We start from the raw sequence: 57671 nt of genomic DNA on the forward strand, positions 1-57671 counted from the left end.
TGACAACACGACAGGTGCGATCAGTGCGCCAAGCTATGTGACTACAAAAACAGATGGTACGACCACCACAGCGAACAATGTGGGTGATGCATTAACTAACCTCAATACTGAAGTGATCAAACCGGTAACGTTTACGGGTAACAGCGGTACAGTTGATCGTAAACTGGGTGAAACGCTGAACATTACTGGTGGCTTAACAGGCGCAGGTTCGAACAGCAACATCAAGACAGTGATCACTGGCAATACGCTGGATATCCAATTGGCAGATGCACCAGTATTTGCAGGCAAAGTGACTGCGAATGGTCTAGATGCCAATGGCAACAAAGTTGAAAACGTAGCAGATGCAACGACAGCAACAGATGCAGTGAACAAAGGTCAGTTGGATAGCTTAAGTACAGGTCTTACCAATACTGGCTTTGGCTTAAAAGCAGCAGATGGCAATACGGTTAACAAAAAGTTAGGCGAAGCAGTTGAAGTAGTGGGCGCAGATAGCAACATCACTACGAAGGTTGCAAATGGTCAAGTTGCGATTGAGTTAAATAAAAACCTCAACAACTTAACTGGTATTACAGTGAACGATGGCACCAATGGTACAAATGGTTCTACAGTGATCGGTAAAGATGGCGTCTCGGTTAAAGATGGCTCAGGCAATACCATTGCAGGTGTAGATAACACAGCGTTGACAGTGAAAGATGGTAGTGGCAACACAGAAACCAGCATTAACAAAGCGATCAATAGTCTCAATGCATCGCAAGGTGAAACTGATAAGTTTGCAGTGAAGTACGACAAGAATGCTGATGGCAGTGCAAACTATAACAACATCACATTAGCAGGTAGTGCTTCAAGTAGTACTAAAGATGCAATGACAGGCAAGATCACCACAACAGGTGGTACAAGCTTAAACAATGTTGCGAGTGCGGGTGACTACACTAAAGAGGCCAATGCGAGCAAAGGTGTTAACGCTGGTGATTTGAACAATGCAGTTGTTGACGCGACTAATGCAGCGACGAGCAAAGGCTTTGCATTACAAGCAGCAGATGGCGCTAAAGTTCAGAAGAACCTAGGCGAAGCGGTTGAAGTTGTTGGTGCAGATAGCAACATCACTACGAAGGTTGCAAATGGTCAAGTTGCGATTGAGTTAAATAAAAACCTCAATAACTTAACTGGCATTACAGTGAACGATGGAACCAATGGTACAAATGGTTCTACAGTGATCGGTAAAGATGGCATCTCGGTTAAAGATGGCTCAGGCAATACCATTGCAGGTGTAGATAACACAGCGTTGACAGTGAAAGATGGTAGTGGCAACACAGAAACCAGCATTAACAAAGCGATCAATAGTCTCAATGCATCGCAAGGTGAAACTGATAAGTTTGCAGTGAAGTACGACAAGAATGCTGATGGTAGTGCAAACTACGATAGCGTAACCCTTGCAGGTACAGGTGGAACAACAATCACCAATGTTAAAGCAGGCGCTATTAACGCAACATCAACTGATGCGATCAACGGTAGTCAATTGTATGATGTTGGTAATAGTCTGAAAAATGCAATTGGCGGTTTGACCACTAGAGATGCAACGACTGGTATCATTACGACAAGTAACATTGGTGGCACGGGTTCAAACACAATTGATGGGGCAATCAACAGCATTAAAGATTCAGCAACCAAAGCGAAGACCACAGTTACCGCTGGAGACAACGTTGTTGTGACTGCTGGTACCAATGCAGATGGTTCAAGTAACTATCAAGTTGAAACAGCGAAAGACGTAAACTTCGATAAAGTGACTGTAGGTAATGTTGTTGTTAATAAGGCAAGTGACACAATTGAAGGATTAAGTAATAAAGATCTTACAGCGAGTGATTTTGCGACTAAAGGTAGAGTAGCGACTGAAGAGCAATTGAAGCAAGCTGTCACGAAAAACATCACTGAAGTTGTAGATGGTAATGGCAACAAAGTGAATATTATTGACCAAGTTGTAAATACAAAACCTGACAATAAGAACCAAGATTCACTGTTCTTAACTTATGATAAGCAAGGTCAAGAAACCACAGATCGCTTGACGATTGGTCAAACAGTACAGAAGATGAATACCGATGGTATTAAGTTCTTCCATACCAATGCCGATATGTCGAAAGGTGATTTAGGAACAACTAATGACTCAAGTGCGGGTGGTTTAAACTCTACAGCGATTGGTGTAAATGCAATTGTGGCAACAGGTGCAGATAGTGCTGTTGCATTAGGTCACAATACAAAAGCTGAGGGCAGACAATCCATTGCAATTGGTCAGGGTGCTGAGGCATTAGGTACACAATCAATCAGTATTGGTACGGGCAATAAAGTGAAAGGCAACCATTCTGGTGCGATTGGTGACCCGACCATTGTTGATGGTGCAAACAGTTATTCTGTAGGTAATAATAACCAAGTGCTTACAGATGATACGTTTGTACTTGGAAACAATGTGACCAAAACAGTTGCTGGTTCAGTTGTGTTAGGCAATGGCTCAGCGGCGACGACTGGTGCTGGTGTTGCGGGTTATGCGCTGTCAGCTGCAACAAGTGCAGACAAAACAGCAATTAGCAATACAACATCAACAACTGGTGCAGTAGCAGTTGGTGATGCGGTAAGCGGTATTTATCGTCAAATTACTGGTGTTGCAGCGGGTAGCGCAGATGCTGATGCTGTAAATGTAGCGCAGTTAAAAGCTGTTGGTAACCAAGTTGTTACCACTCAAAATGCACTTGTAAATGGTTTGGGCGGTAATGCGAAAGTCAATGCTGACGGCACCATTACAGGACCAACCTATAATGTTGCACAAGGTAATCAGTCGAATGTTGGAGATGCTTTAACAGCATTGGATAAAGCCATTGGCTCTGTAGCAACAACTTCTAAAACGACTGTTTCTAATGGTCAGAATATTGTTGTGAATAAGAGCAAAAATGCTGATGGTTCAGACAATTATGAAGTATCAACAGCTAAAGATTTAACAGTTGATTCTGTGAAAGCAGGTGATACGGTTCTCAATAATGCTGGAATCTCAATTGGTAGTAATGCGGTTGTGATAAACAACACAGGATTAACCATTGCAGGTGGGCCAAGTGTAACGGTGGCAGGTATTAACGCAGGTAATAAAACAATTACCAATGTGGCAAATGCTGTTAACGCTACAGATGCAGTCAATAAAGGGCAGTTAGATAGCGCAATTGGCACTGTGAATAACAATGTCAATGAGCTTGCCAATAATGCTGTTAAATATGACGATGCATCAAAAGATAAGATCACACTCGGTGGTGGTGCAAATGGCACAACCATTAGCAATGTAAAAGATGGTGCAGTGACTCAAGGTTCTAAAGATGCTGTAAATGGTGGTCAATTATGGAATGTTCAGCAACAAGTTGATCAAAACTCAACGGATATCAGCAACATCAAAAATGATATTAATAATGGTACTGTCGGTTTAGTTCAACAAGCAGGTAAGGATGCAACTGTTACAGTCGCGAAAGATACTGGTGGTACAAGTGTGAGCGTGGCGGGTACAGATGGCAACCGTGTTGTGACAGGTGTTAAAGATGGCGCAGTCAATGCAACATCAAAAGATGCAGTCAACGGCAGCCAATTGAATACGACTAACCAAGCAGTTGTGAATTATCTTGGCGGTGGTGCTGGTTATGACAATATTACAGGTAGCTTCACTGCTCCAACTTACAACGTAGGTGACTCTAAGTATAACAATGTCGGTGGTGCAATCGATGCATTGAACCAAGCGGATCAAGCATTGAATAGCAAAATTGACAATGTCAGCAACAAGTTGGATAACGCTTTCCGTATTACCAATAACCGGATTGATGATGTTGAGAAAAAAGCCAATGCAGGTATTGCAGCAGCAATGGCACTTGAATCAGCACCTTATATAGCGGGTAAATATACTTATGCAGCTGGAGCAGCTTATCACGGTGGTGAGAATGCGGTAGGTGTGACCTTACGTAAAACTGCAGACAATGGACGTTGGTCGATTACAGGTGGTGTTGCGGCAGCATCTCAAGGTGACCCAAGTGTTCGTATCGGTATCAGTGGTGTAATTGATTAAATCACGAGACAAGGAAGATCGAACGGTCTTCCTTTTTCTTGACAACTTTTTAAGAGAGAAAAAATGAAAGCATTTAACAAAAAAATTATGTTCAGTGTATTCAGTGGTCTTGTGATGTCATTGAGTCATGCTGCTGAAATTGAAACATCAAATACCCAAGAAATTCATTTTCCTGAAGTGAAAGATAGTTATCTAAAGCAAGTGAATCGTTATGAATATGATGACGTGGCACGTTTAGATAAAGGTTTAAGCAAAGATCAGATTCGCCATGTTTTGGGAAATCCGCAATTTTCTGAAGGTCTTTTCGCTGTTAAAACTTGGAACTATGTATTGGATGTCCGAGAGCCGAGTTCAAATCAATATAAACGTTGCCAGTTACGCATAGACTTTGATAAGCACTACCGTTCAGAAAATCTATATTGGAAAGGTGAACAATGCCAAGGTCTGATGGCTTGGGGCATCAATAACCAATCCGCGACAGAACAAACGGCTCTATCCTCTACAGGTCAATCAGCCAGTGTTTTATTCTATTTTGATCATTCAGATAAAAGCGGAGTAAAAAATCCTGAAGTGATTAGCAAAATTGCCGATCAAATTAAGCAAACTGATGGGAACAGTAAGATTTTTGTTGCAGGTTATACTGACCGTTTAGGTTCATTTCCGTATAACCAACGTTTATCAGCTGCGAGAGCCAATACCGTTGTAGATTTGTTGAAACAACAGGGAATTCCTGCTGATCAAATTCAATTTTCAGCAGAAAATAAAACTGACGTGTATCAGAAATGCAATGGGATGAACAAAAAAATTCAATTGGTCGAATGTTTAGCCCCTAATCGCCGAGTAAACATCACTTGGTAAAACTGAAGGCATAATTAAATGAATTCAGTTTGAAAGAAGTTGTTTATTCTTCAAATCGGTTGAGTTTTTATTTTATGCAAACGCCCGATGAATTTCATTGGGCGTTTTAAATTATTCACAGTTATGGTTTATACAATGGTGATTTGTTTTGAAATAAATCATAAACAACCCGATGTGGTCAATTACCAAGTTGACTAATCAAGGAACATCAACAACACACTTTTTAAATAAAGTGTTTAATCAATTTTTTTTGATGAGATGCTTTAAAAAACAATTAACCTATTCACTTAACTTAGCTCTAAAACCTAATTTGAATGTATTGAGTATAAAAATGATGAAGAAGATAGTATTGGCGTTGCTTGGGTTTGGATTTGCTATACAAACACAAGCTTTTGATAAAACTCAGGTGAATTTGGCCAAGGATTTTTGGGGAACTTGGACAGTGTATAATGCGAAGGCCCAATGTACCGAAAGCTATCAATTTACTCAGCCTGACCAATTTACCTACACCACAAAGCAAAAGCGAATGACAGGTGATTTTGCAATATTAAGAAATGAAAATGCTCAGGCTTTGGATGTTTTAGCCTTGAAAGTTAAGTTAGACAACAAAAAAGCCGGTTGTGGTGGCGAGCCTGTAGATTATAGCAATGCTGATATTAGATTAAGTTTAAAATGGGTATCTGCTAAAACAGCTGAGCTGTGTACAGACCGTGAAGGCAAACAATGTACAGGTTTATATTTGATTAAACAGAAATAATCTGTTGAAAAGTGAATTAAGAGGCTTCTTTTGAGGCCTTTTATAAAATAAAATTTAGTGATTTTTATTAAATGATAAATATTTTTTATTAAAAAATAAAAAATTATTCATAGAAGTTTTGTGTCTTATCCAACACGATAGCGTTATATTAAATTCTAATGTTTTATTTATCTATAAAGCTTGTTGGAATATCAATAGACACGTCTTGTTTAAAAAAAGATCATGCTCAAGATCATTGGTTATATGCTAAGTTATAGTATGATGTGTTCATATTTCGACTGATTTATTGTTATATCAGTTTTATTTAGCCAGAGTGAATTGATATTCATTTCAAGCTCAAACAATGTTGGAAATACAAATGCCTGACTATCGTTCAAAAACATCGACACATGGAAGAAATATGGCTGGTGCACGTGGCTTATGGCGTGCAACAGGAATGAAAGATGAAGATTTTGGTAAACCGATTATTGCGGTAGTCAACTCATTTACTCAATTTGTACCTGGTCATGTACATCTAAAAGACTTAGGTCAACTGGTTGCTGAGCAGATTCAAGCAGCGGGTGGTGTGGCAAAAGAATTCAATACGATTGCGGTCGATGATGGTATTGCAATGGGGCATGATGGCATGCTGTATTCATTGCCTTCACGTGATTTGATTGCGGATTCTGTTGAATACATGGTCAATGCGCATTGTGCAGATGCTATGGTGTGTATTTCTAACTGTGACAAAATTACACCAGGAATGCTGATGGCAGCAATGCGTCTGAACATTCCAGTGGTATTTGTGTCTGGTGGGCCAATGGAAGCGGGTAAAGTTAAAATCCGTGGTACAGAACATGCAATTGATTTAGTCGACGCAATGGTGGTTGCCGCTGATGATAGCTTTACCGATGAAGAAGTAAAGGAATATGAGCGTTCAGCTTGTCCAACTTGTGGTTCATGTTCAGGCATGTTTACAGCCAACTCAATGAACTGTTTGACAGAAGCCCTTGGTTTATCATTACCGGGCAATGGTTCAACTTTAGCAACCCATGCAAATCGAAAAAAATTATTCGAAAGAGCGGGTCAATTGATTGTTAAGTTGGCAAAACGTCATTATGAACAAGATGATTACACCATTTTACCACGTTCAATTGCGACCAAAGCATCTTATGAAAATGCAATGATTTTAGATATTGCAATGGGTGGTTCAACTAATACAGTCTTGCATTTATTAGCTGCTGCACATGAAGCAGGTGTTGATTTTACCATGGACGATATTGATCGTTTATCTCGTAAAGTTCCTGTGTTGTGTAAAGTTGCACCGGCAAAACAAGATGTACATATGGAAGACGTACATCGTGCTGGCGGTATCATGTCGATTCTAGGTGAATTAGATCGAGCAGGTTTATTGGATACAACGGTGCATACCGTACATGAAAATACCTTGAAAGATGCCTTAGATAAATGGGACATTATTCGTACAGAGGATCCTGAGGTTTACGAGTTCTTCCGCTCAGCGCCAGGTGGTGTTCCAACTCAAACAGCATTTTCACAAAACCGTTATTATCAAACTTTAGATGGTAACCGTGAAAAAGGCGTGATCCGTAATGCTGAACATGCATTCTCTAAAGACGGTGGCTTAGCTGTACTGTACGGAAACATTGCTGTGGATGGTTGTATTGTAAAAACTGCGGGTGTAGATGATTCGATCCTGAAATTTAATGGTACGGCTCGTGTCTTTGAAAGCCAAGATGCTGCTGTAGATTCAATCCTTGGTCATGAAATCAAAGCTGGTGATGTCGTGGTGATTCGTTATGAAGGTCCACGTGGTGGTCCGGGCATGCAAGAAATGCTTTACCCGACCAGCTATCTAAAATCGAAAGGTTTAGGTAAAGAATGTGCTTTACTTACGGATGGTCGTTTCTCTGGCGGTTCTTCAGGTCTTTCAATTGGCCACGTATCCCCAGAAGCTGCTGAAGGTGGTGTCATTGGATTGGTTGAAGATGGTGATTTGATCGAAATTGATATTCCAAATCGAACGATTAACCTTGCTGTTGATGAAGTAACCTTGGCAGCACGACGTAAAGCTCAAGACGAAAAAGGTTGGCATCCAGCTGAAGAACGTCCACGTAAGGTCTCAAAAGCGTTAAAAGCGTATGCTATGCACACCACTAGTGCATCGAAAGGTGCGGTGCGTGAAATCTAAGCTTTAAAATTAGATTCCAAACAAAATAAAAGCACTCATTGATTGGGTGCTTTTTATTGAATTGATCTAACAATTTAAATTTTATCGAGTTTTGGGATATTGATCATTCAGATTCAAATTGTTATAAGTTTTGTTATGACTGGTTAGAATTAATTTTATCAGCATCACCTGTGAATGAATGGTATGCTTGAGTGAGTTTCAATCAGATTTTCTTTTATTTTTCAGTGCTTATTTCGAGGCTCTACGCATGTCACTGTTACGCCGTTGGTTTGATCCAATCCGATCGAGTTGGTTTTACCAAAAGCCGATTCGTCAAGAGGTGTTATCTACGGAACAGGGACTGAGTATTTATCTGCGTTTAGATGATGTTTATAGCTATCTTGCTGTACAGCAACTCCCCCAATTGGAAGATCTTTTAAGTGATGATTTGAAGCCACTTAAAGTCATTATTTCCAATACCGCAGCAGAACCCCCCAATGGCATGACCATAGAAGAATGGCGCAATTATAGTTTAGAAGATGCCAAAATCTTAGCCAATCAACATCGCTTTAGTTATGATGATGAAAAACCAGAACAACCGACTCAAGAAGCATTACAACAAGCGGAAACAATTCTTAGAAATACACCGTTGACTGGTCAAAATTTCCTTTATTTACTCGAAGATGTATTTCATATGCTGTGGCAGCAGCAGTATGGCAAATTACGCACTTTATTTGTGATGGCGAGTCAGCATCAAAAACCTCAGAATTTTCCAGAACGTATTTTTGGTCAAAGCCCAATTTTAGAAAGCTATTTTGAGTTTGGTGGGCGTAAATATCATGCAGTAGATGATTTATTACGGTTAACTCGTCGTTTAAAACAACAAAAATTATTGATTGATAATCCTATTTTTCTCATCAATCACATTGAATGGCGTGAGCATTTGATGAGTGATGCGGAAGAGCTTGCTGAAATTCAGGCCATGCATCCTGAACTTGATTTATATATTGCCTTAGAAGATCCGATCAGTTGGTTATTATTGGCATATATCAAAGAAGAACTCGCAAATTATTATAATATTCAACTGAATTTATTTCCGCTGAGTTATCACGGTCGGGACTTTTTTGATTGGAGTTTGGCGACCCGTCTTTCCAAGCGTTCAGAAGTAAAATTTACCCCGTTCTGTCGTCCGACCGCAGACAGCACCTTAAATATGGCAAAGATTTATTACAGCGTACCAGAAGAACAACGTGTAGATGTGATGTATGACATTTTACAAGCGGTTTGGACCAAAGGTCGTGATTTATCATTCAAGCCGCATTTACAGCAAATGCAACATGATTTAGGAATTGAAAACCTAACAGATACTGACGTGGAAGCTTTATTAACAGCCAATGATCGGCAATGTGCAGAGAAACATCAGCCTGATTTTCCTGTTTTAGAATTGCGTATTGAAGGAAAGCGTTACGTTTTTAATAGCCTATATCGGGTTTGGATGATTGAAAGTATTTTTAGTAATGTGTTAGAACAGAAGTATAAAGCCGAGAATGAGTTTGAACGCGCTCAACATAATATAGAAGCACAGGATGCAGAAAAAACAGATGATTAAAAAAGAGAAATGTGAATCATTAGAACAAGTACGTGATCGAATCGATCAGTTGGATCAGGAGCTGATTGAACTGATTGCAACCCGTCAATTTTATGTTGATCAAGCTGTCCGATTTAAACGTAATGTAGATGACGTACAGTCTCCAGAGCGTGTACAACAAGTGATTAATAAAGTACGTCAGAAAGCCATAGATGTTGGAACTAACCCTGATTTGGTGGAAATGCTCTATCGGGAAATGATCCAGCATTTTATCCAAAGAGAATTAAAAGAAATTCGTCCATAACGGTGATGTGATTTCAATTTTGCCCATAAAAATATTTATTTTAGAGAACAGTATGAAAAAAATTATTCTAATCTGCATCACAACAATTTTGAGTCAGTATGCACTTGCAGAAAATTGGAAATTTATTGTCAAAGATGCCGATGGTAGCTTTTATTTAGATACCGATCGCATTGTAAAAAAAGACAATACGGTAAATTATTGGGCTAAGTTTGTTGCTGATGCAGACAGTGAAGAACTTGATATGAAAAAAGGTGACTATACACTTTCTCATAATTTAGACCAATGTGCTGATCGTACGACAAATATTACACTGGTTGAAGATTATAAAAAAAATGGTCAATTGATAAATAGCGATCCGCAAGTCTCAGATCCAAGTGATATCGATGATGATGAAATTAATCTGGCATTTTTTAAAGCCGTGTGTAAATAACTTCTAAATTCTTATGTATTTCAATATCTAAAGTACAATTAGCTTTAACGCACTTCAGTCTAAGCTACTTAAAATCCCTTTTATATAAAAGGGATTTTTTATTGATCATTGTTAATTTATGGTCATCATACTATAGCCAAACCAGCTAATTATTCATATAAATCATTTGCATCAAGTCATTGATCATAAATGAGCTTATGTTCTTGTATCAACTCTTAGAAACTATTGGTTAGCAATTTGTTTTTTGTACTTTTGAATCATAAATGATTACCCGATCGTGGGGCGACATGGATGTCGCCATTGGATGGAGGTACAGGACGTACCTCTCATCCAACATGAGTAAAAATAAAGCACGGCTTTGTTTGTAGTACAAGGTTTGGTATCCACTACAAAAAGTTAGGCATCACCTACACAAACTTTCCAAGCAAAATGTGGCAATGAACAATCTTTTATAATCAAACAATTTATTTCTCCATTTGGTTGATTTAATTAAAGATATTTATTGAGAGAAATTATATTCTTGTGTATGCGTTTTTTGACAAGTTGACTATATTTTGATTTGGGCATTATCATTTTTGAATTAGTCTTTTATATGCCCCATTCCAATTCTGTATTTGTGATTTTATTGATGACAGATTGATATTCAAATTTTTTACATGCACACCATAATTGCATAAAATCTGAACCAAAATATTGCTTAAAAACCTTATTTTTTTCAAATAATTGTAGTGCTTCAAGCTGATGAGAAGGTAAGAAATGCTGTGAGTTGATCACTTTTACTGGTTGGATTGATTGAGGTAAATCCATTGCTGCATGTAACCCATGCAGTACACCCGTCAGAATAGTTGCAACACACAAATAAGGGTTGACGTCTGCACCCGCAACACGATATTCCAAGCGTTGATTGTCCTGATCTGAACAGGGGATGCGAATGGCAACGTTACGATTATTGAAGCCCCAATTGGCTTCGAGTGGAACATGATTGCCAAGCTGGAATCTGCGGAATGCGTTAATATTGGGTGCTAAAATAGCCATGGATGCGGGCATTAAGTCGAGTAAACCCGTGATCACTTTGTGCATGATCGGGTTTGGGTTTTTCAACTGGTCTATTTTAAAAAGATTGTCTTGCCATTGGTTACGCATGCTCATATGAAAGTGCATGCCACTGCCTGCTTTTGCCATATTTGGTTTCGCCATAAAACTGGCTTTTAAACCATGTTGCATCGCAATTTGACGAATCATTCTTTTAATACTCATGATGTCATCACACAGTTTTAAAATGTTGTCACTGTGCTGAATATTCAATTCAAATTGTCCAGAAGCACTTTCAGCTACAACACCTGTTAAATCAATATCTTGTCGTTTTGCTTCTAATTCAATTTGTTGAATGACAGTTTGAAAATTATGCGGGGTATCGACATCGAAACATTGGGTAGAAAGCGGATCCGATTGGGGAGAAAATGGGGCATCTTGGACATTTTCAGACAAATAAAATTCGATTTCACCTGCCATCATTGGAAAATAGTGCATTTGATGCAGTGTCGATAAAATTCTTTTTAATATATTGCGAGGCTCGATCACACAATCTGAACCATCATCGGATTTCATGGTTAATAGCAGCTGGGCGTGCTGATTGGGTTGATCTGCGCAAGGCTTTAGACTGCCCAAGACGGGCATACATAAGCGATCGGGTTCACCAATATATTTCCCAAGCCCACTTTCTTCAACCACTTGACCATCCAAACTCATCGCATAAATAGACAATGGAAAGTAACAGCCTTTCTGCAATTGATGGAGGGCATTTACTTCAATACGCTTACCACGTAGATGACCATTGAGGTCATGCAAGCAGATATCAATAAACTGGGTCTCTGGATAATGTTCTAAATATTGTTGGATTTCTTTGTCAAAATCATACCTGCCCTGATTTTCTAAGATCAGTGCTGTGGGGAATATTTTTGTAGAATTGGCAAGTGACATATTCATTGTGAATAGATCCAAATAGGGTAAAAAAATTATAGAAAGCTTGCTTACTCGAGTAACGTAAAATGATCGTAAATTCTTTTCTTAGACGCTTAGCCAAAATACTCAACATCAAGCCTCAATCATTGCTTGAGGCTATATCCTAAAAACAGTGATATTTCAAAGCAAAGCTTTGGCGTAGCATTGCCTCAGAATATTGAGGTAAAACGACATGATGGGATTTGTAATTGGTGTATTTGCAATTGCAGGCATGATTAAAGGCACAATTGGTCTCGGCTTACCTGCCGTTTCAATGGGGCTTTTAAGCCTTGTGATTAGTCCATTTCAAGCCGCAACTTTATTGATCATTCCATCTATGGTGACCAATTTTTGGCAATTGTTTGCTGAAGGCCATGTATGGCGGTTGGTTCGCCGTTTTTATCCCTTATTATTGGGGATTATTATCGGTTCAATTTGGAGTATTTTCCCAACTTTAGGCCACTCTAGTAGCGGTTTTCATAGTGAAGCATTACTGGGGGGAATGCTAGCATTGTATGGACTCTATGGTTTATTTTCCAAACGTATGCCAAATCTTGCACCACATGAAAAATGGCTTTCCCCAATCATTGGATATTTAGGCGGTGCTTTAACTGTTGCCACGGGAGTGGTGGTGATTCCTGTGGTCCCTTATTTACAATCTTTGCAGTTAAAGCGTGATGATTTGGTTCAGTCTTTAGGTTTAGCTTTTACCGTTTCAACCCTGTGCCTTGCTGTTTTCTTACATCAAAACCCTGTTGAAGATACGCCAATTGATTATCAGTTATCTCTTATTGCCTTGGTACCCGCATTAATGGGAATGTGGGTGGGAACAAAAATCCGTTACCGTATTCCAGAGCAAAAATTTCGTAAAGTTTTCTTCTGTGGCTTGGTGATTTTTGGCTTATATTCAGTATTGCATCAATTTGGCGTGATCTAATTCGTGGACTTAAATGGTCGTTTAATGGCTCTGTCTGCAAAGGTGAAGCTATGACCATATTGGGTACACTGAAAAAATTAAAGTAGATGATAATGATTCCGTTAATTTTAAAAATGAATATCAGCGTGGTGCTTAAATCTTTAACGTGAGTTTGACTTAAAGATATCTTTAATATATCGAAAAACAATGATCTTGACGGAGTCTTACTGAACTGTCATTCAATTTCAGGATCAGCCTGCGGCTCGCCCTACTTTTGTTTCGACATGTGGAGCTAAGCTCCGCAAGGGTACCATCTTGCGTAGCCACATCGCTGCTCACCGCAAAACTCGTCAACCACCAGCAATGTATTCAATGAATCGCAGAAACAATACTTTATGTATGAGATCCTGCCTCAGACAGTTACGGATGACGTTTCCGAGTATCATATTTCATCAAGAATTTTATATCGAATTCAGATTATTTAAACTAAAATCAGTTTCGATTTTTGTGAAATTAAAAATTGGGCAAAGTGTTGATATGCTGTTGGAAGCTCATCAAAGTTTTGAGCAGCCAATTGTAGTTGACGTTTTGCCCATTCACCGACCAGCTCAATTTGATCAAATGCATAGAGTTGATTGAGTCGCATTGCTGCCCGTTTGGGCATAATGGCAATGCCGACACCACTTGCAACCACTTGAGCGATCGCAGCAAAATTTGGCAATCTTAAACGATACTGAATTGCACAATTAAGCAATTTGGCTTGGTTTTCAATCGACTGCTGTAGAGAGTGATATTGCATTAAACCCACAAAGGCATAGTTCAGAGTATCGACCAGTCTGAGCTCTGTTCGCTGGCTTAATTCATGATTTGATGGACAAATCAGCACTAACGGATCATCTGAAAAGGTTAAAGTCTGTAATTGATGTGCATTAAAAAAGCTCGAAATTAAGCCGAGTTTTGCATTGCCTTTTTCAAGGGTCTGAATAATTTCATTACTTTCTGCTTCCTGTAGATCAATCTGAATATGTGGGTTTTCAACCAAATACTGAGGAAGTAATAAGGGCAGATATTCACTTTGTGCAGATGAATTACACCACAAAGTCATCTGTGTGCTTAGACCTTTTGCGAAGGGTGACATCGCTTGTTCAAGCTGTTTACTTTGTTGTATTAGACGTAAAGCCTGTTCTGCAAAAGTTTGACCTGCAATTGTGAGTTTGACCCCAGAGGCATGGCGGGTAAAAAGGCTTGTGGCATATTGTTGTTCGAGTTTTTTAATACGTTCACTGGCTGCCTGTAGTGAAATCGACGAGCGTTCTGCGCCTTTGGTGAGGCTTCCTGTGTCCACGATATTGATAAACAGTTGCAAATCGAAGAAGTCTAGGCGCATGCGAATCATAAAGAGCTGAAATGAGATCAAAGTATAGCTGAATAATCATACAAATATGCGATATCGTGTAGATTGTTTCAGCGGTAAGTAGGACGAGATTTAAATTGAAACTATGAATGAAGGCTTGATCACGACGATATCGTACGATAGTCACAGGATATTTTAAGCGATTGTATTGGAAAATATATGGGCTTGAAACAAAAGTAACTTGATTGATATTGATCATATGCCTGACTTGCTCAATTTGAGTCTACAACGCAAACCATTGATGAAATATCAAAACACCCTAGAAAAGATGAGAATTCTAAGCGAGCAAAAAAGTGAAAACGATTGGTTTATTAGGCGGAATGAGTTGGGAATCTACAGACTTGTACTATCAACAGCTGAATAAAAGCGTTCAACAAAAATTAGGAAAATTACACTCTGCAAAAATTGTTTTAATCAGTGTTGATTTTGCTGAGATAGAAATATTACAGCGTCAAGGCTTATGGGACGATGCAGCACTGTATTTAACAGAGAAGGCTATTCAGTTGGAGAAAGCAGGGGCAGAAGGGATCTTACTGTGTACCAATACTATGCATAAAGTTGCTTCTGCTATTGAAAGCTCGGTCTCAGTTCCATTTATTCATATTGTTGATGCAACAGCAAAAGAAGTTTTAAATCAGAACATTGGCAAAGTCGGTTTGTTAGGTACTCAATTTACCATGGAACAGGACTTCTATAAGCGTCGGTTAGAAGAACAAGGCATCAATGTACTAACGCCTAACCAAGACCATCGACAGATGGTTCACAATATTATTTATGATGAATTGTGTTTAGGTGTGATCAAGGAAGAATCTCGTCAGAAATACATCCATATTGTTGAGCAGCTAATATTAGAGGGTGCTGAAGGTATTATTCTAGGATGTACAGAAATTTGTATGCTCATTGGAGATACTCAGTTTTCTGTTCCGTTGTTTGATACAACGTCGATCCATGTGCAAGCTGCTGTGGATTTTGCTTTGTCTTGACCTTTTTGAAGTGGGTATTTGTATCAATAAAAAAGCTCCCGAAGGAGCTTTAAATACTATATAAGCAAAGGCTTACATAATTTTCACACCTTGTTGACCCGCAGGGGTAACTTTGAAGATTTCTACTTCAAACGTGATATTTTTACCTGCGAGTGGATGGTTGAAATCCACTTCAGTGATATCTTCACCGACAGTTTTAACCACGCCAAATAGACTTTGTTTGGCTTTGTCTTCAAACTCAATCATGTGGCCTTCAACAGGACGTTGTTCGAATTTTACTGTATCGAATTTTTGCACATTTTCAGAATTCCACGGACCGAAAGCATCTTCTGGTGGAAGGCTAACAGTACGACGGTCACCTGCACGAAGACCAAATAAGGCTTTTTCAAAACCTGGCAATAAACTGCCATCCCCGATCACTAAGCTTACAGGCTCTTCACGGCTACGTGTGTTATCAATTTCAACACCACTTTCGATGGCAACAGAAAAATGCAGTTCTACTTTTGAGCCATCCGCAACACGCGTTTCGTCATTGGGGTTAATCATTTGTTCAGTCATTTTGCGCTTCCGCACGTTGAATACGATGCTTTTCTAAAAAGAAGGTATCAATTAACAATAAAATCGTACCGAGAGTGATCGCACTATCGGCAATGTTGAATGCAGGGAAACTACTGCCTTGGTAATGCAAATGAATAAAATCGACCACATAACCTAATGTCACCCGATCAATTAAATTCCCCAATGCACCGCCAAGAATCAATGCGATTGCAGCAGGTAAGATCAGCGTGGTTTTTGGCATACGCATAAGCCAAAAAATAAAGATGATCGATACAACGCCTGCAAGACCTGTGAATAAATAATGCTGCCAACCGCCCGCATCAGACAAGAAGCTAAATGCTGCGCCGTAATTATGCAGTAATGTCCAATTTAAGAAGGGCAATACAGGTATAGGCTGAGCATAAGTCAGCTCTGCACTTGCAATGTTTTTTGTCCATTGGTCAATGATAATGGCAAGGACAGAAAGTCCAAGCCACATCAAATTATGTGGATAAAACTGTAATAAGCCCTTTTTATTTTGCGGATTAGGCATATTTTCTCTCTTCGCCTTGACCTGTAGGAAGGTTAATAATACAACGAGAACAAAGCCCTGGATGTGCATGATGTGTATTCACATCTGGAAGAACATGCCAGCAACGTGCACATTTTTCGCCTTCAGCAGCAGAAACTTTAACACGTAGGCCTTCAAGTTCTGTTGCTTCACCTTGCTCAGCATAGTCATAAACAATCGCTTGAGAGGTGATCAAGACAAAACGAAGCTCATCGCCCAATTGCTTCAAGACGTTTTGTAGGTCTGTATTTGCCCAAAGTTCAACTTTAGCAGACAGGTTACTACCAACCAATTTAGCATTACGCGCTGTCTCAATCTGTTTATTAACCGCAGATTTGACTTCAATTAAGGTTTGCCAATCCGCTTCAGAGATCAAGTTGGTGCTTGATGCCACTGGAATATCATACCAATGCGCTGTAAATACATATTTTTCAGTTTGTTCTGGAATCAATGGCCACGCTTCTTGTGCTGTAAAGCTCAAGATAGGGCTCATCCAACGAACAAAGGCTTGAACCAAATGATACAACGCAGTTTGAGCAGAATGACGTGCTGTGGAGTCTGCTTTAGTCGTGTATTGGCGGTCTTTGATGATGTCTAAGTAGAAACCACCCAAATCATTGATACAGAAACTGGTCAAAGCATTGGTGACGACATGGAAGTTCATATCTTCATAAGCTTGTTGAATGGTTTTCTGTACGTCTGCTGCACGTTGTAAGATGTATTGATCCAATGCAATCAATTGATCTACAGGTAACGCATCTGTTGATGGTTTAAAGCCATTCAAGTTTGCCAATAAGAAACGTAAAGTATTACGAATACGACGATAGCTGTCACTTACACGGCTAAAAATTTCGTTACTTGCGGCAATTTCATAACGATAATCGCTTGATGCAACATATAAACGTAAACCATCAGCACCTAACTGCTTAATGATGTCTTCAAGTGGGATAAAGTTACCCAATGATTTCGATAATTTACGACCTTTTTCATCCACGGTAAAACCATGCGTAAGCAGGGCTTTATAAGGTGCGCGTTTATGGATCGCAATCGACGTGAGCAATGAAGACTGGAACCAACCACGATGTTGGTCAGAACCTTCAAGATATAAATCAGCAGGATCTTGCAGTTCTGCACGTTCACGCAATACTGCATAGTGCGTTGTACCTGAGTCAAACCATACATCGAGCGTGTCACGAACAGCATTGTACTGTTCAGCATCATCACCGATAAATGCTTTGGCTTCACGGTTATACCAACCATCAATGCCTTCTTTTTCGATGAGCTTCGCCACATCTTCAATGAGCTCTGCGGTACGAGGATGCAATTCATTGGTGTCTTTATGTACAAAGAATGGAATCGGCACACCCCAAGTCCGTTGACGAGAGATACACCAGTCTGGGCGGCCTTCAATCATTGACTTGATACGGTTTTTACCCCAATCAGGGACAAAGTCGATGTCATTTTCAATCGCATTTAAAGCATCTTGGCGTAACCCATTCGCATCCATGCTGATAAACCACTGTGGGGTTGCACGGAAGATGATTGGTGTTTTATGACGCCAGCAATGTGGGTAACTGTGCTTAATTGGCAGATGCGCCCAGAGTTTGCCAGCATCTGTTAATGCTTCAATAATTTTTGGATTGGCTTTATAAATGTGCTCGCCTGCAAAAAGAGGCGCAGTCGGTAAATATACACCATTACCACTTACAGGGTTTTCTACTTTTAAGTTATAGATTAAGCCAACTTTATAATCGTCCACACCATGTCCAGGTGCAGTATGCACAGCACCTGTACCACTGGTTGCGATGACATGTTCACCTAAAATTACAGGTACTTGACGATCTACAATCAATGGATGTTGTAATTGTAAGTTTTCGAGCGTCGCACCAACAAAGTCAGCCAATACTTTTGGTTGTTCAAGTTTGTAACGTTCACATGCAGATTCAACTAAATCTTTGGCTAAGATTAAGTTTTGTGTGCCACGCTCAGACTGAACTTCCACCAATTGATAGGCAATATCTGCATGTAAGGCAACTGCTTGGTTCGCGGGTAATGTCCACGGTGTCGTTGTCCAAATCACGATATCTGTTGGATTACTAACGCTGACACCCACTTTTGCAGACAAATCAGCAAGATCTACAACACCGAAACCCACATCAATTGCATCAGATTTTTTATCTTCATATTCCACTTCTGCTTCAGCAAGTGATGATCCACAATCCATACACCAGTTCACTGGTTTTAGACCAGGTTCGATATGGCCTGCTTTGGCAATTTCACCGAGCGCGCGAACAATATCTGCTTCTTGTTTGAAGTTCATGGTGAGATATGGATTATCCCAATCTCCAAACACGCCCATACGAACAAAGTCTTTTTTCTGTAATTCGACTTGGGTATATGCATATTCACGGCAGGCTTTACGGAAAGTCGATGCGTCAACTTTTACGCCAACTTTACCGATTTTTTCTTCGACTTTGAGCTCGATTGGTAGACCATGACAGTCCCAACCTGGAACATAAGGTGCGTCAAAATCATCTAAAGTGCGACTTTTAACAATAATGTCTTTTAAAACTTTATTGACGACATGACCTAAATGCAATGAACCATTTGCATATGGAGGACCGTCATGCAGAATATATTTTTTCTTGCCAATACGCGAAGCACGAATCTGCTGATAAATGTTGTCGGCATACCACTCTTCTAACCATTTTGCTTCACGTACTGCGAGATTTGCTTTCATTGCAAATTCAGTACCTGGTAGGTTTAGCGTGGCTTTATAATCCACTGCATTTTCAGAAGTTTGCTTATCGCTCATGCAAGTTGTCATCCAATATTATCAGCACCATTGCTGACGCGTTTTACAATAAAAGTTTAAGTTAAAAAGGAAATTTGGGGGTGTTTTTGCGAAACTCAAGCAAACGCTCGACATCATCATCAATTCCCGCCTGAAGCGCTTCAAGTGATGGGTAATTTAATTCACCATGTAAATAGTCGAGGAAAGTGACCCGCATTAACAGACCATACAGATTAGCAGAAACATTTGGAAAATGTACTTCTAATCGCCATTCTGGATGTTCTTGTTTGATTGCAGGGCGTGTTCCCACATGGCCCGCACCAAATAACGCATCTGTTTGATAACCAGCAATACCGATTTTATCGGGGTTCTCAGCTTTGACTTTCTGTGTCAATGAGGTGCTTTCGCAAATAACATCGACGGCATAAATACCACTTAAACAAGGTTTATGACGGCCAAGTCGAACATTGATGGTTGGAAAATTCAAAGTACGACCAATTTGATCACCATATTGCACACGACCAATCATGCTGTATGGACGACCCAATAATTTTGCTGCAAGTGATAAGTCACCCGCTTGAAGAACTTGGCGAATACGGGTTGAACTGACACGTTCGCCATTAAATTCAATGGTATTGAGATTGGTGACATCAAAACCATATTGTTTTAAAAATTCACTATTGCCTTGACGGTCTTTGCCGAAGTGAAAATCATCACCTAAGATCAAACTTTGCGCATTGAGTTTGCTTTTTAACAGGCTTGCAAAGTTTTCTGCACTTAAGCTACGGAATTGATTATCAAATTTAGCGATAGCAATATAATCGACACCCAATTCAGATAAATATTCTACTTTTTCTCTGAGTGATGAAATCCGTGGTGGTGCTTCATAACCTTTGAAAAACTCTAAAGGTTGCGGCTCAAAAATCATCACCAAGGTTTTTAAATTTTGGGCTTTAGCCACTTCTTTGAGTTGAGAAACCATCGCCTGATGTCCCAAATGGACACCATCAAAATTGCCAATCGTCACAGCGGTTTGGGGCAATTGAAAATTTGGTGCTAAGGCATTTAGACGTAACAGCTGCATGGTTTCAAAATAAGCTTAAAATTTGAAAGGACTATATATTGCCATAATCTCACAGTTTCGTCTTTGTTGTTGTGTTTTTATCCAGAAAAAAATGACTGAGAATACTTTGATATCAGTAAAATTGATTCATTTTATGAAATTAAATCAATTTTATTTATTAAAAGATGCTTTTATAATCAATTTATCTGCTGAAATGAGGATGAAGCGATGAAAAAGCCATTTTACCAACTTGAACAAACAGGTGATGTGATTCGACAGTTTACGCCAAACTGGTTCACCATGACCATGGGAACAGGGGTTGTTGCACTGATCTTGCCTGAATTTCCGTTTGCATCTGATTTTTTATGGCAGCTGGCAACTATTTTGTGGCAGTTTAACACGCTACTGTTTACTGTATTTATCATACTGTATGTTCTACGCTGGCTCATCTATCCTCAAGAAGCGAAGCAGATTTTTTCCCATCCCGCAATGGCACTCTTTTTAGGTGCAATTCCAATGGGGTTGGCAACGGTATTAAATGGCTTTTTAAAATATGGCATACCCATTTATGGTGATGTTGCGTTCCAAATTGCGCAGTTGTTGTGGTATGTCGATGTGGTTTTAGCGGTGAGTATCGGGGTGCTGGTACCGTTTTGTATGTTCCACAAACAAGATCATCAATTGCATACAATGACTGCAATGTGGTTATTGCCGATTGTGGCCTGTGAAGTTGCAGCAACTTCAGGCGGTTTACTTTTAGCGCATACGCATGTTAGTCAACAGGCGGTGGGTATTTTATTCACCAGTTACATGCTGTGGGGGATGTCTGTATTGCCTGCTTTTGGGATTCTCACCATTCTAATGTTACGTTTGGCTGTACATCAATTGCCGAGCAAAGAGTTGGCAATTACCAGCTGGTTAGCTTTAGGGCCAATTGGTACAGGTGCGTTGGCACTCTTGATTCTAGGTGCTCAGGCTCCTGAGGTTTTGGCATTGATTCAGTTAGAAAATTTAGGTGTGTTCTTTCAAAATGTTGGGATCGTGGCAAGTTTTATTTTGCTGGGCTTTGGTGTGTGGTGGGTCGCAATCGCAGTTCTAACCACACTCAAACATGCGGCAACTGAGCTACCATTTAATCTCGGTTGGTGGGGGCTAACTTTCCCACTGGGTGTATTTACTTTGGCAATATTGAGTTTAGGTCACCAATTACATCTCAGTTTTATTGTAGATACAGGCTTAGCATTTGCTGCAATTTTGATGATGTTGTGGGTGATGGTGATGAGCAAAACTTTGCAGGGAATGTATCAAGGGAATCTGTTTTTCTCTCCTTGTTTAAAGACTTTTTTAGAACGTGAATAAACAGAAAATGTTGTTGATCAGTCTATAAAAATAATCATTAAGAACCGATGGAAAAAGCGTCCAAACCCAATTGTCTATTGATTACAGTTGGGCTTTTTTAATATTGAAATACAAAATAAATGCTATATAAGCAGTATGATGTTGGTTTGAGAAAATTTAAAAGTGGATGAATATTACAATCAATGAGGATTCAAAAAGCATTTGAACCTGTGCTAGAAAATGTGATTAACCATTTTAGTCGCAGCTTTGTAGAAGATTTACATAGCATCTATGTTTATGGCAGTGTTGCTCAAGGCATTGCAATTATCGGTCAGTCAGATTTAGACCTATGTGTTGTTTTTAAAAATAAACCAAAAAATTTAAATGAAAAGATTGCTGAAATAAGCGTAAATCTTAAGGTTTTACACCCATTTCTACCTAAAGTTGATATCGATATTGGTTTTCTAGATGAGGTTTTAAATAAGCATTCCCTACAAAGTTGGGGAGCATGGATCAAATTCTTTTGTCAGCATATTTATGGAGAAGATTTATCTGCGCTTTTTAACGATGTTCAGATTAATCGCGAGGTAATTAAGGCGATAAATAGTGGTTATGATACAGATATACAAGGTTATTTACGCATATTAGAGGCATCTGATAAAACAGCAAAAGAATTAATCAGCCTTAAGAAATCTTTAATTAAACGGATAATACGACTGCTTCCTTTGACATTGGACAATATAAAAGGATGGCCATGCCATTTAAATGATACTGTGGCACAAACGATAGATGTATATCCTGAACAAAAAGCAGTGTTTCAATACTTGTTAAACGAACTTGATCATCCAAATGTACCAAGTGAGACCTCTATCCAAGAAATAAAAAGCGTTTATTTGTGGATAGATGCTCACATTATATAAAAATAAAAAAAGCAGCCTTTTGGCTGCTTAAAATAGGTTAAATTTATAATTATGATTTATCTTTTAAGCTAAAGAACCAGTTGAGTATCAATGCTGCAAACGTTGCAGTACCAATACCACCCAAGTTGAAATCACCAAATTGAAGGGCAAAGTCACCTGTTCCTAAAATGATTGTTACTGCGGCAACCATCAAGTTTTTATTTTGAGAAAAATCGACTTTATTTTCAATCCAAATCTTCGCACCCGCAATGGTAATTAAACCAAAGACCACGATTGAAGCACCTGTTAAAATCGCTGTTGGAATGGTATGAATCACTGCGCCAAATTTAGGTGAAAACCCTAAGAAAATTGCAAAAATACCAGCAATGACAAAAACAATCGTAGAATAAACACGAGTAACGGCCATTACACCAATATTCTCACCATAGGTGGTCATACCAGGTGCACCGACACCACCAGAAAGCGTGGTTGCAATACCATCTGCAACAAAAGCTTTACCAATTTGTGGATCTAGGTTTTCGCCAGTCATTGCACTGACTGCTTTGATATGGCCCAAGTTTTCTGCCACCAGAATTAAAGCAATCGGAGCAATAATTAACATTGCATTGATATCAAAAACAGGTGAATGGAAAGTGGGCGTACCAAACCATGCAGCTTGTTGAATAGGCGTGAAATTAATCGGCGTTCCATTTCCCATTACGTTTGCAACAATGAAATAGATCAAATAAGCCAATAACAACCCGACCAAAAGCAATAAGCGTTGTAATAGACCTTTTGTGAATACAGCAATTGAACCCATACAGAGTACAGTGACCAATGCCATCCACATATTAAAGTCATTACCAGCGACACCTTTCACCGTAACAGGTGCGAGGTTTAGACCAATGATCATTACCACTGCACCAGTCACTACTGGTGGCATGAGTTTTTCAATCCATTTGGTCCCCGTTGCCATCACGAGCAAGCCAAACATTGCATACAACACACCACATGCCATGATCCCACCAGCTGCAATAGCTAAATTTGCGTTTGGCGTACCTGTACCTGATGCAGCATAGCCAGTTGCAGCAATTACTACTCCAATAAAGGCAAAGCTTGAACCTAGGTAACTTGGAACACGACCACCCGTAACAATAAAGAATAAGATGGTACAAATTCCTGACATTAAAATGGCAAGGTTTGGGTCAAAGCCCATTAAAAAGGGGGCGAGTACCGTTGCACCAAACATAGCAAATGCATGTTGAATCCCTAAAACGACACTTTGCGCAGGCGGTAAATACTCATTGGTACCGACAGGTCTTGCATCAATGCTGCCAGAATAAGGACGCCATTTGGGAAACCAGTTGGACATAAATTGAGCACTCAAAAAACAAATTGGACACATCATACGCTTTCTTTTCGAGAGTTTTAATCATTTTAGTCAAACTAAGCATTTGCATTTATTAGGGAAAATTGGTGTTTTGTACCATTTGGTCAAATAATTAAATAATGTTAGTGCGTAAAATCAAAGTATTAAAAAAAATTGTGTGTAAAAATTTAAAAAAAATCCGATTTTGCGATTGGTCAAAAAAAGTTATTGCTGCTTTATAATATGTGAAAAGTTTCGCGTTTTTTAAAAGGAGAGGAGAATGACAGATCACATTCTCCTCGCTTTAGAATTAAGATAATTTTTATAGGGTGGCTTAACCCGTATTACGTAAACCTGCCGCAATCCCAGCAATACTGACCATCAGTGCATGATCTACCGGGGTATGTTCTGCATGACAGTCAGCCAAATATGCACGTCGACGTTTCATTAATTCGGCTTGTAATAAATGTAAGGGCAGTAAATACGGCTTACGTACTTTCATGGCTTGATCAAGCACATCATTGGAACTTAAAAGTTCCGACTCACCTTTCATTGCCAAGAGCGTTTGTACGGCATCATGTAAGCGTTTACGTAATTCTGCACCAAGTACTTTTAAATCTTCATCATCGGTAAGGTGAGATTCATAATACAGTGCAATATTTGAGTCGGCTTTAGATAGCACCATTTCCAACATATCAATTAAAGTTTGGAAATAAGGCCATTCTGTTAACATTTCATCTAATACTGCTTTTTGGCCTTGATCAATCACTTGGTTGATCGCTGCGCCAGTACCCAGCCAAGCAGGAAGCATTAACCGGATTTGTGTCCACGCAAAAACCCAAGGAATAGCACGTAAAGATTCGATTCCACCACTGACTTTACGCTTTGCAGGGCGTGAACCGAGGGGTAACATTTGCAACTCAAGTTCAGGGGTGACAGTACGTAAATATTTTACAAAATGAGGGTTTTCACGCACAGTCTGACGATAAACCTGAACAGATAAATCTGTCATACTGTGCATTAAATCTCGCCAAGCTTGTTTGGGAATAGGTGGTGGTAATAATGTTGCTTCTAAGGTTGCAGCAGCATAAATTTCCAAATTTTGTAAGGCAATTTCTTCTAGACCAAACTTAAAGCGAATCATTTCACCTTGTTCAGTCACACGAATTGCACCTGAAATTGAGCCCGGTGGTTGAGAAAATAATGCTTGTTGAGTTGGTGCACCACCACGACTGATTGAACCGCCACGGCCGTGGAACAAGGTCAATTGAACGCCATGCTGTTTGGCAATTGCGGTCAACTCTTCTTGCGCACGATACTGGGCCCAGTTTGCTGACATAAAGCCAGCATCTTTGGCAGAGTCCGAATAACCAATCATGACTTCATGTTTGCCTTGAATATGTTGTTTATACCAGTGCATATTGAACAGGGTACTCATGGTACTTGCAGCACCATCTAAGTCTTTCAAGGTTTCAAATAAAGGAACAACGCGTAGTGGGTGTTCAATTCCTGCTTCTTTTTGGAGTAATAGTACCGCCAAAACATCACTCGGATATTCAGCCATTGAAATGATATAAGCGCCCAAGCTTTCTTTGGGTTGTTCAGCCAAAGTACGCATGGTTGCAAAGACTTCTTGAACATCAAGATTTTCAATCAGACTACCTGATGGTTCATTTAAATGTTTAGGCAATAACGGGCGTTTGCTTTGTAATTCTTGTAATAAGAAATTTTGGCGAGCTTGTTCTGTCCATGTCTCAAAATTGCCTAAACCAAGATATTCAGTAATTGCTGAGATGGCTTGGCGATGACGACCTGACTCTTGACGAATATCCAGTTTAAGTAATTCAATGCCAAAACAATTTACCCGATAAATAAAGTCGAGCAATTTACCATTGGCAATCTCAGGTAAATTACATGCCATCAGTGAGCGATAGCAGAGCAGTAATGGTTGTAATAATTCATCTTTATGGCGAATGATTAAACTGCGATCTACATCAGAATGTTGACCACGTAATTTATCTGCTAACCATTGACGAGTTGCTTTGAGGCGTTCACGGGTCGCACGCAAATATTCGCGGTAAGGTTCAGGATGGCTATAACCCAAAGCTTGAAGTAGCTCATTGGAATAGGCTTCAATCGAGAGTTCCCAACGAAGATCTTCAATATCACGCACATAAAGGTCAGCCGCTTTCCAGCGCGACAACCACAAAACTTCTTGAGTAATGTTATGCGTAACATTTGGGTTACCATCACGGTCACCCCCCATCCAAGATGCAAAACGAATTGGAGAAATATCTAAAGGCAAGGCCTGTGCACAATTGTCCTGAACGAGGTCATCCAATTCACGTATGAATTTTGGAACTGCATTCCATAAGGTCTGTTCAATCGTGGTAAAGCCCCATTTTGCTTCATCTATCGGAGTCGGGCGGTGTTGACGGATTTCGTCAGTTTGCCATGCGGAACAGATCAATTGTTTTAAATCAGTCAACACATCTGCACGTTGCTTAGGTGTCAGTTTTTGCTGATCAAAAGTAGACAGGCAATGATTAATGCCATCATATTTTTGGATTAAAGTACGACGACTAACTTCAGTTGGATGCGCCGTGAGGACCAACTCAATTTTTAATTCACAAATTTGTTTATAGAGCGTTTCTGTTGAAATTTGCTGATCTTTAAACTTGCTAAATAAATGATCCAGCACATTGGGTGATGGTGAATTTTCATCGCACTCACTTTGACGACGACTGCGTACAACGTGATATTGTTCAGCAATATTGGCAAAATTTAGAAAGTGTGAAAAGGCGCGGGTGAGTGGCAGAATTTCATCATCTTTTAAATTTAAAAATAATTGTTCAAGTTGTTTTTCTGCTTCAATTTGACCATCTCGAGCGCCTTTACCTAAAGCCCGAATTTGTTCAATTTGATTAAACAAATCTTGTCCTGCATGTTCTTTTAGCGTTTCGCCTAAAAGGTTTCCGAGTAAGCGTACATCTTCACGCAGCGGAGCATCAATTTGTTGAACCATTTGTTACTCTCCAGTTCTTGTTATCTCGAATATAACGTGATTCCACCACAATCCAAGTGACTCCCTACAAAAGTATGTAAATGACTGTGCAAGAAGTCGACTTTGACTTAATTTTAATTTGGATATTTAGCTTTATTTTTTGCCCTTTTTATATCAACAAGCCTATGCGATATGCATTGAGTATGCCTTAAACAAGAATTGGACATTATTTTGTTTTTAAATAATTTTAGTTGGGTTTATATTTCAGCATAAATAAATCAATACTTTCGGCGATGATTTGCTGTTTTTCATCTTCCGTAGGAATTTGGCGAATCCCCAATAAGACCTCGTGGTGTCGAACACCCAATAATAATGACAGAATTAGATTAATTTGTTTTTCAATGTCATCTGCTTGAATAAATTTAAGTGTGCCTGCTTGTTGGAAAAAATCTTGCCAGACTGCACACATTCTTTGATGGGAAGAATTATAAAACTGTAAAGCCAAAGGATTTTTCTCTGCGGCAAGTTCTAACAACAAATGCTCGAGTTTAATGGCTTCAGGTAAGCTAATAACAGTGAGTGCCAATTCGCATGCCTGAAAAAAATGCGCATAAAAATCACTTTGAACATTGAGTCGTAATGGTCGAGCATCAATAGATGCTTCACAGGTTGCTTCAATGGCACAGCAAAATAAAGTTTCTTTATCTTGAAAATGGTTATATACCGTCAGCTTTGTGACGCCAGCTTCTTTGGCAATTTGGTTCATGCTTGAACCATGATAACCCAATTTTAGAAATAGCTTTTTGGCGGCTTCCAAAATGTGTTTCCGTTTTTCTAAGTCCTTTGGACGTCCAGCGGTTGTTTGCACAATAATTTCCAAAAAAAAATAGGTTAATTACTCTATACACAATTCACAATTACTGTACCATGCAGTATATTAATTAAAAAATGAGCAAATAAATATACTCATTCTATTTTGCCCGAAAAAATGCATTTGATTAAGAGCCTTGCCTATGCGTAGTTTAAATTTAATGATCACGAGCCTATTGGTATTGTGTAGTGTAACAATAGTGGGGTGTAGCAAACCAGCACCTGAAGCGGAACAAATTCCCTTGGTGATGGTAACCCAACCTGCAACATCACATGAAGATCAAAAAAGTTATGCGGGGGATGTCCAAGCTCGACAGCAAACAGCATTGGCATTCCGTGTCGGGGGACAAATTACAGAACGCTATGTCGATGTTGGTGCTCGTGTCAAAGTTGGTCAAGTCTTAGCAAAGCTTGATGTGAAAGATGCCCAGCTACAATTGAACTCAGCCAAAGCACAACTTGAAAGTGCGCAATCTGCGGCCAAGGCCGCAGCAGATGAATTTAAACGCTTTCAGCAACTCTTACCGATCAATGCTGTGAGTCGCTCACAATATGATTCAGTCAAAAATCAATATGATTCTGCTCAGGCAAGTTTAAAACAAGCCCAATCCAATTATGATGTGAGCGCCAATCAAACCGGCTATAACCAATTGATAGCCAATAAAAATGGGGTGATTACCCAACGTAATATTGAAACTGGACAAGTGATTTCAGCAGGACAAGCGGCATACCAGCTGGCGATTGATGGGGATCGTGAAGTGGTGATAGGTGTCCCTGAACAAGCTATTGCAGAGATTAAAGTCGGTCAAAATGCATGGGTAACTTTATGGTCTAAACCTCAAGATCGATTTGCTGCCTATGTTCGAGAGATTTCTCCAGCAGCCGATCAGTCACGTACATTTATGGTCAAAGTGGCTTTAAAAGAAGGGCAGTCCGCGATTCAACTTGGGCAAAGTGCGCGGGTATTCTTTAATCAAAATATTCAAAATGTATTGAGTGTACCTTTATCTAGCGTCTCGGCAAATAACAATCAAGCCTATATTTGGGTACTGAATCCAGACCAAACCATTCATAAGGTTTCCGTGACTTTAGGCAGCTATGGTCGTGACAATGTTACTGTCGTGAAAGGGTTAAATCCTGGACAATGGGTGGTTGTAGGAGGGGTACATTTACTTCGTGAAAAGCAAAAAATAAACCCAGTAGACCGTGAAAATCGTGCTGTAACTGTTCAAAAAGGAGCATGATCATGAGTCCATTTAACTCCTTTAATTTGTCAGAATGGGCACTCAAAAATAAAGGATTAGTACTTTATTTTATGATTTTGCTGGGTATTGTGGGTTTATTTTCCTACTCAAAACTCTCTCAGAGTGAAGATCCTCCATTTACCTTTAAAGTCATGGTCATCCAAACTTATTGGCCAGGTGCAACAGCTCAAGAGGTTTCTTTACAAGTTACTGATAAAATAGAAAAAGAACTGATGAGTACAGGGCTGTATGACAAGATTATGGCTTACTCGCGTCCTGGTGAGTCAATGGTCATGTTTATGGCAAAAGACTCATTAAAATCTAACCAAATTCCAGATGTATGGTACCAAGTACGTAAAAAAGTAGGTGATATCAAAACACAGTTACCTTCCGGTGTTCAGGGGCCCTTCTTTAATGATGAGTTTGGGGACACTTTCGGTAATATCTATGTCTTAACTGGTAAAGATTTTGATTATGCTACTTTAAAAGAATATGCAGACCGTTTGCAGCTTCGCTTACAACGGGTAAAAGATGTCAGTAAAGTCAATCTGGTGGGCCTACAAGATCAAAAAATCTGGATTGAACTTTCCAACACCAAAGCCGTGCAAATGGGTGTACCAGTTACTGCAATCCAAGAAGCCTTGGCAAAGCAAAACAGTGTAACCAGTGCGGGCTTTTTTGAAACAGGCACTGACCGTATTCAAGTAAGAGTCAGTGGTGCTTTAAAAAGTGTAGATGATTTGAAAAAAATGCCATTGTTGGTGGGAAACAGAACTATTCAACTGGGCGATGTTGCTGAAATTTATCGTGGATTTAGTGAGCCTGCACAACCTCGCATGCGTTTTATGGGCGAGAATGGGATTGGTCTAGCAGTTTCTATGCGTAAAGGTGGTGACATCATCGCACTGGGTAAAAACTTAGAAACTGAATTTAAAACCTTACAAAAATCACTGCCTTTAGGTATGGAGCTGAAAAAAGTTTCAGATCAGCCGGTGGCTGTACAACGTAGTATTCATGAATTCGTCAAAGTTCTTGCAGAAGCGGTCATTATCGTTTTATTGGTGAGCTTTTTTTCGCTTGGTTTTCGTACAGGTTTGGTGGTGGCATTTTCGATTCCACTGGTGCTTGCGATGACTTTTGCGGGAATGAATTTATTTGATGTTGGCTTACATAAGATTTCTCTAGGAGCTTTGATTCTGGCCTTAGGGTTGTTGGTCGATGATGCCATCATTGCCGTCGAAATGATGACCATCAAAATGGAGCAAGGCTATAGCCGGATGAAGGCCGCTGGTTTTGCATGGACCAGTACCGCATTTCCAATGCTGACAGGAACATTAATTACTGCAGCTGGTTTTTTACCTATTGCTACAGCCGCCTCAAGTACAGGTGAATATACCCGGTCTATTTTCCAAGTGGTCACGATTGCCTTAGTTGTCTCATGGATTGCTGCTGTGGTTTTCGTTCCATATCTAGGAGATAAATTACTTCCAGATTTTAACAAAACACCGCAAAAAGCTCCGTGGTATCAGCGTCTTTTGGCAAGATTACGCAAGCAACCAGAACCTCAGCCTGTGATTCATCATAACGGTGAACATTTTGACCCGTATCAATCTAAATTTTATCAAAGCTTTCGAAAGTTGGTGAACTGGTGTGTGACTTATAGAAAAACCGTCATTTCAATTACGGTTGGGGTATTTGTCCTGTCTGTGGTGATGTTTAAGTTTGTACCACAACAATTTTTCCCGTCTTCAAACCGTGCCGAAATTTTGGTCGATTTAAAACTAGAAGAAGGTGCATCACTGACTGCAACTGAAGATGCAGTGAAGAAAGTTGAGGCATTTTTATCCAAGCAAAAGGGCATTGATAATTATGTTGCGTATGTTGGGACAGGTACACCACGCTTCTATCTGCCTTTAGATCAACAAATGCCGCAAGCCAGTTTTGCACAATTTGTGGTTTTAGCATCTTCACTGGATGATCGTGATGAAATTCGTAAATCCTTAGATACGCAAATCCGCCAATTATTGCCACAGGTGCGTATCCGTGTCTCTTTATTAGAAAATGGTCCTCCAGTCGGCTATCCATTGCAATTTCGTGTATCGGGTGAAGATATTGCAGTTGTTCGTGAGGAAGCACAAAAAGTTGCTCAACTGGTTAGTGAAAATCCAAATACCGCAAATGTTCATTTGGACTGGGGTGAGCAAAGTAAAATTATTTCGTTAGTGATTGATCAAGACCGTGCCCGTCAAATGGGTGTGACCTCAGAAGATTTGGCGAATTTTTTAAACAGTTCAATATCGGGTGCAATTATCAATCAATATCGTGAAAAACGTGAGCTGATTGATGTTCGTATCCGAGGAGATCAAGCTGAACGTGTCAATGTTGAAGCATTATCCAGTCTTGCTGTTCCAACAAGTAAAGGCGCCACCGTACCTTTGGCGCAAATCGCTACACTTCAATATAAATTTGAAGATGGTTTGATTTGGCACCGCAATCGTTTACCGACCATTACCGTACGTGCAGATATTCGAACAAAGTTACAGCCTGCAACCGTAGTCAATGAACTGGCTGAAAAAATGGATCAGCTTCGTACAACATTACCAAGTGGTTATTTGCTAGAAGTTGGTGGCGCGGTAGAGGAGTCCGCAAAAGGGCAAAACTCTGTGAATGCAGGTATGCCATTATTCCTTGCGGTGGTTTTTACTTTGCTGATGCTTCAGTTAAAGAGTATCTCTCGCTCATTCATTGTATTTTTGACAGCGCCCTTAGGTTTAATTGGGGTGGTTTTATTCCTGCTCTTATTCAATAAGCCTTTTGGTTTTGTGGCAATGCTAGGTACTATTGCATTATCTGGAATGATTATGCGTAACTCACTGATTTTGATTGATCAGATCGAACAAGATATTCGAGCTGGGCAGAATCAATGGGATGCGATTTTGGATGCAACAGTTCGTCGATTCCGTCCAATTATTCTCACCGCCTTGGCAGCTGTATTGGCCATGATTCCGCTTTCTCGAAGTATTTTCTTTGGACCAATGGCAGTGGCGATTATGGGCGGCTTAATTATTGCGACACTTTTAACGTTATTTTTCTTACCAGCGCTGTATGCGACTTGGTTTAAGATTAAAAAAACTACAGAAAATACATAAATTGTTGAGAATATTAGGTGCGAAAAATTGAAAACTTCAATATAGTAGCACTTAATCTTTAACAGAAAATAACATAGGAAATTTTATTGCATAATAAGTAAATCGGTATGCAATAAATTTGAGGTCAAAAACACCCATGGGGCAAACAAATCCAGAACAGCATCGTAAATTTATTACGAGCTCTTATTTGTTTATGTTTCTCGCATTGTTTACGGTGATTACAGCCGTGTTGGCGTATTGGTTAGCACGTAAAGTAGCAGTGGCAGATAATGCAGAGGTATGGATACATGCGCAAGCGTTGTGGATTATGCGCAATGCTCTTATTTTTTTGATTTTGGCAGCCTTTGCTGCGCTATGGTTTATTCCGTTAATCTTTTTCTATTGGGACAGTTTCATTTGGGTAAAAGCGTGCACTGTGGCAGGTGTGGTATTTAGCGCCATTGCGTGGTTATATTTACTCAATACATGGCTCAAAGGTTTTACTAAATATTTGCAGAAAAAAGCTGTTTTTTAAAAAAAAACCACATTTCACGCTTGTAAAAAATAACATCGCCCCCAATTTACTCTGCATAGAAGTATTATCAAATTTTGTGGAGCATCGCCAATCATGGCTAAACGTGATTATTATGAGGTTTTAGGTGTTGCTAAAACCGCTAGTGATGATGAAATTAAAAAAGCCTACCGTAAGTTGGCGATGAAGTATCATCCAGATCGTAATCCTGACAATTCAGAAGCTGAAGAAAAGTTTAAAGAATGTGCGGAAGCATATGAAATTCTTTCTGACGGTGAAAAACGTAGCATGTACGACCGTATGGGTCATAACGCCTTTGAAGGTGGTATGGGCGGCGGTGGCTTTGGTGGTGGTTTCAGCGCCGAAGACATTTTCAGTCAGTTTGGTGACATCTTTGGTGGCGCTTTTGGCGGTGGTGGCCGTGGTCAGCAACGTGCGCGTCGTGGTTCCGACCTGCGCTATGTTATGGAATTAACGCTTGAAGAAGCGGTGAGAGGCGTTAAGAAAACCATTACCTTTACTGCACCAGCACCTTGTGATGTGTGTGATGGTAAAGGTTCAAAAAATCCAAATGATGTAGAAACCTGTAAGACTTGCCATGGTGCAGGTCAAGTGCGTATGCAACAGGGCTTCTTCTCTGTTCAGCAGACATGTAGTACATGTCGTGGACAAGGTAAAATTATTAAAAATCCATGCAGCAAATGCCATGGTTCAGGTGTATCAGATCGTCAGCAGACACTTGAAGTTACTATTCCTGCAGGTGTTGATAATGGTGATCGCGTTCGCTTAACCGGTAAAGGTGAAGCAATCCGTGATGGTCAATCTGGTGATTTATACGTTGAAGTCGTAGTGCGTGAGCACGATATTTTCCAACGTGATGGTGCAGACTTATATATGGATGTGCCAGTCAGTATCGCAGATGCTGCTTTAGGTAAAGAACTTGAAATTCCAACGTTGGATGGTCGTGTAAGTTTGAAGGTACCTGAAGGTACACAAACAGGTAAAATGTTCCGACTACGTGGTAAAGGGGTAAAACCTGTACGTAGCAGTATGCAAGGTGACTTACTTTGCCGTATTGTGGTAGAAACACCTGTACACTTGACCAGCCGCCAACGTGAGCTATTGAAAGAACTTCAAGCCACGATGGAAAGTGATGATAATAAATCGTCACCGAAGAAAAAATCTTTCTTCGATCGTTTATTTGACTAATTGAGTTTAGACCTTTTCATTTAGCAAGCTAAACATTGAATAGGTAAAAACGGAGCAACAGATCTTGTTGCTCCGTTTTTTTATTTTGATGCTTGATCCGATGGTGATAAATCAAATTCGTTGTCATCCGGGGCAGCATCTATTGAATTATCATCTTGGGGGAGGATTACCGCGGGATTTGTTGCTGATATCGATGATTCTGATGATGGAGCGGTAGGTGGGGGAGTGTCTTCGGCCCAAACGAGTGAAACAGTTGTAGTCATCATCAATCCTAAAATGATTTTTTTGAGTTGCATGATATTTCCTCTGATATTTGCTTTTTATGATTGCATCCAAGCGTCTTTAGTTTAATAGATCTGAAAATTTAAATTTTGCTTTTTAGTTATTTTTAGCTGTAATTTAATACACATTTCAAGAATTTTTTAGATGATTTACAAACAAAATAAGTGTTGATGTTTAGCTGTAGCGTCTGATTTTTATGATGATGATTACAATTGAATTGAGCTATTTAAAAAGACAGGTCGAAGATATTGGACATACCCTCAACCACTGAAAAATAGGTGCTTATTACTCGATGATTGGTGCATCAATATCTTCAACACGGACTTCTGTTTGAGGTTCAGATGCTGTGTTGCTATTGGGTTGAGCAAGCGTTTTTTCTTCAGTTGTTGCTGATGTTGTTGCAGGCGCTGATTCAGCCCAAACATTTGTCATGATCATGCCGAGTACCAGAGCGAAAGCCATTTTATTCGAATGCATATTGATCTCCTTATAAGCCATATTATTTTCATTCGTGGCATGTAGTCTGCTGTGGGATTCTTGCATTTTGATGAAATAGATTTGAAAAGTTTTAAATTTTTCAAAGTTTTATCGATATGTTTTATAAAATTAATCTATTTATTCGTTCAGGCTATTTTGGATCAATGAGCGCACAAGATCCCAAAGCAAGCAAAAAGATTGCAGTATTTTTTTATATTGAAACGTCGTCTTAGAACCGAGTTTTGTTATAGTAGAGCCAAATTTTCAAATTCAGATTTAGGAATAACGTATGTCAGCAGCTCCACGCATTGGTATTGTAGGTGCAGGTGGCCGTATGGGCCGTACATTGATTCAAGCTGTACAACAAGCTGGTTTTCAACTTGCTGCTGCAGTAGAGCGTCCAGAAAGCACATTAATTGGCGCAGATGCAGGAGAGCTTGCAGGAATTGGTGCTGTGGGGATTAAAGTGGTTGGCAACTTAGAAGAGATCCTCAACGATGTGGATGTGGTAATTGATTTTACTGCACCTGTTGCAACTGAACATAATTTAAAATTATGCAGTGCTGCTGGTGTTGCGATGGTGATTGGCACAACTGGTTTTTCGGATCAACAAAAAGAGCTGTTAAATCAATCTGCGACTCAGACACCGATTGTCTATGCTGCAAATTACTCAGTGGGTGTGAATGTTTCGATTAAATTACTTGAGCTGGCAGCTAAAGTATTTGGCGATACTGTGGATATTGAAATTATTGAAGCACATCATCGTCATAAAGTAGATGCACCATCAGGTACTGCACTGATGATGGGTGAAGCTGTTGCTGACACACTGGGGCGTGATTTAAAGAAAGTTGCTGTCTATGGTCGTGAGGGGCATACAGGTCCACGTGAACGTGAAACCATTGGTTTTGAAACGATTCGTGGTGGTGATATTGTAGGCGAACATACAGTGATGTTTATTGGCGAAGGTGAGCGTGTGGAAGTGACACACAAAGCCACGAATCGTATGAATTTTGCTGCAGGTGCTGTACGTGCAGCTGCTTGGGTTGTCGGCAAAGATGCAAAAAAATACGATATGAAAGACGTTTTAGGCTTAAATGATATTTAAGCTTAAAATCTGATGCGATAGAATTAAAACAATTAGTCAAATTTTGAACATTCAAAAATGAAAAAAACAGTGATGTTATTTGCTTGTGTAATCAGTGCTTTTGGCCTGACTACACAAGCTGCTTTACCAAGCAATGCTAAATTAAGTTTGAATAAGAATAACGTTCAGGTATGGACATACAAGGATGCCAGTAATTCTGTGTTGTCTTATAAAGCTGAAACAATATTAGACGTGCCGATTGATCGTGCTGTTGCTTTGGTATTGGACGTCAAAAACTCACCGAAATGGGTCCCCAATGTTGCCAAAGCTGAAGTGTTATCTCGCGATGATAAAAAAGGCGAATTCAGCATTTATATGGTTTTAGATTTCCCCTTTCCGTTAAAAGATCGAGATATGGTGGTTAAAGGAACCATGTCTAAAGATGCAAATGGCAGTATTTTTATTAAAAACTCTGCGATTCAGCAAGGCAAAGCAGTAAATCCTGACTATGTGCGTTTAAAAGATTATTCAGGTGATTGGACCTTTCAAAAACTGGGTGCCAATAAAGTCAAAGTCATTACCTCTGGACACGCCAATCCAGAAGGCTCTATTCCTGCAAGCTTAACCAATATTTTGGTTGAACAGCAGCCTTATCAGATGTTGCAGAAAATGAAAACAGAATTGGCAAAGAATAAACCCTTTACAGCTTTGCCTGATATTTTAAAATAGGCGTTATTAGATCAATAATCCAGAAGCAGACCTTACTGACGAAACAACGCTATATTTGAAAAAATAATGCTTGGCAGATCTTTCCGCTCATTTAAATATTGAAAGTAACCTTTCTCAATGTGTTGATATAGAAAGAAAGGTTACTTGTAGTCTTTGTGACGATTGTTAATCACTACGCTGAATGACTATACTGCCGTACAGATGCTTTATTCATTTTCATTTGAATAAAAACTAGCACTAACCCTAAAGCTGTGAGTACCGCACCTGCAATAGACACTGCAGCATAACTCATCCCCATACTCAATACTGCTCCACCAGCTGTTGCACCTAAAGCATTACCTAAATTAAATGCACCAATATTCACAGAGGATGCCAATCCAGGTGCTTCATGAGCAACAGACATGACACGCATTTGTAAAGGTGGGACCACTGCAAAGGCTGCAGCTCCCCAGACAATCAGTGCCAATGCTGCACCAATTTGAGTTTGAGCCAGGATTGGAAACAGCAACATGCTCACCATTAGTAACAGTAAGAAACTGGTCAATGTTTTGGTCAGTGACAAGTCTGCAAATTTTCCACCTAAGTGATTACCAATTGAAAAGCCAATCCCAATCAGTACCAGCATCAAGGTAATAAACATCGGACTTGCATGGGTGATGTTTTGTAGGCTAGGCGCAATATAGGTATATAGGGTAAACATTGCACCTGCACTCATCACCGTGGTGAGCAATGCAAGAACTACAGGCAACCGAGTCAGCACTTTTAATTCCGCTTTGACATCTGGACGTTGGCTTGCTTTATCTTCAGGCAAGGCTTTCCATAGCGATAACATGGTAATCACGCCGAGTAAAGCGATTGCTGCAAATGACATACGCCAGCCAATATTCTGCCCAACCCATGTGGCTAAAGGCACACCACCAATGTTGGCAATGGTGAGGCCCATAAACATGGTGGCAACTGCACTGGCTTGTTTGTCTTTAGGTACGACGCTTGTTGCAACAATAGAACCAATCCCGAAAAACACCCCATGATTGAGGCTGGTCAGAATTCGAGCGGCCATTAAGCCCCAATAATTGGGAGCAATTGCAGCGAGAATATTGCCAATGGTAAAAATAATCATGGCTAAAATAAGCGCTTTACGTCGTGGAAACCGTCCAAACCATAAGGTCATAAACGGTGCACCAATCATGACACCGAGTGCATAAGCGGTAATCAGCATACCTGCGGTTGGGATTGAAATATTCAAATTTTCTGCAATTTGGGGAAGAAAGCCCATAGGGGAAAATTCTGTTGTTCCTATTGCAAAAGCGCCAATGGCCAAGGCGAGTAAGGGAAAATTTAATTTCATGAGAAATCTCAAATATACAACATATTGAAAATGATGGCGTGTAACAGCGTTCAAGCAATCAAGTTAATGACGATCTTTACTTTTCAGCCGCTATTTTGATGAAGTGACAAAATAAAGCTTCGCAAGAAACAATCTTGCGAAGCAAGCTAAGCCATGAGCAAAAGGGGTAAAGTGTATTTCGAAGCCTAGCAATCAAACTTTGCTAATCAAAGCCTGAGCCAAGATTTGTTCTGCTTTAAATCACTTTTACTCCATTGGCGAATTAAACATCCCACTGAGGTGCTAAGTTTTCAGGATCAACCTCACGGCCATTACGTTCCAATTGCGCGATTAATTGCATTTCTTCAGCAGATAATTGAATCTCTTGCGCTTTTAAGTTGGAAATTAAGTTTTCACGTTTAGTTGACGACGGAATGACAGCAAACCCTTTCTGCAACGCCCATGCCAATGCAATTTGAGCGCTAGAAGCCTGATGTTGTTTGGCAATTTCAGTTAACGTTGGGTCATTTAAAACTTTGCCATACGCCAAAGTCATATAAGAGGTCACATCAATATTTTGTGATTGTAAAAAGCTCACCAAATTATCATTTTGTAAATAAGGGCTAAGTTCAATTTGGTTGGTGGCAATATTTTCAAGTCCTACAGCAGTAATGGCTTGTTGCGATAAGTCGATATTGAAGTTTGAAATTCCAATATGTTCAGTTAAGCCCAGCTTTTTCGCTTCTAACAGGTTGTGCATCATTTCTGTAACAGAAATTCCTAGATTTGGTGCAGGCCAGTGAATTAAGGTTAAGTTGACAGCATCAGTACCCAGCTTCTGTAAGCTCTCTTTAAGGCTTGGAATAAGTTTGTCGGCTTGATAATGATCTGTCCATATCTTTGTTGTGATAAACAAATCATCACGATGGATATGGCTTTCTGCAATGGCCTGACCGACTTCTGCTTCGTTGCCATAGATTTGAGCAGTATCTACAGCACGATAACCAACGTCTAATGCTGTTTTCACCGAATCAATCACAGTTTGCCCTGTTAAACGGAAAGTACCTACACCAAATTGAGGAACGATGTTTGTCATACTGGATTTCACTTTATTTTCTGAGATTGAGTGTATTTTGCTACTTTAATTGTTGCGGAAAAATACAGGAATATGCAAAATGTTGTTGACTAAAAATCAACAATAAACAGAGCGCTAGCAGCAATGAAATCTACACTCGAAGAATTACAGGCTTTTATTAATATTGTCGATAGTGGTTCGATTGTTGCAGCAGCAACGCATCTTGAACAAACCACTTCAGGTGTAAGTCGAGCCTTGCAACGACTTGAATCTAAACTGAATGTCACTTTATTAGAGCGGACAACACGTAAACTTAAATTGACCCAAGAGGGGCAATTATTTTTAGCAAAAGCCCGAAAAATTGTTCATGATCTCAATGAAGCAGAAGATGCTTTATTAAAATCTGACAGTGATACATCTGGGCTGATTCGTGTGGATTCTGCGACACCTTTTGTATTGCACGTGATTGCACCATTGATGCAAGAGTTTTCTCGATTGTATCCTGAGATTGAAATAGAGTTAAACAGTAACGATCAGATCATCGATTTATTAGAACATAAAACAGATGTTGCGATACGTTTTGGGGATCTTAATGATTCGAGTTTACATGCGCGTTTGTTGTGTAAAAGCCGGTTATATATCGTTGCCAGTCCTGAATATTTAGCAACACATGGTTATCCAGAGACACCGCAAGATATTTTAAATCATACGCAAATTGGCTTTAGCAAAGTCAGTCGTTTAAATACTTGGCCGATTCGAGTCAATGGAGAAAGGCTTACTGTCAAACCAAAAATCAAAGCATCTAGTGGTGAAACTGTCCGCCAATTGTGTTTACGCGGGCATGGAATTGCGAGATTGTCTGAGTTTGAGATTTTAAAAGATATAAAGCAAGGACGCTTGATCGCTCTATTTGAAGATCAAATAGAGCTTTACGAGCAACACATCCATGCAGTGTATTATCAACAGGAACATTTACCAAAGCGTGTTCGTTTATTTATTGAGTTTTTAACGCAAAAGCTGTCAAAGTTTCGATAGTCTTTTGTGGCGGTAAATCCAGACTCAGTAAAGTTTGGCTACGAGGTTGGTGTGGATTAACCAATTGGATTTCAAAATGATCATTTGCTGTCTGAAGGCATTTAAACGCCAAGTCTTTTTGCACAGGAATATTAATTTTCATCCGCTGATCACTGCTGGCATGGTAGCGGTAGTTTCGGATAGGTGCGGTCTGATGTAAAGTTGGCTCTAAATGATCAAGTTGATATTCACCTAAATTTTGTGTTTTTAAAAAGCCTTCAATCAAAGATTTACATACAAAATGTTGTTTCTGAGCAGCTTGATTTACGTGTTGAGGTTGGCAAGCAGTTAATCCAAAGACAATACTGATTAAAGCGATCGTTCTCATTTTTTTCTCCTTTCAAATCAATTTGTTTGTAAAAATTGGCTGTGAAACAAGCATAAATCTGTTAACTTTATAGATACAGATACAACAAATATTAAAATTTGAGTACAGATATGGCTTTTCAATATCAAACATTAGCACAGCAAATTGCACAGAAAATTTATTGCGGTGAGTTGGTTGTTGGGCAACGACTTAGTTCTTTACGAAAATTTGCTGCGTTGCAAAATATTAGTCTCAATACAGCAAAAAGTTGTTATGAATTGCTTGAAGCACAAGGTTTGATTTATGTCAAAGAAAAGTCTGGCTATTTTGTTCAATCACAGCAAAAAATTCCGCAGATAGCTGTACCTGACCATCCTGATTTTAAGTCGAGAGCGCGTGAGGTTTCAAATCTAGACTTACAAATTCAAATTCATGAAGCAGCAATCAACAATAAACTGATCCATTTAGGTTCGATTCAGTTATCGCCTAATCTAGTTCCTGTAGAGGCATTACGCCGTTCAATACAACGTGCTTTAAAGCACAGTAAACCTGAAGACTTTTTATATAATGACCGCCAAGGGCACCTTCAGCTAAGAGAGGCTTTGTCAGCACATTGGGCTGAAGATGGTTTTTATATTGCCAAAGAAGATATTTATATCAGCAATGGTTGTATGCCAGCATTGTCTGTGATGATTCAAAGCCTTAGCCAAATCGGTGACAGTGTGATTGTGCCCACACCAAACTATAATGGTCAGTTGCAATTGTTGGCGTTGCTCAAACGAAAAATTATTGAAATCCCTGCCAATACCGAAGGTTTTGATCTAGATCGTTTAGAACAAGAGATGCAAAACTCAGCTGCAAAAGTCTGTTTATTAACCGCCAATTTTCAAAATCCTTTAGGCTTCTGTTTGACTAATGCCGAGAAAGAAAAAATTGCACAGCTGGCAGCGAAGTATCAGTGTTACGTGATTGAAGATGATATTTATGCTGAATGTAGCTTTAATGCCAAACGCCCGTTACCGATTAAATATTGGGATCAACAGGGCTATGTGGTTTATTGCGGATCGGTTTCCAAGTCGTTGTCGACCTCTTATCGGGTAGGTTGGTTCTGTTTACCACAACGTTTACAGCACTTACATGCCAAGTTGATTTTACAAAATGTTTCGGTCAATACACCATTGCAATTGGGACTTGCTGATTTGATTTATAGCAGAGCCTATCGTCAGCATTTGAGTGAGTTACGCCCTAAGTTGATGACTCAAGTTGCGCAATATCTACAGTTTATTCAACATGCTTTTTATGGGGTAGAGATTCGTCTAAATCAACCGCAGGGAAGTTATGCCTTGTGGTTACAGTTCCCAGAGCAGATTGATAGTTTGGCGTTGTATTATTATGCCCAGCAATACAGTATCAATATTGTGCCAGGGATTATTTTTGGTGAGGATCACCGTTATAACAATTGTATTCGCTTAAATGCAGGGCATGAACTGTCGGAAGAGATTCAGGATGCAATTATGTTATTGGCAGATTGGGTAAGGGGTGAATTGTTAGCCAAGAGTGTGGCTTAACTGATCTTTGAGCAAACGCATACCACGACAGCCTTATTCCATTCACGGTTCTTGATAAACCGTGATGGATGGTCAGACTTAAATTAGAAATCCGCTTTTAATACGATACGATAACGGGCTTTTCCAGAATGAAGTCGCTCCAAAGCCTCATTAATTTTTGACATTGGATAAACTTCAATTTGCGGTGCAATGTTTTTGCGTGCTGCAAATTGTAATAATTGACGCAATGCAAAAGGGGAGCCCGTTGGTGAACCAGTCACTGATTTTGCACCGCCAATCAGTGCACCCGCAGGAATCGGCATAGGTTCGAGGACTAAACCTAGCATATGAATTGTGCCATTTGGTGCCAGTGTATTTAGATATGCTTTCCAGTCCAAACTCACATTTACCGTACAGAGCAATAAATCAAATTTGCCACGTTGCGCTTTTAACGCATCGGCATCGCGACTATTGACCACATGGTCTGCTCCCATTGCTTTAAGTTCATCTGTTTTATCCAAACTCGATGTGAAAGCGGTGATCTCACAACCCCAAGCTTTGAGTATTTTAATGGCCATATGACCTAAGCCACCAATCCCAATCACACCGACATGGTGAACTGCTTGAATTTGATGTTTTAAAATTGGGTCAAAAACAGTGATACCACCACATAATAAAGGACCAGCACTTTCAGGGTTTAAATCTTCAGGAAAAGGAATAATCCACTGCCAACCTGCACGGACCTTATCTGCAAACCCGCCTGCATGACCAACGATGGTTGCAACTGAACCTCCTGTGCAAAGCACTTGTTGACCACTAACACACGGATCACAGTGCTGACAACTTTCCGCAGTCCAGCCGATACCAACACGTTGACCGACTTTTAATCCTTTCGCTTCTGAACCCAGTTGAATGATGGTACCGATAATTTCATGACCGCCAACCACTGGAAAAACTGAATTTCCCCATTCATTGTTAATCACTGAAACATCGGAATGGCATAAACCGCAATATTCAACTTTGACTTCGACCTGATGAGGCTGTAATTCACCTGCATCAAATTGATAGGGCACAAGTGCTGCACCTGCCTCTAAGGCAGCATAAGCATGAAACGTATTATTTGACATGTGAATCCTTCCTGTTTGCTCAGTTAAACTTTTAGCGGGATATACAATCATTTTCATGGTCATTGACCATGCCCACTGCTTGCATAAAGGCATAGCAAGTGGTTGGACCAACAAATTTAAAACCTTTCTTTTTTAACGCTTTGGAAAGCTTTTGACTGGTTTCGGTTTGTGCAGGCGCTAATTTATAATCAGGGACATCATTGAGCTGTACTTGCTGGTCTACGAAATCCCATAACCAGTTCACCATATCAATGTCTTGAGCTTTCATGTTTTGCCATGCAATGGCATTGTCACGAATCGCTGTTAATTTCCCGATATGGCGAATCAACCCAGTATCCTGACATTTTAGTGCAAGCTCTTGTTCAGTAAAATTGGCAATGGTTTGAATCGGGTGGTTAAAAAATTGGGCGCGATAGCTTTCACGTTTTTTTAAAACAGTAATCCAAGATAAACCTGCTTGTTGCCCCTCTAGGCAAAGCATTTCAAATAAATGCTGTTCATCTCGATTGGATTTACCCCACTCTTGATCATGATATTCAATATAAATAGGATCATCTGAACACCAACCACAGCGTTTATTTGTCATAAAAGATCTACCATTGTTCTGATTGATTTAAGTTTTAATTGTCTAAAGTTTAAATTCGACCCATTGATCTTGTTTGTTGTCCCAATAGGAAAGTTGCGCATGTTCTAAATCTTTAAAATTTACCCAAATATCTTTACCCGCTTTGTCTGCAAAGCCAGTACTGATCATTAATGCTTCATCGGTGATTTCCATAATCCAGCCTTGATGATTTTGTCCATTGAGGGCAATTTTTTGTTGATTGCCTGATTCTGCAAATTCAACTAAACGCTCAAGCAATGCTTCTGACATGGAATATTCCTAAATTGATTCAATCTAAAATTAACGTAAATAAGGGTAGGGGTTGACTGCACCTTGTCCTTTACCTCTTAAGTATAGTCCATAGTGCAAATGCGGTGCAGTATGTCGTGCATTTCCCGTATTTCCCACATAGCCAATTAGCTGGCCTTTTTTAATATAATCACCTTCATGTAATCCACGTTTGTGATCATTTAGATGTGCATAATAGTGATAAACACCGCCTGGCCCGATGAGCCAAATCACTTTGCCACCTAGATTATTGCTCTTTAAACTGGTAATTACACCTTCAGTGCTACTGTAAACTTTGGTTCCACGTGAAGCCATGATGTCAATTCCTTCATGTGCTCGCCCAGCACTGCGAGATGCACCCCAAGTATCTGTGAGGTTTTGTGGTTTTACTCCATCTACAGGAATTGCCAATCGGGTTGGCATTGACATTGCTTTTAGGCGGTTAATTTGAGCTTGTGGAAGCTGTGGCTTAGATGAGCTTGGTTTTTTAGGTGCAGTGGTACATGCAGTTAAAATAATGGCAAGCAAAGCCATCAAGCAATATTGGATGCTACGTGACACGAGAAATCCTTTTTTTCAAGTTTCAAAAGGGCAAATTAAAATTGAAATATGCTTAGAATACCCGTGTCTGACTATGTCATATTTTTACTGCTGAGATCAATTTTTTCATGGCTGTCGGGATACCCATTTGTGTAGCTTTTTGTGGTGTTAACCATTCGCCCCCAAGTTCAGCCTGGAGGTATTCTTTTTGGTCTGATTCAACTCGAACAATATGTGCATTCAAAATCCAAGTGAAATGGGTAAAGCTATGCGAGATTTGGACAGATTCAACAGTTGAAATAAGCTTTAGACTTTGACAAAGCTGTTGAAACGCGAGCTCGTTTTCAAAAATCGGTAAACTCCATAAGCCTCCCCATAAACCACTGTTAGGACGCTGTTCCCATAACCATTGTTGATCTGACTCAATTAATAACACTGTGGCAGTTCTAGCTGGAACAGGCTTTTTAGCTTTCTTATAAGGCAGTTCGGTTTCTAGCCCCTGTTGATGGGCTTGGCAATGTTGTTGCATGGGACAGTATAAGCAGAGTGGCTTTTTTGGTGTGCAAATGGTTGCGCCCAAATCCATAATTGCTTGGGTATAGTCATGGTTGCGTTCAGTTGGGCATATGCTTTCCGCCAGTTGCCACATGGCTCGTTCATGGATGGGTTTACTCAGGTCATCTTCAATGGCAAAAAAACGGGCCAAAACACGTTTTACATTGCCATCCATAATGACGCCGTATTGGCGTAAGCCAAGTGACATCAATGCGCCACCAGTAGAGCGACCGATACCTGGAAGTTCCACCCATTGTTCTAAGCTTGGTGGGAAATGCCCCTGCTGGCTGACCACGCCTGCTGCTTTATGCAAATTTCTTGCACGGGCGTAGTAGCCTAATCCTGCCCAATAGGGGGCTACATCGTCCCAAGAGGCTTTACCCAAGTCATCGACGGTTGGAAAACGTTGGATAAATTTATCAAAATATTGCAGTACAGTTTTGACTTGAGTTTGTTGCAACATAATTTCAGATACCCAAACTTTGTAGGGATCATCAGCCACTTGCCAAGGTAAATCATGGCGCCCGTGTTGATCAAACCAAGTCAATAGCGCATCTGAAAATGAAAATTGCGACATAACAATCTAGCGTAAAAATTAGATAGTCAGTATAACCAAGATAAATTTATTGCGGAAAATTATCTTAAACCTGAGCATTCAATTTGCATAAAAAAAGACGCCAGAGCGTCTTTCAAATGAGTTTGTATCCACAACTTAACTTTCGTTCACGATACCCCAGCGCTTATCGAGTTTAAGCGGTTCATTTTTATAACGTGGGATAATATGAATATGGAAGTGTCCACTTTGATCTTCACCAAATACATGCCCATCATTAAAGGCAATATGGAAACCTTCAGGTTGATGGCGAATCTTAAGCTCGTTACGAGCGAGTTCCAATAAAGAGGAAAGGCTTTTTCGTTCTTTCTCTGAAACTTCAAAAAAAGAATCAATATGGCGCAAAGGAATAATAACTGAATGACCTTTTGACAAAGGCTGGTGTTCAGGCAAAATTGCACCAAATTCATTTTTATCAATGATATCAAATTCGTCAAAGTCACAATAAGGACATACTTTTTCAGTCATTTCGAATTCCTCGTTTTGTTGTCTCAATCAATGTAGAACGTATTTTAATTAAGCCAGAGTAGGTTAAACCAAGGTACGGTCTAATAAATCATACATTGCTGCTAATCCGTCTTTCTCTGCTTTTGCGTTATAACCTAGATCTACACCATTTGCTTTTGCTTTTTCATCTGCTTGAGGATTACTAAAGCCATGTTTAGCATCTTTAAGGATGATCACTTCAAATTTTACCTGAGCATGATTCATTTCTTGTTTAAACGATTCTACATCCGCCAAAGACACCATACTGTCTTTTTCACCATGCAGGACAAGAACTTGCGCTTTAAATTTTCCTGATTCCGCTGCATTTTGTGCGGATAAATTTGCATGGAAAGTAATGGCAGCTTTTAATTCTGCACCTGAGCGTGCCAAATCTAATATCACTTTACCACCATAACAGAATCCAATTGCCGCCAGTCGGTTTGCATCTACTTCTGGCTGTTCTGCCAAAGCAGCGAGAGCCGAAGCCGCACGCTCAACAATGGTATTTTCATTTTGGAAAGTTTGCATCATCCACTCTTGAGCTTGAGTCGCAACAGTCGTGGTTTTTTTATCACCATACATATCAATTGCCAGCGCAGCAAAACCATGTTGTGCCAACTCTCGAGCACGTTGTTCAGAATACTCGTTTCGGCCCCACCATTCAGGACCAACAATCACGCCTGCAACTTGTTGTGCGGATTCAGGCGCAGCAAAATAACCGATTAAAGTTGTTCCATCTTTTGCTTGGTATTGAATTTCACGAGTTTTGATTGCAAGAGCCATCGGTTAATCCTTGTCTATTGGCGAGAATGAGATTGATTAAAGCATAAATATATAAGATTCAAATGACTAAATTTGGAATATTTACAATTGAAATGTGAAAATTTATGAATAGAAAAGATAGTTTTCAAATGAAAAAGAGAAGAACCGGGGTTCTTCTCTTTTTATTGAAAATTGATCAGGAAAAGTTAAACTTTTCCTCTCGAAATAAATCCAACAATCGCGAGGATTACAGCGACAACGAGAAGAATGACTGCGAAGTCTTTAGACATTCCCGCAACACCACCAAAACCGAATAAACTTGCGATTAAGGCGATCACAGCGAAAATAATTGCCCAACGGAACATAATATTCATCTCCATATTTTTGTTATGTATTTTCAGTATATGCAGAAAAACCTGACTTACTTGTGAAGTTGTGTTTAGAAAGTGTGATTAATAAAGAAATATGTAAAGGTTTGTTCTGTTTTAATTTTTCTAATTTCTGCTTTTATACTGGTATAATTATTCCGCCTTATATGACTTTAATGTTATGCCATGACCTTTGAGATACGTCCCCAGTTTTGGAAGAATTATACGCTGTCTGAGTTAAATCCGACTGAGTGGGAAGCATTGTGTGATGGTTGTGGGCTGTGCTGTTTGGTGAAATTAGAAGATGATGACACACATGAAATTGCCTATACTAAAGTGTCTTGTAAACTCCTCGATTGTACGACCGCTCAGTGTTCTGACTATCCCAACCGTTTAAATTATGTACCCGACTGTATTCAATTAAGCCCTGAAAAATTAGCCAATATTCATTGGTTACCTTCAAGTTGTGCTTATCGCCGTGTGAATGAAGGTAAAAATTTACCGGCATGGCACTATCTGATCACAGGCTCAAGAAGCAATGTGATTAAAGCGAGAAAATCTGCTGCGGGGCGTTGTATCTCCGAAACCGAAGTCAATGAAGAAGAAATTGATGAGTACATTGTAAGATGGGTGCGTTAATTCATTTATGAATTGATAATCATTATCAAATAGTAATATGATAACTAAGCCCTCCAGTTTGATGTGTTTTAAAATGTTTGCTTTATCTTCGCTGTTGAAAAAAAATACCTTTTGTCTATGTGCTATCAGCCTGGGTTTCGGTATTCACTCCAATGTTTATGCAAAGCCAGCTTTGCAAGCTTTAGGGCCAAATATTGCGGAGCAAGGCTCCATTTATTATCAATTCCAAGTAAAAAATTTTAAATCCGCAGATCAACAACGTTATTATAAAGTTTGGGTTGGTATTCCTAAACACATCAATAAAAATAAGATTTTACCTGCTGTTTTTATGTTAGATGGCAACTCTGCTATGGCGCATTTAGATGAGTCACTGTTGAAAAAATTCTCAGAACAAGACAGCCCAGTGTTGGTGGCAATCGGCTATCAAACCCAATTACCGTTTGAGTCTGCTTCAAGATCTGTAGACTACACACCTGCGGATGAATCTGGAAAAGTAGCTACTGATCCACGCAATCCTGAACGTATGGCAGGGGGAAGTGTGCAATTTAGACAGGTATTGTTTGAAAAAATTATGCCGTGGGTCAATACGCAAGTAAAACTGGATGAGCAACGTACCGCTTTGTGGGGACATTCTTATGGTGGTTTGTTTGTTTTAGATACCCTTTTAAATAGTCAAAGCACAGATAATAAGTTTTCACACTATTTTTCAGCCAGTCCATCTCTGACATGGGCAGATTCGCGACTGCTTAAAGCTGTTGGAAAAGCCAAGCCTGAACAACTAAAAAATAAAAAATTGTGGATAATGGAAGGTGACATAATTCAGTCTATAACTAGACCAATCAGCCCAAATGCAGATCGGGAGATGATTCAAAATAACCGTCAATTGGTTTTAGATTTGGCCAGCAAAGGTGTAGATGCAAAATTGATGCTTTATCCACATCTCAGTCATGGCCAAGTATTTCAGGCATCATTAATGGATGTTTTACAGAATCGATTATTTTAAAGCTAAAAGTGTAATATTGATGATTTTCCATAGTAGACTAAGGGCAGCATTCATCAATTAAAAAAGCAGTATGTCAGACACTCAAATTCCGCTTCCAGAACGTTTACGTCCACGTGATTTGTCTGAAATTATTGGGCAAGATCATTTACTCGGTGTCGCAGCACCACTCCGTCAAATGATTGATCAAGGGCATTTACCCTCAATTATTTTTTGGGGGCCTCCTGGTGTTGGAAAAACGACAATCGCTTTGTTATTGGCGCAAGCGGTTGATCGCCCATTTATCAGCTTATCTGCTTTAAATACGGGGGTAAAGGAGCTACGTGAGGTGATTGCTGAAAGTGGTGATTTATTAACACCAGTAGTATTTATTGATGAAATTCATCGTTTTAATAAGTCTCAACAAGATGCTTTATTAAATGCTGTCGAAAAAGGCAAAATTACCCTGATTGGTGCAACAACCGAAAACCCTTCATTTGAAGTCAACAGTGCTTTGTTGTCACGTTGTCAGGTTTATACCTTAAATGGCTTAAGTAATGAGGCGATTCAAGAACTCATTTTACGCGCAATTCAACAAGATAAATTTTTACAAGACCGGCATATCCAGATTGAAGAATTTGATGCGTTGGTTCAATTTGCTGCGGGTGATGCACGTAAGGCACTAAATTTAATCGATTTAATTGCTAGCACCTTTGAGTCCGATATAGAAAATATTGTGACCAATGCGATCGTGGTCAAAGTTGCGCAACAGAACATTGCACGCTATGACAAATCAGGTGAGCAGCATTATGATCTGGTGTCTGCATTTATTAAATCTATTCGGGGTAGTGACCCTGATGCAACGTTGTATTGGATGGCACGTATGCTTAAAGGCGGTGAGGATCCGGTTTTTATCGCTCGTCGTATGTTGATTGCTGCTTCAGAAGATATTGGTAACTCAAATCCAAATGCATTGCTTTTAGCGGGAGAGTGTTTCCGCTCGGTTCAAGCGATAGGCATGCCTGAGTGTCGAATTATTTTAGGCCAATGCGCAGTTTATCTGGCAACCAGTGCAAAGAGTAACAGCACTTATTTGGCGATCAATAAAGCCTTAGAACTTGCAGAAAAAACTTCCAACCTACCTGTGCCACTCCATTTACGTAATGCACCGACCAAGCTTATGAAACAACAAGGCTATGGTGTGGAATATCTTTATCCTCATAACTATCCTGAAAATTTTGTGCTACAGGAATATTTACCACCTGAATTGAAAGGCACAAAATTATATGAGTCTGCTCGTAATAAGCGTGAAGTTGAAGGTGAGCGTTTACAGCAACGTCGTTGGCAACAAGAACAGCAGCAACAGTAGTTGTGAAGTTTATTTGCTTAGGCATCTTTTAAATAGATGTTCTGTGTCATATAAAGGTTTAAAATATCGGCAAAATTTAAATTAGGCTAATGCCTTTGAAATGTAGCTTGCTAAAAATACATTTTAAAGGCTCTAGAAATTTTATGAAATTATCCGTTTTATCTTTTGCTGTTTTAATTTCTTTGCCGATGTTGAGCCATGCTGAGCCTGCAAGTAAAATTTCGACCCAAAATCAGCCTAAACTTGCTTCGCAGCAGCTTAAAACACTTTATCAACAAAGTTTTGTTCAGCAAAAAACAATCCCTCAAGGCTGGCGTATTCCTGGCAACAATGCCGGCAACGTCTATGTTGAAAATGGGATGCTTCATATTGATGGTCGAGCAAATTCAGTCAGTCCGACCTCAATTTTATTACCGCAAAATCTTGAGAAACAACAAAACTATCGCATTGATCTCGAATTTACTTTAGACCAAGCTGTCAATAACTCGCGTTGGGGCAGTGTGATTTATGATGTCACAGAAACACAGGGGGTGATTCCAAGCAGTTATTATCAATTTACCCTCAGAACAGACACCACTGCAAAAAATGGTACGGAGTTTGGTCGGCATAAAAGTAACGGGCAATGGGAAGTCTCTGAAACGAAAGCATTTTCGGAGAACATCAAAGCAAATCAATGGTATAAAGCCAGCATTGTGGTGTCTGGACAACGGGTACAACACTATTTAAACCACCAGTTGATGCAAGATGTAGAACTTGACCAAGGATCTGCCAAAGGTGGCATAGGCCTTTCAGCAACAGGCCTAGTCTTAAAAGTTAAAAATATTCAAGTCTCTGAACAAACCAGTGCGTTGCCAGACTTAGCCAATAAAGTCACTCAAGTGCAAGAAATTCAAACTAATGTTGGTTTGGCACCGACGCTGATTCAAAAAGTTAAAACTACCAGCAGTCCATTAAATTCAACCAATCAGTTATATTATCAATTAGATGCCAATTTAAACTTGCTTGATCAGACAGGGCAGGTGGTTGAAACATTACAACAATATTTATCCAATCCACAGCGCAATACCATTCCTGTTTTAGAAATCAAAGATCCCAAAAGCATTGAAGCCTTAAAATTACTCTCTAAATCTCACGATATGAGCGATATTACTGTATTGTCCAAAAGTGATGATTTACTCAAGTCTGCGCATCAAATTGTACCTACGCTTCGAACAGCATTAGATTTAAGTCGCGAAAATTTAAAGGAGAGTCATGTTGGTCTTTCTGAAATTATGCGTCGTACTAATCAGGCCTATGCACGCATCGTGGTTCTTCCGCATAGCCTTGCCAACAAACCCAGTGTCAGCTTTATTCAACGTCATTTAATGACAGTGTGGGTTGATACATCAGCACATGATCCGCAGGATGTTGCCAGTATTTTGACTTCAGGTGTGAATGGGATTATTACAACGCAAAGTACGCTATTTGCCAGTGTCTTAAAACAATTTCCAAAAAACACTTTATTGCGTAAACCCTTTATTATTGGGCATCGTGGTGTACCAAGTTTAGAAGATGAAAATACCTTAGAAAGTGCAAAACATGCAGTTGCTTTGGGTGCAGATATTGTTGAAAACGATATTTATTTAACCAAAGACCAGCATCTTGTGGTGATGCATGATGCAACAGTGGATCGCACTACGCGTTCAACAGGTAAAATTGAAGAAATGAGCCTTGCGCAGGTTCAGCAATTAAAATCTAAAAACAAAGCTTATCCAATACCGACCCTTGCAGAATATTTCACTACATTTAAGCACAATCCAAACTTTGTATTGATGATCGAAATGAAAAGTGCCAATCCAGCATTGGTTGCAAAAATGCAGGATGAAATTAAAAAGTACCAAGTTGAAAATCAAGTCGTCACGACCTCATTTAATGCAGATCAAGTTGCACGTGCGCAGTCACAATTGTCTGAGATACCGCGAGGGTTATTGGTTGGAAGCATGTCCAATAGTCGCAATACTTTAATTGCCGCCAAACAAATCAATGCCGATGTTCAGAAATATAATTCAACGTATAACCCTGCTTATCGTGCTGATTTGATCAATCTTTTAGAAACGACCAAGCACCGTGGAATCAGTTTTTGGCCTTGGGCATTGACTGATGAAACATTTAAAAAATTATATATTGCAGGGACCTACGGGATAACCACCAATTCTGCGCAACTTTATGCGAAATATATCGTTGATATTCAAGCACCCAAGAATGTCAAAGTAAAAACTGAACAGCCAGTATTACTCAATGCGCAATTGGTTCAGCAAGATGGAGCGAAACTCAATCAGCAACTCAGCAATTTTGTCGTTTTATCAGGTTCTGCAAAACATGAGATTAAAAATGGTCAGTTGAGTTTCTCTGAAAAGGGCACTGCATATGTTTTGGCAGGTTATAAATATCAGATCGATGCACAAAACTACTATCAAATCTTTTCAGCCCCTATAAAGGTCATCATCCAATAGCTTATTTTATGGCATCTGTTTGAAATGGAAGTTTTACATCTTTGGGGAAATTTGGAAAAAGTGTAAACAGCATCTGAGGATTATTCTTTAGTCCTGCACCGTCCAGATAGGTCCATTGATGTGATTGTAGTGAACGAATGGCAACCATAAATGAGGGCGATGCTGCTTGAATTTGACCTGCAACTTTCATGGTGATGGTTTTGGGTACAAAGCAAATTTCTTCATGATCTACGATATAGCTATAAAGTGGTGGCTTTGATTGCACATTGACAATTTCTACCTGTGATTTGGCAAGCAGATTTTGAGCGTATTTAAGCAACTGCTGATAAGCTTCTGCACCACCAACATAATTGATCAGAGATGGATGGGTTTTTTGTTGCATAAATGAATAATCATTTTTCTTTAAATCTTGTCCTAATTGATCTAAGTCAGGCGAAATAATTTTAGGATAATCTTGCTGACAGCTTAACTCTTCCGCCTGTGCAGGATTTAAAATGATCAAGAATAAAATGACAGCATAAATTGTTTTTATCATGTTGAATTAAAAATCTGAATATCGTTTGTTTTGAGTATATAATTTTCTTAAAAAAAGTTCATCAGCAATCCAAGCTTACCGATACTCGCTGATCCAACAGGAGATTTTGTAACGTGTCTCTTCTCATCTCTAAAAAGTTAGGCAGCGCCTACGCAAATTGATTTAAACTTTCAAAGCAAAATGTGCAATGAATGTTTTTTAAGTGAAACAACTTATTTGCCTATTGAATTGATTTAATTAAAATTATGAATGAAGAAAAATTATATTCTAGTGTATCTGTTTATGAACAGGTTGGGGATATACCCAATAACGACAAGCATAAAAAAACCGAGTCATTCAACTCGGTTTGATGTTCTTAGTTAACTTTAAAGCCTACCACTTATAATTAATTTTGCCGTAATAGAACGCACCATTAAAGCCAAAAGGTGAGAACTGACTATATTGTAAACTTCCGCCTGTAGGTTTGTTGATGTCATAAACATCTTTATCTGGATATACATTGGTAATATTGTCTCCCCCAACAGTAAATTTCCAATTGTTAAATTGGTATGTCAGTGCCAAATCCAACAGCCATTTTGCAGAAAATTTCTGATCACTGGCAGCACCTGAGTTACTGTAAGTTTCGAAGCTTCCATAACGTGTGATATTGGTATTGATACCAAAATTTCCAATTTTATAATCATTGGCTAAACTGAATTTATGTTCAGGTGTGCTTCCTGCCAATAGACCATATTGTTCACGACGGTCTAAACGAGTGAGATTGACACCTAAAGCATTTAAAATCTCAGGGTTCTTATCCACCTCGGTGACTTTATTACGATTAAAATTATAAGCCAAAGATGTGGTTAACTCGCCATAAGGCAGGTTTTGCCATTGGTAATTGGCAACTAAATCTACACCACGAGTGCGGGTATTACTGGCATTATTAAAGAAACGAACCGTGCTGAAATTGGTATCGCTAATCCCTTTAGATACCAAATAAGCGCGAACAGCGGGGCTACTGGCATCGATATTTGAAGATAAGCTAATACGATCATCAATATCAATTTGGTAGGCATCCAAAGTTAAATATAGGTTGTTAGTTGGGGTAAATACCAAGCCAAGACTATAGTTCTTTGACTTTTCAGCTTTTAAGTCTTCTGCGCCCAGCAATTGTGAAACTTGAGAAGAACTTGGAAATGTTCCAGCCTCAACAAACTGTCCATTGACCAATTGCGAAGAAGTTTGAGTGAAATATTGCTGTGCCAAACTCGGTGCTCGGAACCCTGTAGAAACTGAGCCACGTACCGCAACTTGAGGTAAAAGCTTATAACGCAATGAAAGAGATGCATTATTGGTATCCCCAAAGTCATCATATTTCTCATAACGATAGGCTGTAGATGCTGAAAGTTTTTGGGTAATATCTGTTTCTAAATCGAGATATCCTGCATAACTGTCACGTGTCCATTTCCCAGCATCTGCTTGGCGAAAGCCTGATAAACCTGAAGAACCACTTTTATAATAAGAGGCAGGATTGCCTGCTTTGATTTGATATTGTTGATTTAAATATTGCGCACCAAATGCGACATTTAATGGACTTGCAAAAGCAGAGATTTCAAATTCTTTGGACAGATCAATATTATAAACAGCTTGGATATTCTTTAACTGTCCATTATGGAATGAATTTGGTGTTGAACCTGTATCTTTGTATAGATCGACATTAATGGTTTTTGTATTTACATCATATTGGTTTAAGCCATAATTGGCTGAAACATCATAGCGCCAGTCTGCGACTTCCCCACGTAAGCCTGCAACAGCACTAAAGTCATCTAATTGACCGCGAATCAGGGGTAAATAACCATTTGGAAATAATGCAGGTACATTGTTCGAGGCATTACTCAAACGATAGAATCCAGCAGTTTCTGCATTACGATGGCTATAGGTTGAAAAGCCATATAATTCAACACTCTCACTGAGGTCAAAACCAGCATTAACAGAAGCTTTTACCTCATCAGATTTTGGATCACCAAAACGGAAGGTTCTTTGTCCGTATGTGGTAGCATTTGGATCACGAAAGTCTAAACCTGAACGATTGGTTGCTTCATTGTCCTGCCATTCACCGGAAAAAATGGCATAACCATAATTGCCCAGTTGAGTACCGCCCGAGACATAGGATTGTTTTTGTTCACCATCACCTTTGTTATAAATACCGTAACGAATACCAGCATCACCTGTTTTAGGATCAGACTTTAAGATAATGTTGACGACCCCCGCAATTGCATCTGAACCATAGCGAGCAGACGCACCTTCTCTAAGTACTTCAATACGGCTGATGGCAGAAATCGGAATGGCATTTAAATCGGTCGGTGCTGAACCACGTCCAATGGTGCCCCCAAGGTTAATAAATGCCCCTGTATGGCGACGTTTGCCATTCACTAAAACCAAAACTTGATCAGGAGAAAGCCCTTTTAGTTGCACTGGGCGAACGAGTTCTGTTCCATCGACAACGGTTGGACGAGGAAAGTTAATCGAGGGGATAATTTTAGCCAGCGCCGTACCTAACTCACTTGAACCTGTACGTTCTGTCAATTCCGCTGCACTAATCACATCAATCGGTTGGAAGGAATCTGTTTTAGAACGTTTTAGCGAACGTGTACCTGTGACAACAATGGTATCAAGTGTTTTAATTTCTTGGGTGGCTGGAATCTGTTCCGCAGCGTATGCATGTGGATACAGAAATGTAAAAACTAAGCTGGCGGTCAGGCTTAATGAATATCGTTTTGATAATGTACGCATAACTCTATTTTGTAGCTCTTTTTGTAACGGTTTGTTGTGATCATAGTGAGCTTGAGATTATTTAGAAAACAACTTTTAAAAATATAAATAGAATAAAATCTGCAAAGTGTAGGGTTATTTAAAGTGTTCTCAGTTTAGAAATCTAGATTTTATCATGCGATGTTTTATGGGAAATTTGATACACAATCTTTTGAAATTATTGATAAAGCGTATGATTTTGAATGGCTCAGTGATGAGGCGATGATATTGAATCAAGTTGATGAAATAGAATGATGATCAACAATTTACATCAGAAAAAGCTGTGTTTGATCAATGCTATACAGACGTATAATTCCCCTGACAGAGCCCAGTTTGATCAGTTTATATTTGCTTTAATGCAAAAGGGCTACCTTAAATTGATAGCCCTTTTAACTTTATCCAATCAGCTTAGCGTGGAGGAAAGCCCGCTTCTGATAAAGCATCAACCACTTGTTGCTGTGTTGCTGTTGTTTCAACTTTAACACTGTGACTTGGTGGATCGGCAATCACCTTAGCATTTTCATCTACAGATTGAATTGTTTTGGTTACACCACGTGCACAACCACCACAGGTCATATTTTCAATATAAAATTCCATATCTCACCCTGCTCTAAGAAGACTTAAACTTAAGATAAACCTTACCATAATTGTAAGGTCAAGTTTTAATGTTTAAAGTTTCATCGCAACGCTTTTTCAAAAATAATTTACAGTATTTTTAAGTCGTCGATTGCTCAATTTTTTACGAATGCTAAATGCCAACCTCGGTGAATGGTTTATATACAGAATTTATGCTTTGATAGTAAACTCTGTATTGAAATTGTGAATGATAAGAACATGATGATGAATAAAGACCATTTATATTCAGTGATTTACCAAGATATCCAAGATGCTTTCGCTGAAATTCAGCAGCTTACACAAGATCAGCATTTATGTGCTATTGGTTTGGGAATGGTTGAGGATTTCTGTGGTTTCTTTTATGTAGGATGCACATTAGAACAATTAAAAACCTTTGAAGACGTCTATGAAGCATGGTGGATTTCAGAATGGAGTTGTTCAAGTACTGCCAATAATCGTGTTCACAATGCAATCACGGCTTTGTATCAGGATTTGGGAGAGGATTATACAAATGAGCAATATAGCGAATTACAAGCGCAGTATCAAAAGACCATTATTCAAGCATTACAAGATTTAAGAATACAAGGAAAATTAAAAAACCAACAGGGTGAAGAAATTATTGTCATTATTCAATATGCAGACCCATCCGATGAAGATTTTGAGGACACCAGCTTCCCACAAATTAATCCTGAGTTTTTGGTACCTTTATTTGAAAACCGCTTTCAGAAAAAAGCTGGTGAAAATTTATATGATTATCTATTAGAAAAATCAGCATTTTAAAATAAGAAACCGAGCTAAAAAGCTCGGTTTCTGAAGAATCAGTATCTAAAATTAGATATCTGAAAGATCTACACCAATGCGTGTAGCCACTTCTTCATAAGCCTCAACAACACCACCTAAACCTTGACGGAAACGGTCTTTGTCGAGTTTTTTCTTGGTGTCTT

At 39.4% G+C, this 57671-nt stretch carries 50 protein-coding genes (1 of these 50 running past the window's edge); 24 read left to right on the forward strand and 26 right to left on the reverse strand.

Translation table 11 applies throughout. The features are described 5' to 3' along the window. From ACG9ZL_RS14595 to ACG9ZL_RS14625, 7 genes are all read left to right on the forward strand, one after another. Positions 1 to 4084 (forward strand): YadA-like family protein (locus tag ACG9ZL_RS14595; RefSeq protein ID WP_419360545.1); only part of this gene is annotated, 4084 nt, incomplete at its 5' end. 63 nt (positions 4085 to 4147) lie between these two features. Continuing rightward, entirely contained in the window at positions 4148 to 4942 is a 795-nt protein-coding gene (tpgA, locus tag ACG9ZL_RS14600) for a trimeric autotransporter adhesin/peptidogylcan-associated protein TpgA (protein ID WP_336952577.1), read from the forward strand. A gap of 331 nt (positions 4943 to 5273) precedes the next feature. After that, positions 5274 to 5699 (forward strand): hypothetical protein, encoded by a 426-nt coding sequence (locus ACG9ZL_RS14605; protein WP_336952576.1) that lies wholly within the window; start codon positions 5274 to 5276, stop codon positions 5697 to 5699. 358 nt (positions 5700 to 6057) lie between these two features. Then, positions 6058 to 7887, forward strand: a complete 1830-nt coding sequence (gene ilvD / locus ACG9ZL_RS14610) for a dihydroxy-acid dehydratase (RefSeq protein ID WP_419326899.1) — start codon at positions 6058 to 6060, stop codon at positions 7885 to 7887. 247 nt (positions 7888 to 8134) lie between these two features. Beyond that, positions 8135 to 9475, forward strand: coding sequence for a hypothetical protein (locus ACG9ZL_RS14615; protein ID WP_336952574.1), 1341 nt, complete (start codon positions 8135 to 8137; stop codon positions 9473 to 9475). Further along, complete coding sequence (locus tag ACG9ZL_RS14620) at positions 9468 to 9758, forward strand: chorismate mutase (protein WP_016539541.1); 291 nt, start codon at positions 9468 to 9470, stop codon at positions 9756 to 9758. Before ACG9ZL_RS14615 ends, ACG9ZL_RS14620 begins: the two co-directional genes overlap by 8 nt. Positions 9759 to 9810: 52 nt before the next feature. Continuing rightward, positions 9811 to 10188: a surface-adhesin E family protein gene (locus tag ACG9ZL_RS14625; protein ID WP_419360547.1), complete on the forward strand. Its 378-nt coding sequence runs from the start codon at positions 9811 to 9813 to the stop codon at positions 10186 to 10188. 588 nt (positions 10189 to 10776) lie between these two features. On the opposite strand, the gene ACG9ZL_RS14630 is transcribed toward ACG9ZL_RS14625, so the two are convergent. Next, positions 10777 to 12174, reverse strand: coding sequence for a glutamine synthetase family protein (locus tag ACG9ZL_RS14630; RefSeq protein ID WP_419360549.1), 1398 nt, complete (start codon positions 12172 to 12174; stop codon positions 10777 to 10779). 208 nt (positions 12175 to 12382) lie between these two features. Here ACG9ZL_RS14630 and ACG9ZL_RS14635 point away from each other — a divergent pair, with 208 nt between their 5' ends. Beyond that, positions 12383 to 13126 (forward strand): sulfite exporter TauE/SafE family protein, encoded by a 744-nt coding sequence (locus tag ACG9ZL_RS14635; RefSeq protein ID WP_336952571.1) that lies wholly within the window; start codon positions 12383 to 12385, stop codon positions 13124 to 13126. A gap of 460 nt (positions 13127 to 13586) precedes the next feature. Here ACG9ZL_RS14635 and ACG9ZL_RS14640 read toward each other — a convergent pair whose 3' ends face one another. Beyond that, positions 13587 to 14492 carry a LysR family transcriptional regulator gene (locus ACG9ZL_RS14640; RefSeq protein ID WP_336952602.1) on the reverse strand — a complete coding sequence of 302 codons (906 nt, stop codon included), beginning with the start codon at positions 14490 to 14492 and terminating at the stop codon, positions 13587 to 13589. Between the two features lie 320 nt (positions 14493 to 14812). Here ACG9ZL_RS14640 and ACG9ZL_RS14645 point away from each other — a divergent pair, with 320 nt between their 5' ends. Further along, entirely contained in the window at positions 14813 to 15502 is a 690-nt protein-coding gene (locus tag ACG9ZL_RS14645) for an aspartate/glutamate racemase family protein (protein ID WP_419360550.1), read from the forward strand. A 72-nt stretch (positions 15503 to 15574) separates the two neighbouring features. On the opposite strand, the gene ACG9ZL_RS14650 is transcribed toward ACG9ZL_RS14645, so the two are convergent. The 4 genes from ACG9ZL_RS14650 to ribF all read right to left on the reverse strand — a co-directional run bounded on the left by ACG9ZL_RS14650 (position 15575) and on the right by ribF (position 20488). After that, entirely contained in the window at positions 15575 to 16060 is a 486-nt protein-coding gene (locus ACG9ZL_RS14650) for an FKBP-type peptidyl-prolyl cis-trans isomerase (RefSeq protein WP_004818226.1), read from the reverse strand. Continuing rightward, the gene (lspA, locus tag ACG9ZL_RS14655; protein WP_419360552.1) at positions 16053 to 16592 is read right to left on the reverse strand and encodes a signal peptidase II; all 540 of its coding nucleotides are present in this window, start codon (positions 16590 to 16592) and stop codon (positions 16053 to 16055) included. Before lspA ends, ACG9ZL_RS14650 begins: the two co-directional genes overlap by 8 nt. Continuing rightward, entirely contained in the window at positions 16585 to 19425 is a 2841-nt protein-coding gene (gene ileS, locus ACG9ZL_RS14660) for an isoleucine--tRNA ligase (protein ID WP_004718871.1), read from the reverse strand. Before ileS ends, lspA begins: the two co-directional genes overlap by 8 nt. A gap of 61 nt (positions 19426 to 19486) precedes the next feature. Beyond that, positions 19487 to 20488: a riboflavin biosynthesis protein RibF gene (gene ribF, locus ACG9ZL_RS14665; protein WP_419360553.1), complete on the reverse strand. Its 1002-nt coding sequence runs from the start codon at positions 20486 to 20488 to the stop codon at positions 19487 to 19489. A 207-nt stretch (positions 20489 to 20695) separates the two neighbouring features. Here ribF and ACG9ZL_RS14670 point away from each other — a divergent pair, with 207 nt between their 5' ends. Further along, positions 20696 to 21826 carry a TDT family transporter gene (locus ACG9ZL_RS14670; protein WP_419360554.1) on the forward strand — a complete coding sequence of 377 codons (1131 nt, stop codon included), beginning with the start codon at positions 20696 to 20698 and terminating at the stop codon, positions 21824 to 21826. 182 nt (positions 21827 to 22008) lie between these two features. After that, positions 22009 to 22725, forward strand: coding sequence for a nucleotidyltransferase domain-containing protein (locus tag ACG9ZL_RS14675; RefSeq protein WP_419326907.1), 717 nt, complete (start codon positions 22009 to 22011; stop codon positions 22723 to 22725). A gap of 49 nt (positions 22726 to 22774) precedes the next feature. Here the strand turns inward: ACG9ZL_RS14675 and ACG9ZL_RS14680 are convergent, their stop codons facing one another. The 3 genes from ACG9ZL_RS14680 to ACG9ZL_RS14690 all read right to left on the reverse strand — a co-directional run bounded on the left by ACG9ZL_RS14680 (position 22775) and on the right by ACG9ZL_RS14690 (position 27945). Then, positions 22775 to 24076 carry a solute carrier family 23 protein gene (locus ACG9ZL_RS14680; protein ID WP_336952566.1) on the reverse strand — a complete coding sequence of 434 codons (1302 nt, stop codon included), beginning with the start codon at positions 24074 to 24076 and terminating at the stop codon, positions 22775 to 22777. A gap of 331 nt (positions 24077 to 24407) precedes the next feature. Beyond that, positions 24408 to 27098, reverse strand: a complete 2691-nt coding sequence (gene ppc / locus ACG9ZL_RS14685; protein ID WP_419360556.1) for a phosphoenolpyruvate carboxylase — start codon at positions 27096 to 27098, stop codon at positions 24408 to 24410. A 226-nt stretch (positions 27099 to 27324) separates the two neighbouring features. Further along, positions 27325 to 27945 (reverse strand): TetR/AcrR family transcriptional regulator, encoded by a 621-nt coding sequence (locus ACG9ZL_RS14690; protein ID WP_336952564.1) that lies wholly within the window; start codon positions 27943 to 27945, stop codon positions 27325 to 27327. Between the two features lie 145 nt (positions 27946 to 28090). Between ACG9ZL_RS14690 and ACG9ZL_RS14695 the strand changes: the two genes are divergently transcribed. The 4 genes from ACG9ZL_RS14695 (at position 28091) to dnaJ (ending at position 34060) form a co-directional block, all read left to right on the forward strand. Then, the gene (locus ACG9ZL_RS14695; RefSeq protein ID WP_419326908.1) at positions 28091 to 29191 is read left to right on the forward strand and encodes an efflux RND transporter periplasmic adaptor subunit; all 1101 of its coding nucleotides are present in this window, start codon (positions 28091 to 28093) and stop codon (positions 29189 to 29191) included. Positions 29192 to 29193: 2 nt separating this feature from the next. After that, complete coding sequence (locus ACG9ZL_RS14700) at positions 29194 to 32340, forward strand: efflux RND transporter permease subunit (protein ID WP_419360558.1); 3147 nt, start codon at positions 29194 to 29196, stop codon at positions 32338 to 32340. A 136-nt stretch (positions 32341 to 32476) separates the two neighbouring features. Further along, positions 32477 to 32854 (forward strand): hypothetical protein, encoded by a 378-nt coding sequence (locus ACG9ZL_RS14705; RefSeq protein WP_004718846.1) that lies wholly within the window; start codon positions 32477 to 32479, stop codon positions 32852 to 32854. 93 nt (positions 32855 to 32947) lie between these two features. After that, complete coding sequence (dnaJ, locus tag ACG9ZL_RS14710) at positions 32948 to 34060, forward strand: molecular chaperone DnaJ (protein ID WP_004718844.1); 1113 nt, start codon at positions 32948 to 32950, stop codon at positions 34058 to 34060. Between the two features lie 80 nt (positions 34061 to 34140). Here the strand turns inward: dnaJ and ACG9ZL_RS14715 are convergent, their stop codons facing one another. Both ACG9ZL_RS14715 and ACG9ZL_RS14720 read right to left on the reverse strand, forming a co-directional pair. Continuing rightward, the gene (locus ACG9ZL_RS14715) at positions 34141 to 34356 is read right to left on the reverse strand and encodes a hypothetical protein (RefSeq protein WP_336952561.1); all 216 of its coding nucleotides are present in this window, start codon (positions 34354 to 34356) and stop codon (positions 34141 to 34143) included. Between the two features lie 271 nt (positions 34357 to 34627). After that, positions 34628 to 34819 (reverse strand): hypothetical protein, encoded by a 192-nt coding sequence (locus ACG9ZL_RS14720; RefSeq protein ID WP_336952560.1) that lies wholly within the window; start codon positions 34817 to 34819, stop codon positions 34628 to 34630. 289 nt (positions 34820 to 35108) lie between these two features. On the opposite strand from ACG9ZL_RS14720, the gene dapB reads away from it, so the two are divergent. Further along, positions 35109 to 35924, forward strand: coding sequence for a 4-hydroxy-tetrahydrodipicolinate reductase (gene dapB / locus ACG9ZL_RS14725; protein WP_336952559.1), 816 nt, complete (start codon positions 35109 to 35111; stop codon positions 35922 to 35924). 57 nt (positions 35925 to 35981) lie between these two features. Continuing rightward, on the forward strand, positions 35982 to 36632 hold the full coding sequence (locus tag ACG9ZL_RS14730; RefSeq protein WP_336952558.1) for an START domain-containing protein: 651 nt from the start codon (positions 35982 to 35984) through the stop codon (positions 36630 to 36632). A gap of 172 nt (positions 36633 to 36804) precedes the next feature. Here the strand turns inward: ACG9ZL_RS14730 and ACG9ZL_RS14735 are convergent, their stop codons facing one another. Both ACG9ZL_RS14735 and dkgB read right to left on the reverse strand, forming a co-directional pair. Next, a complete protein-coding gene (locus ACG9ZL_RS14735) occupies positions 36805 to 37980 on the reverse strand; it encodes an MFS transporter (protein ID WP_336952557.1) in 1176 nt (391 codons plus the stop codon). Positions 37981 to 38242: 262 nt separating this feature from the next. Next, positions 38243 to 39055: a 2,5-didehydrogluconate reductase DkgB gene (gene dkgB / locus ACG9ZL_RS14740; protein WP_419360560.1), complete on the reverse strand. Its 813-nt coding sequence runs from the start codon at positions 39053 to 39055 to the stop codon at positions 38243 to 38245. A gap of 123 nt (positions 39056 to 39178) precedes the next feature. Between dkgB and ACG9ZL_RS14745 the strand changes: the two genes are divergently transcribed. Further along, complete coding sequence (locus ACG9ZL_RS14745) at positions 39179 to 40069, forward strand: LysR family transcriptional regulator (RefSeq protein ID WP_336952555.1); 891 nt, start codon at positions 39179 to 39181, stop codon at positions 40067 to 40069. Here ACG9ZL_RS14745 and ACG9ZL_RS14750 read toward each other — a convergent pair. Beyond that, on the reverse strand, positions 40029 to 40436 hold the full coding sequence (locus ACG9ZL_RS14750; protein WP_336952554.1) for a hypothetical protein: 408 nt from the start codon (positions 40434 to 40436) through the stop codon (positions 40029 to 40031). The genes ACG9ZL_RS14745 and ACG9ZL_RS14750 overlap by 41 nt on opposite strands. Before the next feature lie 110 nt (positions 40437 to 40546). Between ACG9ZL_RS14750 and ACG9ZL_RS14755 the strand changes: the two genes are divergently transcribed. Further along, on the forward strand, positions 40547 to 41983 hold the full coding sequence (locus ACG9ZL_RS14755) for an aminotransferase-like domain-containing protein (RefSeq protein WP_419360562.1): 1437 nt from the start codon (positions 40547 to 40549) through the stop codon (positions 41981 to 41983). A gap of 83 nt (positions 41984 to 42066) precedes the next feature. On the opposite strand, the gene ahr is transcribed toward ACG9ZL_RS14755, so the two are convergent. The 8 genes from ahr to ACG9ZL_RS14795 all read right to left on the reverse strand — a co-directional run bounded on the left by ahr (position 42067) and on the right by ACG9ZL_RS14795 (position 47302). Continuing rightward, positions 42067 to 43089 carry an NADPH-dependent aldehyde reductase Ahr gene (gene ahr, locus ACG9ZL_RS14760; protein ID WP_336952552.1) on the reverse strand — a complete coding sequence of 341 codons (1023 nt, stop codon included), beginning with the start codon at positions 43087 to 43089 and terminating at the stop codon, positions 42067 to 42069. A 31-nt stretch (positions 43090 to 43120) separates the two neighbouring features. Then, the gene (locus tag ACG9ZL_RS14765) at positions 43121 to 43675 is read right to left on the reverse strand and encodes a DNA-3-methyladenine glycosylase I (protein ID WP_419360564.1); all 555 of its coding nucleotides are present in this window, start codon (positions 43673 to 43675) and stop codon (positions 43121 to 43123) included. A 42-nt stretch (positions 43676 to 43717) separates the two neighbouring features. After that, positions 43718 to 43963, reverse strand: a complete 246-nt coding sequence (locus ACG9ZL_RS14770) for a hypothetical protein (protein WP_336952550.1) — start codon at positions 43961 to 43963, stop codon at positions 43718 to 43720. 30 nt (positions 43964 to 43993) lie between these two features. Next, complete coding sequence (locus tag ACG9ZL_RS14775; protein WP_419360566.1) at positions 43994 to 44542, reverse strand: M23 family metallopeptidase; 549 nt, start codon at positions 44540 to 44542, stop codon at positions 43994 to 43996. 76 nt (positions 44543 to 44618) lie between these two features. After that, positions 44619 to 45653, reverse strand: coding sequence for an A/G-specific adenine glycosylase (gene mutY / locus ACG9ZL_RS14780; protein ID WP_336952548.1), 1035 nt, complete (start codon positions 45651 to 45653; stop codon positions 44619 to 44621). 135 nt (positions 45654 to 45788) lie between these two features. Continuing rightward, entirely contained in the window at positions 45789 to 46157 is a 369-nt protein-coding gene (locus tag ACG9ZL_RS14785) for an HIT family protein (RefSeq protein ID WP_336952547.1), read from the reverse strand. 63 nt (positions 46158 to 46220) lie between these two features. After that, complete coding sequence (locus tag ACG9ZL_RS14790) at positions 46221 to 46958, reverse strand: dienelactone hydrolase family protein (RefSeq protein WP_419360568.1); 738 nt, start codon at positions 46956 to 46958, stop codon at positions 46221 to 46223. 185 nt (positions 46959 to 47143) lie between these two features. After that, positions 47144 to 47302 carry a DUF1328 domain-containing protein gene (locus ACG9ZL_RS14795; protein ID WP_004718815.1) on the reverse strand — a complete coding sequence of 53 codons (159 nt, stop codon included), beginning with the start codon at positions 47300 to 47302 and terminating at the stop codon, positions 47144 to 47146. 189 nt (positions 47303 to 47491) lie between these two features. Here ACG9ZL_RS14795 and ACG9ZL_RS14800 point away from each other — a divergent pair, with 189 nt between their 5' ends. The 4 genes from ACG9ZL_RS14800 (at position 47492) to ACG9ZL_RS14815 (ending at position 52784) form a co-directional block, all read left to right on the forward strand. Beyond that, positions 47492 to 47944, forward strand: a complete 453-nt coding sequence (locus tag ACG9ZL_RS14800) for a YcgN family cysteine cluster protein (protein ID WP_419360569.1) — start codon at positions 47492 to 47494, stop codon at positions 47942 to 47944. Positions 47945 to 48017: 73 nt separating this feature from the next. After that, positions 48018 to 48947 carry an alpha/beta hydrolase gene (locus ACG9ZL_RS14805; RefSeq protein WP_419360571.1) on the forward strand — a complete coding sequence of 310 codons (930 nt, stop codon included), beginning with the start codon at positions 48018 to 48020 and terminating at the stop codon, positions 48945 to 48947. Between the two features lie 70 nt (positions 48948 to 49017). Further along, positions 49018 to 50292 (forward strand): replication-associated recombination protein A, encoded by a 1275-nt coding sequence (locus ACG9ZL_RS14810; RefSeq protein WP_336952543.1) that lies wholly within the window; start codon positions 49018 to 49020, stop codon positions 50290 to 50292. Between the two features lie 143 nt (positions 50293 to 50435). Continuing rightward, positions 50436 to 52784 carry a glycerophosphodiester phosphodiesterase family protein gene (locus tag ACG9ZL_RS14815; RefSeq protein WP_419360574.1) on the forward strand — a complete coding sequence of 783 codons (2349 nt, stop codon included), beginning with the start codon at positions 50436 to 50438 and terminating at the stop codon, positions 52782 to 52784. A 1-nt stretch (position 52785) separates the two neighbouring features. Here ACG9ZL_RS14815 and ACG9ZL_RS14820 read toward each other — a convergent pair whose 3' ends face one another. The 3 genes from ACG9ZL_RS14820 to ACG9ZL_RS14830 all read right to left on the reverse strand — a co-directional run bounded on the left by ACG9ZL_RS14820 (position 52786) and on the right by ACG9ZL_RS14830 (position 56709). Continuing rightward, positions 52786 to 53319: a hypothetical protein gene (locus tag ACG9ZL_RS14820; RefSeq protein ID WP_419360576.1), complete on the reverse strand. Its 534-nt coding sequence runs from the start codon at positions 53317 to 53319 to the stop codon at positions 52786 to 52788. A gap of 372 nt (positions 53320 to 53691) precedes the next feature. Beyond that, positions 53692 to 56094, reverse strand: coding sequence for a TonB-dependent receptor plug domain-containing protein (locus tag ACG9ZL_RS14825; RefSeq protein WP_419360577.1), 2403 nt, complete (start codon positions 56092 to 56094; stop codon positions 53692 to 53694). Between the two features lie 426 nt (positions 56095 to 56520). After that, on the reverse strand, positions 56521 to 56709 hold the full coding sequence (locus tag ACG9ZL_RS14830; protein WP_419360579.1) for a heavy-metal-associated domain-containing protein: 189 nt from the start codon (positions 56707 to 56709) through the stop codon (positions 56521 to 56523). Between the two features lie 237 nt (positions 56710 to 56946). Between ACG9ZL_RS14830 and ACG9ZL_RS14835 the strand changes: the two genes are divergently transcribed. After that, on the forward strand, positions 56947 to 57507 hold the full coding sequence (locus tag ACG9ZL_RS14835) for a DUF4303 domain-containing protein (protein ID WP_419360581.1): 561 nt from the start codon (positions 56947 to 56949) through the stop codon (positions 57505 to 57507). A gap of 51 nt (positions 57508 to 57558) precedes the next feature. Here ACG9ZL_RS14835 and purC read toward each other — a convergent pair whose 3' ends face one another. Further along, positions 57559 to 57671 carry the end of a phosphoribosylaminoimidazolesuccinocarboxamide synthase gene (gene purC / locus ACG9ZL_RS14840; protein ID WP_419310213.1) on the reverse strand. It continues 607 nt past the right edge of the window, so the window shows 113 of its 720 coding nt (coding positions 608-720); its start codon lies off the right edge, out of view; it ends in the stop codon at positions 57559 to 57561.

The organism is Acinetobacter legionensis (genome assembly GCF_048551735.1).
In the GTDB taxonomy this organism is placed as follows: domain Bacteria; phylum Pseudomonadota; class Gammaproteobacteria; order Pseudomonadales; family Moraxellaceae; genus Acinetobacter.

Coding starts and splice junctions, on each gene's coding strand:
- ACG9ZL_RS14770 (WP_336952550.1), bottom strand. CDS start 43,963: ATGTCAGAAGCATTGCTTGAGCGTTTAGTTGAATTTGCAGAATCAGGC.
- ACG9ZL_RS14795 (WP_004718815.1), bottom strand. CDS start 47,302: ATGTTCCGTTGGGCAATTATTTTCGCTGTGATCGCCTTAATCGCAAGT.
- ppc (WP_419360556.1), bottom strand. CDS start 27,098: ATGGTTCAACAAATTGATGCTCCGCTGCGTGAAGATGTACGCTTACTC.
- ACG9ZL_RS14705 (WP_004718846.1), top strand. CDS start 32,477: ATGGGGCAAACAAATCCAGAACAGCATCGTAAATTTATTACGAGCTCT.
- ACG9ZL_RS14805 (WP_419360571.1), top strand. CDS start 48,018: ATGTTTGCTTTATCTTCGCTGTTGAAAAAAAATACCTTTTGTCTATGT.
- ACG9ZL_RS14635 (WP_336952571.1), top strand. CDS start 12,383: ATGATGGGATTTGTAATTGGTGTATTTGCAATTGCAGGCATGATTAAA.
- ACG9ZL_RS14785 (WP_336952547.1), bottom strand. CDS start 46,157: ATGACTGAAAAAGTATGTCCTTATTGTGACTTTGACGAATTTGATATC.
- ribF (WP_419360553.1), bottom strand. CDS start 20,488: ATGCAGCTGTTACGTCTAAATGCCTTAGCACCAAATTTTCAATTGCCC.
- dapB (WP_336952559.1), top strand. CDS start 35,109: ATGTCAGCAGCTCCACGCATTGGTATTGTAGGTGCAGGTGGCCGTATG.
- ACG9ZL_RS14650 (WP_004818226.1), bottom strand. CDS start 16,060: ATGACTGAACAAATGATTAACCCCAATGACGAAACGCGTGTTGCGGAT.
- ileS (WP_004718871.1), bottom strand. CDS start 19,425: ATGAGCGATAAGCAAACTTCTGAAAATGCAGTGGATTATAAAGCCACG.
- ACG9ZL_RS14750 (WP_336952554.1), bottom strand. CDS start 40,436: ATGAGAACGATCGCTTTAATCAGTATTGTCTTTGGATTAACTGCTTGC.
- ACG9ZL_RS14755 (WP_419360562.1), top strand. CDS start 40,547: ATGGCTTTTCAATATCAAACATTAGCACAGCAAATTGCACAGAAAATT.
- dnaJ (WP_004718844.1), top strand. CDS start 32,948: ATGGCTAAACGTGATTATTATGAGGTTTTAGGTGTTGCTAAAACCGCT.
- ACG9ZL_RS14680 (WP_336952566.1), bottom strand. CDS start 24,076: ATGTCCAACTGGTTTCCCAAATGGCGTCCTTATTCTGGCAGCATTGAT.
- ACG9ZL_RS14700 (WP_419360558.1), top strand. CDS start 29,194: ATGAGTCCATTTAACTCCTTTAATTTGTCAGAATGGGCACTCAAAAAT.
- ACG9ZL_RS14605 (WP_336952576.1), top strand. CDS start 5,274: ATGATGAAGAAGATAGTATTGGCGTTGCTTGGGTTTGGATTTGCTATA.
- ACG9ZL_RS14720 (WP_336952560.1), bottom strand. CDS start 34,819: ATGCATTCGAATAAAATGGCTTTCGCTCTGGTACTCGGCATGATCATG.
- ACG9ZL_RS14675 (WP_419326907.1), top strand. CDS start 22,009: ATGAGGATTCAAAAAGCATTTGAACCTGTGCTAGAAAATGTGATTAAC.
- ACG9ZL_RS14620 (WP_016539541.1), top strand. CDS start 9,468: ATGATTAAAAAAGAGAAATGTGAATCATTAGAACAAGTACGTGATCGA.
- ACG9ZL_RS14765 (WP_419360564.1), bottom strand. CDS start 43,675: ATGACAAATAAACGCTGTGGTTGGTGTTCAGATGATCCTATTTATATT.
- ACG9ZL_RS14715 (WP_336952561.1), bottom strand. CDS start 34,356: ATGCAACTCAAAAAAATCATTTTAGGATTGATGATGACTACAACTGTT.
- ACG9ZL_RS14630 (WP_419360549.1), bottom strand. CDS start 12,174: ATGAATATGTCACTTGCCAATTCTACAAAAATATTCCCCACAGCACTG.
- ACG9ZL_RS14695 (WP_419326908.1), top strand. CDS start 28,091: ATGCGTAGTTTAAATTTAATGATCACGAGCCTATTGGTATTGTGTAGT.
- ACG9ZL_RS14825 (WP_419360577.1), bottom strand. CDS start 56,094: ATGCGTACATTATCAAAACGATATTCATTAAGCCTGACCGCCAGCTTA.
- ACG9ZL_RS14790 (WP_419360568.1), bottom strand. CDS start 46,958: ATGGCTCTTGCAATCAAAACTCGTGAAATTCAATACCAAGCAAAAGAT.
- ACG9ZL_RS14815 (WP_419360574.1), top strand. CDS start 50,436: ATGAAATTATCCGTTTTATCTTTTGCTGTTTTAATTTCTTTGCCGATG.
- ACG9ZL_RS14730 (WP_336952558.1), top strand. CDS start 35,982: ATGAAAAAAACAGTGATGTTATTTGCTTGTGTAATCAGTGCTTTTGGC.
- ACG9ZL_RS14625 (WP_419360547.1), top strand. CDS start 9,811: ATGAAAAAAATTATTCTAATCTGCATCACAACAATTTTGAGTCAGTAT.
- tpgA (WP_336952577.1), top strand. CDS start 4,148: ATGAAAGCATTTAACAAAAAAATTATGTTCAGTGTATTCAGTGGTCTT.
- ACG9ZL_RS14745 (WP_336952555.1), top strand. CDS start 39,179: ATGAAATCTACACTCGAAGAATTACAGGCTTTTATTAATATTGTCGAT.
- ACG9ZL_RS14835 (WP_419360581.1), top strand. CDS start 56,947: ATGATGATGAATAAAGACCATTTATATTCAGTGATTTACCAAGATATC.
- ACG9ZL_RS14615 (WP_336952574.1), top strand. CDS start 8,135: ATGTCACTGTTACGCCGTTGGTTTGATCCAATCCGATCGAGTTGGTTT.
- ACG9ZL_RS14820 (WP_419360576.1), bottom strand. CDS start 53,319: ATGATAAAAACAATTTATGCTGTCATTTTATTCTTGATCATTTTAAAT.
- mutY (WP_336952548.1), bottom strand. CDS start 45,653: ATGTCGCAATTTTCATTTTCAGATGCGCTATTGACTTGGTTTGATCAA.
- dkgB (WP_419360560.1), bottom strand. CDS start 39,055: ATGACAAACATCGTTCCTCAATTTGGTGTAGGTACTTTCCGTTTAACA.
- ACG9ZL_RS14810 (WP_336952543.1), top strand. CDS start 49,018: ATGTCAGACACTCAAATTCCGCTTCCAGAACGTTTACGTCCACGTGAT.
- ahr (WP_336952552.1), bottom strand. CDS start 43,089: ATGTCAAATAATACGTTTCATGCTTATGCTGCCTTAGAGGCAGGTGCA.
- ACG9ZL_RS14735 (WP_336952557.1), bottom strand. CDS start 37,980: ATGAAATTAAATTTTCCCTTACTCGCCTTGGCCATTGGCGCTTTTGCA.
- lspA (WP_419360552.1), bottom strand. CDS start 16,592: ATGCCTAATCCGCAAAATAAAAAGGGCTTATTACAGTTTTATCCACAT.
- ilvD (WP_419326899.1), top strand. CDS start 6,058: ATGCCTGACTATCGTTCAAAAACATCGACACATGGAAGAAATATGGCT.
- ACG9ZL_RS14800 (WP_419360569.1), top strand. CDS start 47,492: ATGACCTTTGAGATACGTCCCCAGTTTTGGAAGAATTATACGCTGTCT.
- ACG9ZL_RS14670 (WP_419360554.1), top strand. CDS start 20,696: ATGAAAAAGCCATTTTACCAACTTGAACAAACAGGTGATGTGATTCGA.
- ACG9ZL_RS14640 (WP_336952602.1), bottom strand. CDS start 14,492: ATGCGCCTAGACTTCTTCGATTTGCAACTGTTTATCAATATCGTGGAC.
- ACG9ZL_RS14830 (WP_419360579.1), bottom strand. CDS start 56,709: ATGGAATTTTATATTGAAAATATGACCTGTGGTGGTTGTGCACGTGGT.